The organism is Streptomyces sp. NPDC050546, assembly GCF_044457425.1.
Classification (GTDB): domain Bacteria; phylum Actinomycetota; class Actinomycetes; order Streptomycetales; family Streptomycetaceae; genus Streptomyces.
The window spans coordinates 118,235-175,905 of record NZ_JBITGX010000012.1 but is presented as its reverse complement, the minus strand read 5'-3'; the positions used below and the strand labels follow the sequence as shown (position 1 = coordinate 175,905).

Annotated in this window: 50 protein-coding genes (2 of these 50 running past the window's edge); 35 read left to right on the top strand and 15 right to left on the bottom strand. The window is 71.1% G+C overall.

Annotated elements, in window-relative coordinates; translation table 11 throughout:
• A protein-coding gene (gene holA, locus ACIBK5_RS28610) for a DNA polymerase III subunit delta (protein ID WP_399023845.1) crosses the window boundary here: on the top strand, positions 1-876 show its 3' portion. It extends 114 nt beyond the left edge of the window; the window shows 876 of its 990 coding nt (coding positions 115-990); the start codon falls outside the window, past its left edge; it ends in the stop codon at positions 874-876.
• Positions 877-969: 93 nt separating this feature from the next.
• Here the strand turns inward: holA and ACIBK5_RS28605 are convergent, their stop codons facing one another.
• Positions 970-1,395: a VOC family protein gene (locus ACIBK5_RS28605; protein ID WP_399023843.1), complete on the bottom strand. Its 426-nt coding sequence runs from the start codon at positions 1,393-1,395 to the stop codon at positions 970-972.
• An 87-nt stretch (positions 1,396-1,482) separates the two neighbouring features.
• On the opposite strand from ACIBK5_RS28605, the gene ACIBK5_RS28600 reads away from it, so the two are divergent.
• Positions 1,483-1,878, top strand: a complete 396-nt coding sequence (locus ACIBK5_RS28600; protein ID WP_399023841.1) for a nuclear transport factor 2 family protein — start codon at positions 1,483-1,485, stop codon at positions 1,876-1,878.
• Between the two features lie 174 nt (positions 1,879-2,052).
• Here the strand turns inward: ACIBK5_RS28600 and rpsT are convergent, their stop codons facing one another.
• Positions 2,053-2,319, bottom strand: coding sequence for a 30S ribosomal protein S20 (gene rpsT, locus ACIBK5_RS28595; protein ID WP_391097473.1), 267 nt, complete (start codon positions 2,317-2,319; stop codon positions 2,053-2,055).
• 230 nt (positions 2,320-2,549) lie between these two features.
• On the opposite strand from rpsT, the gene lepA reads away from it, so the two are divergent.
• Both lepA and ACIBK5_RS28585 read left to right on the top strand, forming a co-directional pair.
• A complete protein-coding gene (lepA, locus tag ACIBK5_RS28590; protein WP_399023839.1) occupies positions 2,550-4,418 on the top strand; it encodes a translation elongation factor 4 in 1,869 nt (622 codons plus the stop codon).
• 249 nt (positions 4,419-4,667) lie between these two features.
• The gene (locus ACIBK5_RS28585) at positions 4,668-6,551 is read left to right on the top strand and encodes an AMP-dependent synthetase/ligase (protein WP_399023836.1); all 1,884 of its coding nucleotides are present in this window, start codon (positions 4,668-4,670) and stop codon (positions 6,549-6,551) included.
• A 66-nt stretch (positions 6,552-6,617) separates the two neighbouring features.
• Here the strand turns inward: ACIBK5_RS28585 and ACIBK5_RS28580 are convergent, their stop codons facing one another.
• Positions 6,618-7,073, bottom strand: coding sequence for a two-component system response regulator (locus ACIBK5_RS28580; RefSeq protein WP_399023834.1), 456 nt, complete (start codon positions 7,071-7,073; stop codon positions 6,618-6,620).
• Positions 7,070-11,200 carry a HAMP domain-containing protein gene (locus ACIBK5_RS28575; protein ID WP_399023832.1) on the bottom strand — a complete coding sequence of 1,377 codons (4,131 nt, stop codon included), beginning with the start codon at positions 11,198-11,200 and terminating at the stop codon, positions 7,070-7,072. The genes ACIBK5_RS28580 and ACIBK5_RS28575 overlap by 4 nt, the downstream gene beginning before the upstream one ends.
• A gap of 102 nt (positions 11,201-11,302) precedes the next feature.
• On the opposite strand from ACIBK5_RS28575, the gene ACIBK5_RS28570 reads away from it, so the two are divergent.
• Positions 11,303-13,603, top strand: coding sequence for a SpoIIE family protein phosphatase (locus ACIBK5_RS28570; protein WP_399023830.1), 2,301 nt, complete (start codon positions 11,303-11,305; stop codon positions 13,601-13,603).
• 49 nt (positions 13,604-13,652) lie between these two features.
• The gene (gene hemW, locus ACIBK5_RS28565) at positions 13,653-14,885 is read left to right on the top strand and encodes a radical SAM family heme chaperone HemW (RefSeq protein ID WP_399023828.1); all 1,233 of its coding nucleotides are present in this window, start codon (positions 13,653-13,655) and stop codon (positions 14,883-14,885) included.
• A gap of 186 nt (positions 14,886-15,071) precedes the next feature.
• Here hemW and ACIBK5_RS28560 read toward each other — a convergent pair whose 3' ends face one another.
• Both ACIBK5_RS28560 and ACIBK5_RS28555 read right to left on the bottom strand, forming a co-directional pair.
• Positions 15,072-15,872, bottom strand: a complete 801-nt coding sequence (locus tag ACIBK5_RS28560; protein ID WP_399023826.1) for a DUF3097 domain-containing protein — start codon at positions 15,870-15,872, stop codon at positions 15,072-15,074.
• 31 nt (positions 15,873-15,903) lie between these two features.
• A complete protein-coding gene (locus ACIBK5_RS28555) occupies positions 15,904-16,635 on the bottom strand; it encodes an MBL fold metallo-hydrolase (protein ID WP_399023824.1) in 732 nt (243 codons plus the stop codon).
• Positions 16,636-16,807: 172 nt separating this feature from the next.
• On the opposite strand from ACIBK5_RS28555, the gene hrcA reads away from it, so the two are divergent.
• From hrcA to ACIBK5_RS28510, 9 genes are all read left to right on the top strand, one after another.
• Positions 16,808-17,824 carry a heat-inducible transcriptional repressor HrcA gene (hrcA, locus tag ACIBK5_RS28550; RefSeq protein WP_399023822.1) on the top strand — a complete coding sequence of 339 codons (1,017 nt, stop codon included), beginning with the start codon at positions 16,808-16,810 and terminating at the stop codon, positions 17,822-17,824.
• The gene (dnaJ, locus tag ACIBK5_RS28545; RefSeq protein WP_382493548.1) at positions 17,824-18,960 is read left to right on the top strand and encodes a molecular chaperone DnaJ; all 1,137 of its coding nucleotides are present in this window, start codon (positions 17,824-17,826) and stop codon (positions 18,958-18,960) included. The genes hrcA and dnaJ overlap by 1 nt, the downstream gene beginning before the upstream one ends.
• Before the next feature lie 430 nt (positions 18,961-19,390).
• Entirely contained in the window at positions 19,391-20,467 is a 1,077-nt protein-coding gene (locus ACIBK5_RS28540) for a nitronate monooxygenase (protein ID WP_399023820.1), read from the top strand.
• Positions 20,464-21,201, top strand: a complete 738-nt coding sequence (locus ACIBK5_RS28535; RefSeq protein WP_399023818.1) for a 16S rRNA (uracil(1498)-N(3))-methyltransferase — start codon at positions 20,464-20,466, stop codon at positions 21,199-21,201. Before ACIBK5_RS28540 ends, ACIBK5_RS28535 begins: the two co-directional genes overlap by 4 nt.
• A 393-nt stretch (positions 21,202-21,594) precedes the next feature.
• Positions 21,595-22,122: a hypothetical protein gene (locus ACIBK5_RS28530; RefSeq protein WP_399023816.1), complete on the top strand. Its 528-nt coding sequence runs from the start codon at positions 21,595-21,597 to the stop codon at positions 22,120-22,122.
• 45 nt (positions 22,123-22,167) lie between these two features.
• Positions 22,168-25,368, top strand: a complete 3,201-nt coding sequence (locus tag ACIBK5_RS28525) for a S41 family peptidase (RefSeq protein WP_399023814.1) — start codon at positions 22,168-22,170, stop codon at positions 25,366-25,368.
• A 97-nt stretch (positions 25,369-25,465) separates the two neighbouring features.
• The gene (locus tag ACIBK5_RS28520; protein WP_399023812.1) at positions 25,466-25,819 is read left to right on the top strand and encodes an HIT domain-containing protein; all 354 of its coding nucleotides are present in this window, start codon (positions 25,466-25,468) and stop codon (positions 25,817-25,819) included.
• 6 nt (positions 25,820-25,825) lie between these two features.
• Positions 25,826-26,767 carry a ribonuclease Z gene (locus ACIBK5_RS28515; RefSeq protein ID WP_399023810.1) on the top strand — a complete coding sequence of 314 codons (942 nt, stop codon included), beginning with the start codon at positions 25,826-25,828 and terminating at the stop codon, positions 26,765-26,767.
• Positions 26,768-26,787: 20 nt separating this feature from the next.
• A complete protein-coding gene (locus tag ACIBK5_RS28510) occupies positions 26,788-27,780 on the top strand; it encodes an adenosine deaminase (protein ID WP_376387956.1) in 993 nt (330 codons plus the stop codon).
• Between the two features lie 11 nt (positions 27,781-27,791).
• Here ACIBK5_RS28510 and ACIBK5_RS28505 read toward each other — a convergent pair whose 3' ends face one another.
• Positions 27,792-28,850 (bottom strand): hemin ABC transporter substrate-binding protein, encoded by a 1,059-nt coding sequence (locus tag ACIBK5_RS28505; RefSeq protein ID WP_399023808.1) that lies wholly within the window; start codon positions 28,848-28,850, stop codon positions 27,792-27,794.
• A 142-nt stretch (positions 28,851-28,992) separates the two neighbouring features.
• On the opposite strand from ACIBK5_RS28505, the gene ACIBK5_RS28500 reads away from it, so the two are divergent.
• The 4 genes from ACIBK5_RS28500 to ACIBK5_RS28485 all read left to right on the top strand — a co-directional run bounded on the left by ACIBK5_RS28500 (position 28,993) and on the right by ACIBK5_RS28485 (position 34,037).
• The gene (locus ACIBK5_RS28500) at positions 28,993-29,745 is read left to right on the top strand and encodes a hypothetical protein (RefSeq protein WP_399023806.1); all 753 of its coding nucleotides are present in this window, start codon (positions 28,993-28,995) and stop codon (positions 29,743-29,745) included.
• Between the two features lie 46 nt (positions 29,746-29,791).
• Positions 29,792-30,757 (top strand): hypothetical protein, encoded by a 966-nt coding sequence (locus tag ACIBK5_RS28495; RefSeq protein WP_399023804.1) that lies wholly within the window; start codon positions 29,792-29,794, stop codon positions 30,755-30,757.
• 84 nt (positions 30,758-30,841) lie between these two features.
• Complete coding sequence (locus ACIBK5_RS28490) at positions 30,842-31,381, top strand: hypothetical protein (protein WP_399023802.1); 540 nt, start codon at positions 30,842-30,844, stop codon at positions 31,379-31,381.
• A gap of 97 nt (positions 31,382-31,478) precedes the next feature.
• On the top strand, positions 31,479-34,037 hold the full coding sequence (locus ACIBK5_RS28485; protein ID WP_399023800.1) for an immunoglobulin I-set domain protein: 2,559 nt from the start codon (positions 31,479-31,481) through the stop codon (positions 34,035-34,037).
• A gap of 1 nt (position 34,038) precedes the next feature.
• Here the strand turns inward: ACIBK5_RS28485 and ACIBK5_RS28480 are convergent, their stop codons facing one another.
• Positions 34,039-35,382, bottom strand: coding sequence for an MFS transporter (locus ACIBK5_RS28480; protein WP_399023798.1), 1,344 nt, complete (start codon positions 35,380-35,382; stop codon positions 34,039-34,041).
• 202 nt (positions 35,383-35,584) lie between these two features.
• The gene (locus tag ACIBK5_RS28475; protein WP_399023797.1) at positions 35,585-36,367 is read right to left on the bottom strand and encodes an IclR family transcriptional regulator; all 783 of its coding nucleotides are present in this window, start codon (positions 36,365-36,367) and stop codon (positions 35,585-35,587) included.
• An 88-nt stretch (positions 36,368-36,455) separates the two neighbouring features.
• On the opposite strand from ACIBK5_RS28475, the gene ACIBK5_RS28470 reads away from it, so the two are divergent.
• The 9 genes from ACIBK5_RS28470 (at position 36,456) to ACIBK5_RS28430 (ending at position 44,485) form a co-directional block, all read left to right on the top strand.
• Positions 36,456-37,409 (top strand): 5-dehydro-4-deoxyglucarate dehydratase, encoded by a 954-nt coding sequence (locus ACIBK5_RS28470; protein WP_399023795.1) that lies wholly within the window; start codon positions 36,456-36,458, stop codon positions 37,407-37,409.
• Positions 37,406-38,695, top strand: a complete 1,290-nt coding sequence (locus ACIBK5_RS28465) for a glucarate dehydratase family protein (RefSeq protein WP_399023793.1) — start codon at positions 37,406-37,408, stop codon at positions 38,693-38,695. The genes ACIBK5_RS28470 and ACIBK5_RS28465 overlap by 4 nt, the downstream gene beginning before the upstream one ends.
• 139 nt (positions 38,696-38,834) lie before the next feature.
• Entirely contained in the window at positions 38,835-39,968 is a 1,134-nt protein-coding gene (locus tag ACIBK5_RS28460) for a carbohydrate kinase family protein (protein WP_399023791.1), read from the top strand.
• A 203-nt stretch (positions 39,969-40,171) separates the two neighbouring features.
• A complete protein-coding gene (locus ACIBK5_RS28455) occupies positions 40,172-41,239 on the top strand; it encodes a PhoH family protein (protein ID WP_399023789.1) in 1,068 nt (355 codons plus the stop codon).
• Between the two features lie 14 nt (positions 41,240-41,253).
• Positions 41,254-41,751, top strand: coding sequence for an rRNA maturation RNase YbeY (ybeY, locus tag ACIBK5_RS28450; protein ID WP_184592507.1), 498 nt, complete (start codon positions 41,254-41,256; stop codon positions 41,749-41,751).
• An 11-nt stretch (positions 41,752-41,762) separates the two neighbouring features.
• Positions 41,763-43,067, top strand: coding sequence for a hemolysin family protein (locus ACIBK5_RS28445; RefSeq protein ID WP_399023786.1), 1,305 nt, complete (start codon positions 41,763-41,765; stop codon positions 43,065-43,067).
• On the top strand, positions 43,064-43,423 hold the full coding sequence (locus ACIBK5_RS28440) for an MmcQ/YjbR family DNA-binding protein (protein ID WP_399023784.1): 360 nt from the start codon (positions 43,064-43,066) through the stop codon (positions 43,421-43,423). Before ACIBK5_RS28445 ends, ACIBK5_RS28440 begins: the two co-directional genes overlap by 4 nt.
• Positions 43,424-43,459: 36 nt before the next feature.
• Complete coding sequence (locus ACIBK5_RS28435; RefSeq protein WP_399023782.1) at positions 43,460-43,813, top strand: cytidine deaminase; 354 nt, start codon at positions 43,460-43,462, stop codon at positions 43,811-43,813.
• 195 nt (positions 43,814-44,008) lie between these two features.
• Complete coding sequence (locus ACIBK5_RS28430; protein ID WP_399023781.1) at positions 44,009-44,485, top strand: hypothetical protein; 477 nt, start codon at positions 44,009-44,011, stop codon at positions 44,483-44,485.
• A 33-nt stretch (positions 44,486-44,518) separates the two neighbouring features.
• Here ACIBK5_RS28430 and ACIBK5_RS28425 read toward each other — a convergent pair whose 3' ends face one another.
• Positions 44,519-44,857 (bottom strand): P-II family nitrogen regulator, encoded by a 339-nt coding sequence (locus tag ACIBK5_RS28425; protein WP_114252339.1) that lies wholly within the window; start codon positions 44,855-44,857, stop codon positions 44,519-44,521.
• Entirely contained in the window at positions 44,854-46,164 is a 1,311-nt protein-coding gene (locus ACIBK5_RS28420; RefSeq protein WP_399023778.1) for an ammonium transporter, read from the bottom strand. Before ACIBK5_RS28420 ends, ACIBK5_RS28425 begins: the two co-directional genes overlap by 4 nt.
• 153 nt (positions 46,165-46,317) lie before the next feature.
• Between ACIBK5_RS28420 and era the strand changes: the two genes are divergently transcribed.
• Positions 46,318-47,280 carry a GTPase Era gene (era, locus tag ACIBK5_RS28415; RefSeq protein WP_399023776.1) on the top strand — a complete coding sequence of 321 codons (963 nt, stop codon included), beginning with the start codon at positions 46,318-46,320 and terminating at the stop codon, positions 47,278-47,280.
• A gap of 62 nt (positions 47,281-47,342) precedes the next feature.
• Here era and ACIBK5_RS28410 read toward each other — a convergent pair whose 3' ends face one another.
• Complete coding sequence (locus tag ACIBK5_RS28410; protein ID WP_399023775.1) at positions 47,343-47,789, bottom strand: ATP-binding protein; 447 nt, start codon at positions 47,787-47,789, stop codon at positions 47,343-47,345.
• 238 nt (positions 47,790-48,027) lie between these two features.
• On the opposite strand from ACIBK5_RS28410, the gene ACIBK5_RS28405 reads away from it, so the two are divergent.
• The 3 genes from ACIBK5_RS28405 to ACIBK5_RS28395 are packed head-to-tail and all read left to right on the top strand — an operon-like array spanning position 48,028 to position 50,007.
• Entirely contained in the window at positions 48,028-48,900 is an 873-nt protein-coding gene (locus tag ACIBK5_RS28405; RefSeq protein ID WP_399023773.1) for a helix-turn-helix domain-containing protein, read from the top strand.
• Complete coding sequence (locus ACIBK5_RS28400) at positions 48,897-49,148, top strand: DUF397 domain-containing protein (protein ID WP_399023771.1); 252 nt, start codon at positions 48,897-48,899, stop codon at positions 49,146-49,148. Before ACIBK5_RS28405 ends, ACIBK5_RS28400 begins: the two co-directional genes overlap by 4 nt.
• Positions 49,149-49,194: 46 nt before the next feature.
• The gene (locus tag ACIBK5_RS28395) at positions 49,195-50,007 is read left to right on the top strand and encodes an SAM-dependent methyltransferase (protein ID WP_399023769.1); all 813 of its coding nucleotides are present in this window, start codon (positions 49,195-49,197) and stop codon (positions 50,005-50,007) included.
• Here ACIBK5_RS28395 and ACIBK5_RS28390 read toward each other — a convergent pair.
• From ACIBK5_RS28390 to ACIBK5_RS28380, 3 genes are read right to left on the bottom strand one after another with little or no spacing between them, the layout of a single operon-like run.
• Entirely contained in the window at positions 49,997-51,319 is a 1,323-nt protein-coding gene (locus ACIBK5_RS28390; protein WP_399023767.1) for a GH1 family beta-glucosidase, read from the bottom strand. The genes ACIBK5_RS28395 and ACIBK5_RS28390 overlap by 11 nt on opposite strands.
• A 58-nt stretch (positions 51,320-51,377) precedes the next feature.
• The gene (locus ACIBK5_RS28385; protein ID WP_399023765.1) at positions 51,378-51,644 is read right to left on the bottom strand and encodes a protealysin inhibitor emfourin; all 267 of its coding nucleotides are present in this window, start codon (positions 51,642-51,644) and stop codon (positions 51,378-51,380) included.
• A gap of 20 nt (positions 51,645-51,664) precedes the next feature.
• The gene (locus ACIBK5_RS28380) at positions 51,665-52,726 is read right to left on the bottom strand and encodes a M4 family metallopeptidase (RefSeq protein WP_328338492.1); all 1,062 of its coding nucleotides are present in this window, start codon (positions 52,724-52,726) and stop codon (positions 51,665-51,667) included.
• 380 nt (positions 52,727-53,106) lie between these two features.
• Between ACIBK5_RS28380 and leuA the strand changes: the two genes are divergently transcribed.
• The 3 genes from leuA to ACIBK5_RS28365 form a co-directional block, all read left to right on the top strand.
• Complete coding sequence (leuA, locus tag ACIBK5_RS28375) at positions 53,107-54,828, top strand: 2-isopropylmalate synthase (protein WP_399023763.1); 1,722 nt, start codon at positions 53,107-53,109, stop codon at positions 54,826-54,828.
• Between the two features lie 186 nt (positions 54,829-55,014).
• Positions 55,015-55,713 carry a TerB family tellurite resistance protein gene (locus ACIBK5_RS28370; protein WP_382493448.1) on the top strand — a complete coding sequence of 233 codons (699 nt, stop codon included), beginning with the start codon at positions 55,015-55,017 and terminating at the stop codon, positions 55,711-55,713.
• A 147-nt stretch (positions 55,714-55,860) separates the two neighbouring features.
• Positions 55,861-57,671, top strand: partial view of an MMPL family transporter gene (locus ACIBK5_RS28365; protein ID WP_399023760.1) — the 5' portion only. The gene runs 286 nt beyond the window's last position; only the first 1,811 of its 2,097 coding nucleotides appear in the window; the start codon lies at positions 55,861-55,863; its stop codon lies off the right edge, out of view.

Here is a 57,671-nt window from a genome sequence, read left to right as displayed (position 1 = left end):
GCCGACGCCGACACGGACGTGCGGGACCTGACTTCGGACCAGTTGCAGCCCGGCACCCTCGCCGAGCTGACGAGTCCGTCGCTCTTCGCGGAGCGCAAGGTCGTGGTCGTGCGCAACGCGCAGGACCTCTCGGCCGACACGATCAAAGACGTCAAGGGCTATCTCGGCGCGCCCGCCGAGGAGATCACCCTCGTGCTGCTGCACGCCGGAGGAGCCAAGGGCAAGGGGCTGCTCGACGCGGCGCGCAAGGCCGGGGCGCGCGAGGTGGCCTGCCCGAAGATGACGAAGCCGGCGGACCGGCTGGCGTTCGTACGGGGCGAGTTCCGGGGGACGGGGAGGTCCGCGACACCGGAGGCGTGCCAGGCGCTCGTCGACGCGATCGGGAGCGATCTGCGGGAGCTGGCGTCGGCCGTTTCGCAGCTGGTCGCGGATGTCGAGGGGACGATCGACGAGGCGGTCGTCGGGCGGTACTACACGGGCCGGGCCGAGGCGTCGAGCTTCACGGTCGCCGACCGTGCGGTCGAGGGGCGGGCGGCGGATGCGCTGGAGGCGCTGCGCTGGTCGCTGGCGACCGGGGTGGCGCCGGTGATGATCACCAGCGCGCTGGCGCAGGGCGTCCGGGCGATCGGGAAGCTGTCCTCGGCGCGCGGAGGCCGGCCGGCCGATCTCGCGCGCGAGCTGGGGATGCCGCCGTGGAAGATCGACCGGGTCAGGCAGCAGATGCGCGGGTGGACCCCGGACGGCGTGTCGGTGGCGCTGCGGGCGGTGGCCGAGGCGGACGCGGGGGTGAAGGGCGGCGGGGACGACCCGGCGTACGCGCTGGAGAAGGCGGTGGTTGCCATCGCCCGGGCCGCCCGGTCCAGGGGACGCGGGTAGGGCCTGTCGTCTGGACCAGGCCGCAGACGCGGCACCGGACAGCACCGTCGTTTCCCGCGACCTGATCCGAACGACGGGCCCCAGGTCCGCTCCTCAGCGGACGGGCTCGCCGATGCCCAGCATGTTCCCCTCGCTGTCGCGGAACCAGCCGCCGCGTTCACCCCGGGCGCCCTTGCTCGGGTAGTTCCCCTCGATCTCGGCGATCCCGTCCCGCGTGCGCAAGCTGGGCAGGTCGACCTCCTCGAACACCACACCGCGCCGCTTCAGCTCCGCCACGGCGGCGTCGATGTCGTCGACCTCCAACGCCATCTGGGTGAAGGTGCCGGGTGAGGCGCCCGTCGAGCGGAACAGCACGAACTCCCCGCCGCCGCACCGGTAGAGCAGCCCTCCGGGCCGTTCGTCGGCGGGCTCAAGGCCGAGCTTCTCGGCGTAGAAGCGCCGCGCCCGGTCCAGGTCCTGGGCGGGAAGCCTGGTCGCCACACGGGCCAGTGCCAGTACATCCCTTTTGTCACCGTTCATCTCTCCACTGTGCCGTGCGCGACGGCCGGAGGGAGAATCGGGAGTGTCAGCCGTACGTCGCCCAGTGACGGAGAGGTGGCGAGGGCCATGGCTGAACACCCGCACGCAGCGCTCGTCCGCAAGGGATTCGAAGCCTTCTCGCGCGGTGACATGGACGCCTTGCGCGGGATGATCGCGTCGGACGCCACACACCACGTACCGGGAGATCACCCGTTGTCGGGTGACTTCAAAGGGGTGGACGCGATCATCGAGATGTACGAGCGGCTCGGCATGGAGACCGACGGGACGATGGATTCCGAACTGATCGGTATCTGTGTCGACGGCCGTGGCCACGTGGTCGCGATGAACCGCTTCACCGCCGAGCGCAAGGGCAGGCGCCTCGACGACACCGGCTGCATCATCTTCCGGATCGTCGGCGACAAGGTCACCGACCTCGACGAATGCGTCGAGGACATCGACAAGAACAACGCGTTCTGGGCCTGAACAGGCCGAAGGCCGGATGCCCTCCCATGGGGAACAGGAGAGGCACCCGGCCTTCGATTCAAGCTGCTGGATCCGCGCCCGCGTGGCGAACGCAGGCCGCGCGCGGATCCGAGGGGTGCCGGAAGGGAGCGGATGAGAGGGCCCGCTCGATTCCCTCCGGCGTCACATCAGATGTCAGCCCTTGAGCGCGGCGACGCGCTGAGCCAGCGCCGACTTCTTGTTGGCAGCCTGGTTCTTGTGGATGACGCCCTTCGAGACGGCCTTGTCGAGCTGACGCGCGGCGACGCGCTGGTACTCGTTGGCCTTCTCGACGTCACCCGCGGCAGCAGCCTCACGGGCCTTGCGGATCGCGGTCTTGAGGGAGGACTTGACGGCCTTGTTGCGCAGCCGAGCCTTCTCGTTGGTCTTGATCCGCTTGATCTGGGACTTGATGTTCGCCACGAATGAGCCTTTTCAGGTTCTGGCACGGGGCCGCACGGGACCCGTACCGATGATTTCTTGAGGTAGCGCCTCCTGCTGAGAGGGCATGAGGCACAGCCCCCCACGGTATCAGCGCGGCCATCCACGGCCCAAACCCGTCCATGGTCCCCACCCGTGGGACCATGGAGGCTACGTATCGATCCGACCCGAGACCGCAGACACTGCGGACGCCTCAAGAATCAGGACCCTGCGTGCCCGCGATCCCTAGCCATGTGCCCGAACCGAGCCGTACCGACCCGGCTCTGATCCGCAACTTCTGCATCATCGCGCACATCGACCACGGCAAGTCCACGCTCGCCGACCGGATGCTCCAGCTGACCGGGGTGGTCGAACAGCGGCAGATGCGCGCTCAGTACCTCGACCGCATGGACATCGAGCGTGAGCGCGGCATCACGATCAAGTCCCAGGCGGTGCGTCTGCCCTGGGCTCCCACCGAGGAGCCAGGCAACACGCACATCCTCAACATGATCGACACCCCGGGGCACGTCGACTTCACCTACGAGGTCTCGCGGTCGCTCGCCGCCTGCGAGGGCACCATCCTCCTGGTCGACGCCGCCCAGGGCATCGAGGCCCAGACTCTCGCCAACCTCTACCTGGCGATGGAGAACGACCTCAAGATCATCCCTGTCCTCAACAAGATCGACTTGCCGGCGGCGCAGCCCGAGAAGTTCTCCGAGGAGCTGGCCAACCTCATCGGCTGCGACCCGGACGACGTGCTGAAGGTGTCCGCCAAGACGGGCATGGGCGTCGAGGCGCTGCTGGACCGGGTCGTCAGGGAGGTCCCGGCGCCGGTCGGGGTCAAGGACGCGCCCGCGCGCGCCATGATCTTCGACTCCGTCTACGACTCCTACCGCGGTGTCGTGACGTACGTCCGTGTCATCGACGGCCAGCTCAACAAGCGCGAGCGGATCCGGATGATGTCCACCGGCGCCACGCACGAGCTGCTGGAGATCGGCACGAACTCGCCGGAGATGAAGGCGGCCGACGGCATCGGTGTCGGCGAGGTGGGCTACCTGATCACCGGCGTGAAGGACGTCCGCCAGTCCAAGGTCGGTGACACCGTCACCAGCCAGCAGAAGGGGGCCGAGGAGCCGCTCGGCGGCTACAAGGACCCCAAGCCCATGGTCTTCTCCGGGCTGTATCCGCTCGACGGCTCGGACTACCCCGATCTGCGCGAGGCGCTCGACAAGCTCCAGCTCAACGACGCCGCGCTGGTCTACGAGCCGGAGACCTCCGCCGCTCTCGGCTTCGGATTCCGTGTCGGCTTCCTCGGCCTGCTGCACCTGGACGTCATCCGCGAGCGGCTGGAGCGTGAGTTCGGGCTCGACCTGATCGCCACGGCCCCGAACGTGGTCTACCGCGTCCTCATGGAGGACGGCACCGAGCACACGGTCACCAACCCGAGCGAGTTCCCCGAGGGCAAGATCTCGGAGGTCTACGAGCCGGTCGTGCGGGCCACCATCCTGGCGCCCAGCGAGTTCATCGGCTCGATCATGGAACTGTGCCAGACCCGGCGCGGCACGCTGCTCGGCATGGACTACCTCTCCGAGGACCGGGTGGAGATCCGCTACACCCTGCCGCTCGCCGAGATCGTCTTCGACTTCTTCGACCAGCTGAAGTCCAAGACCCGCGGGTACGCCTCGCTCGACTACGAGCCCACCGGCGAGCAGACCTCCAGCCTGGTCAAGGTCGACATCCTGCTGCACGGCGACAAGGTGGACGCCTTCTCGGCGATCACCCACAAGGACCAGGCGTACGCGTACGGCGTACGGCTCGTCGCCAAGCTGCGCGAGCTCATCCCGCGCCAGGCCTTCGAGGTGCCCGTTCAGGCCGCCATCGGCTCCCGGGTGATCGCCCGCGAGACCATCCGCGCCATCCGCAAGGACGTCCTCGCCAAGTGCTACGGCGGTGACATCTCCCGTAAGCGGAAGCTGCTGGAGAAGCAGAAGGAGGGCAAGAAGCGGATGAAGATGGTGGGTTCCGTGGAAGTTCCGCAGGAGGCCTTCATCGCGGTCCTGTCCAGCGATGACAGCGCGGGGTCGGGCAAGGGCAAGAAGTAGTCACGGATTACCGTGGGTTACACCCCAAACCGGGTAGAACAGGGGCCCGCCGCGTGAGAGCGCGGCGGGCCCCTGTGCGTACGTGGGGTAGCTGTCTGTACGAAGAGACAGGCCGCGGGCCCTTACGCGGGGACCGGTCGGCCTTTACTCTGATCCCTGCTCGATAGTTACTCGCGAGTTAAACAACGGCTCGCGAGTAAAACCAGCCGCACCTGAGCCAGCCGCCTGACGCGGGCCCCGGAGGATGTCGTGAGCGACACACAGACCCTGATCGAGAACCGTCCGCCGTCGGTGGCGGGCCTGTTCCTGGAGCGCGTGGCGGCCACGCCGGACGCAGAGGCATATCGGTATCCGGTCCCATCGTCCTCCGGTCAGGGACCGGACGAGTGGAAGTCGCTGAGCTGGGCGCAGGCCGCCGAACGGGTCTACGCCATCGCGGCGGGACTCATCGAGCTGGGCGTGCGGGCCGAGCAGCGCGTCGCGCTCGCCTCCAGCACCCGGATCGAGTGGATCCTCGCCGACCTCGGCATCATGTGCGCCGGCGCCGCGACCACCACGGTGTACCCGCAGACCAACGCCGAGGAGTCCGCCTACATCCTGTCGGACTCCGAGAGCCGGGTGCTCATCGCGGAGAACGTGGAGCAGCTGGCCAAGGCGAAGGAGAAGCGCGCCGAGCTGCCCGAGCTGACCCATGTCGTGGTCGTCGACCCGGCCGGTCTGGCGGCCGAGGAGAGCGCCGACTGGATCCTCACCCTCGACGAGCTGGAGAAGCGTGGCGCGGCCCGTCTGGAGAAGGACCCCGACCTGATCAAGGAGCGGGTCGGCGCGATCACCAAGGATCAGCTCGCCACCCTCATCTACACCTCCGGCACCACCGGCCGCCCCAAGGGCGTACGCCTCCCGCACGACAACTGGTCGTACATGGCGAAGGCGATCGCCGCGACCGGCCTGGTCAGCAGCGAGGACGTGCAGTACCTGTGGCTGCCCCTCGCGCATGTCTTCGGCAAGGTGCTCACCTCCGGCCAGATCGAGGTCGGGCACGTCACCGCCGTGGACGGCCGCGTCGACAAGATCATCGAGAATCTGCCCGTCGTGCAGCCGACGTACATGGCGGCCGTGCCGCGCATCTTCGAGAAGGTCTACAACGGCGTCGCCGCCAAGGCCCGCGCGGGCGGCGGGGCCAAGTACAAGATCTTCCAGTGGGCGGCCGAGGTCTCGCGCGAGTACGCCAAGGCCGCGCAGGACAACTTCCGGCGGACCGGAACCATGTCCGTGCCGTTCGGGCTGGGCGCGAAGCACAAGGTCGCCGACGCGCTGGTGTTCGCCAAGATCCGTGAGGCCTTCGGCGGCAACCTGCGCGCCTGTGTCTCCGGGTCGGCCGCCCTCGCGCCGGAGATCGGGTACTTCTTCTCCGGCGCCGGCATCCACATCCTCGAGGGCTACGGCCTGACCGAGTCCTCGGCGGCTTCGTTCGTGAACCCGGGCGAGGCCTACCGCACCGGTACGGTCGGCAAGCCGCTGCCCGGCACGGAGGTGCGGATCGCCGACGACGGGGAGATCCTGCTGCGCGGCCCCGGCATCATGGAGGGCTACCACGGGCTGCCCGAGAAGACCGCCGAGGTGCTGGAGTCGGACGGCTGGTTCCACACCGGGGACATCGGGGAGCTGTCGGCCGACGGGTACCTGCGGATCACCGACCGCAAGAAGGACCTCATCAAGACCTCGGGCGGCAAGTACATCGCGCCGGCGGAGGTCGAGGGGCAGTTCAAGGCGGTGTGCCCGTACGTGTCCAACATCCTGGTGCACGGGGCCGACCGGAACTTCTGCACGGCGCTCATCGCGCTCGACGAGCTGGCCATCGTGGAGTGGGCGAAGGAGAACGGGCTCGGGGGGAAGTCGTACGCCGAGATCGTGGCCGCGCCCGCGACGGTCGAGATGGTCGACGGGTATGTGAAGCAGCTCAACGAGGGGCTTCAGAAGTGGCAGACCATCAAGAAGTTCCGGCTGCTGCCGCGGGATCTCGATGTGGAGCACGGTGAGATCACGCCGAGTCTGAAGTTGAAGCGGCCGGTGGTGGAGCGGGAGTACAAGCATCTCATCGAGGAGATGTACGAGGGCTCTCGCGAGGCGTAGGGGGGGGGCAGGGGCTGCACGGCGGGTGCGGGTGCGTTGTGGCTTGTCGCGCAGTTCCCCGCGCCCCTAGGTGGCCGAATCCACTCGGCGTCTTAGGTCCTGGATCTCCTTTCGCAGGCGTTCCACCTCTCTGCCCTTGCGGTAGAGGTCCAGGAAGACGGTGACCTTCGCCCTGAGGACCCAGGGGTCGAAGGGCTTGGTCAGGTAGTCGGCGGCGCCGGTCGCGTAGCCGCGGAAGGCGTAGCCCGAGTCGTCGTCCGCGCCCGTCAGGAAGATGATCGGGACGTCGCGGGTCTGGTCGAGGCGTTTGATGTGGGCGGCCGTCTCGAAGCCGTCCATGCCGGGCATGCGGATGTCGAGCAGCACCAGGGCGATCGGCTGCCGCAGCAGGGCCTTCATCGCCTCCTCGCCCGAACGGGCCCGCACCAGCGGTTCGTTGAGGGAGGCGAGGACGGCCTCCAGGGCGGTCAGGTTGTCCTCCATGTCGTCGACCAGGAGGATTCCGGCGTGGTCGGTGCTCATGACGGTCGGGTCTCCTCCGCCGGGTCCTCAGCGTCCTCGGTGTCCTCCGGGTCCAGCAGTTCGCACACGACCGTCAGCAGCCGGTCGATGTCCACCGGCTTGGGCACGTAGTCGTTGGCGCCGCGGGCGATGGACTTCTCCCGGTCGCCCGGCATCGCCTTGGCGGTCAGCGCCACGATCGGCAGGCCCGTCCAGCGGGGTGCGCGGCGGATGGCGGAGATGGTCTCGTAGCCGTCCATCTCCGGCATCATGATGTCCATCAGGACCAGTTCGACGTCCGCGCTGCGCTCCAGGGTCTCGATGCCCTCCCGGCCGTTCTCCGCGTACAGCACGGTCATGCCGACCCGGCCCAGGACATGGGTCAGAGCGAACACGTTGCGGATGTCGTCGTCGACGATCAGCACCCGGCGCCCGGCCAGGATCCGGCCCGGCCTGCCGGACGTCCACGCCTCCAGCTTCGTCGGCGCCGGCCAGGCGTCGTCCGTTTCGTGCGCGGCCGGGTACGGTCCCGCCGCCGGCTGGAGGGACAGGGACAGAGGCAGGGCCGTGCGCTCCTCCGGGAGCGGAGTCGCAGCCGGCGCCGTGTGGCCGGGGCTGACGACCGGGACGTACAGGGTGAACCTGGAACCCTTGCCGGGCTCGCTCTCGGCGATGATCCGGCCGCCGAGCAGGCCCGCGATCTCCCGGCTGATCGACAGGCCGAGGCCGGTGCCGCCGTACTTGCGGTTGGTGGTGCCGTCGGCCTGCTGGAACGCCTCGAAGATCACCGGGAGTTTCTCCGGCGCTATGCCGATGCCCGTGTCGGACACGGTGAACGCGACGACGTCATCGGTGTCCCGGACCCAACGGTGCTCGGCGTCCTGCACCCGGTCGACCCGCAGCTCGACCTTGCCCGACGCGGTGAACTTGATCGCGTTGGACAGAAGATTGCGCAGGATCTGCTGGAGCCGCTGCTCGTCCGAGTACATCTCGCGCGGTACGTCCTCGCCGACCGCCACCTCGAAGGCGAGCCCCCGGTCGATGGTGAGGGGGCGGAACGTGGCGTGGACGTAGTCGAGCAGCTTGATGAGCGGGAGCCGCTTGGGGCGTACGTCCATCCGGCCGGCCTCGATCTTCGACAGGTCCAGGATGTCGTTGATCAGCTGGAGCAGGTCCGAGCCCGAGCGGTGGATCGTCGTCGCGAACTGCACCTCCTGGTCGGAGAGACGGCCGTCCGGGTTGTCGGAGAGCAGCCGGGCCAGGATCAGCAGGGAGTTCAGCGGCGTGCGCAGCTCGTGCGACATGTTCGCCAGGAACTCGGACTTGTACTGGGAGGACGTGGCCAGCAGGGCGGCCTTCTCCTCCAGTTCGGCGTTGGAGCGCTGCAGCTCGCCCTGCTGCTTCTGGAGTTCGTCCGAGCGCTCCTGGAGCTGCATGGCGAGGCGCTGGGACTCGCCGAGCAGGGACTCCGTGCGGGAGTTGGCGATGATCGTGTTGATGGCGACGCCGATGGTGTTCACGAACTGGTCGAAGAACGCCAGGTGCACATCGGAGAAGCGGGAGAAGGAGGCGAGCTCGATGACACCGAGGAGCTTGTCCTCGAAGAGGATCGGGATGATGACGATCGTGGTGGGGGCCGCCTCGCCGAGACCGCTGTTGATCTTGATGTAGTCCGGCGGGGCGCCCTCCACCAGGATCCGCTTCTTCTCCCGGGCCGCCTGCGCGACCAGGCCGTGCACGGGAAGGGCCCCGGTCTCGACGGTCGCGTCCTGGGCGGCGCCGTACCCGGCGATGAAGGCCAGGCCCTTCGTCGGCACGGCGGTGCGCAGGGCCGCGCCGTCCTCGTCCGGGTCGGCCAGGTAGAACGCGCCGTACTGCGCGTTCACCAGCGGGGTCAGCTCCCGGAGTATCAGGTCGGCGACCTCCATCAGGTCGCGGTGGCCCTGCATCAGGGCGGCCAGACGGGCCAGATTGGACTCCAGCCAGTCCTTCGCGCGGGTCGTCTCGCGGAGGTTGGCCACCATCAGGTTGATGTTGTCCTTCAGCTCGGCGACCTCGCCGCGCGTCTCGACCGTGATCGAGCGGGACATGTCGCCCTGGGCCACCGCGGAGGCGACCTCGGCGATGGCGCGGACCTGGGTGGTGAGGTTGAGCGCGAGCTCGTTGACGTTCGTCGTCAGGCGCTTCCAGGTGCCGTAGACGCCCTCGACCCGGGCCTGGCCGCCCAGTTGGCCCTCGCTGCCGACCTCGCGGGCCACACGGGTGACCTCGGAGGCGAAGGAGGACAGCGTGTCGACCATCGTGTTGATGGTGGTCTTCAGCTCCAGGATCTCGCCACGCGCGTCCACGTCGATCTTCCGGGAGAGGTCGCCCTGCGCCACGGCCGTCGCCACCTGGGCGATGTTGCGCACCTGGGAGGTGAGGTTGTCGGCCATGTAGTTGACGTTGTCCGTCAGGTCCCGCCAGACGCCGGAGACGCCCAGCACCTGGGCCCGGCCGCCGAGCCGGCCGTCGGTGCCGACCTCGCGGGCGACGCGGGTCACCTCGTCGGCGAAGGCGCGCAACTGCTCCACCATCGTGTTGACGGTGTCCTTCAGCTCCAGGATCTCGCCGCGGGCGTCGACCGTGATCTTCTTCGACAGGTCGCCGTTGGCGACGGCGGTGGTGACCTGGGCGATGTTGCGCACCTGGGAGGTCAGGTTCAGCGCCATGAAGTTGACGTTGTCGGTGAGGTCCTTCCAGACGCCGGAGACGCCCCGGACCTGGGCCTGGCCGCCGAGGTTGCCTTCCGTGCCGACCTCGCGGGCGACGCGGGTGACCTCGTCGGCGAAGGCGGAGAGCTGGTCGACCATCGTGTTGATCGTGGACTTGAGCTCCAGGATCTCGCCCTTGGCCTCCACCGTGATCTTCTTGCCGAGGTCGCCCTGGGCGACGGCGGTGGAGACGAGGGCGATGTTCCGCACCTGCGAGGTGAGGTTGTCCGCCATGAAGTTGACGTTGTCGGTGAGGTCCTTCCAGACGCCGGAGACGCCCCGGACCTGCGCCCGTCCGCCGAGGTTGCCCTCGGTGCCGACCTCGCGGGCGACCCTGGTCACCTCGTCGGCGAAGGCGGAGAGCTGGTCGACCATCGTGTTGATGGTCGACTTGAGCTCCAGGATCTCGCCCTGCGCGGCGACCGTGATCTTCTGGGACAGGTCGCCGTTGGCCACGGCCGTCGTCACCTGGGCGATGTTCCGCACCTGCGAGGTCAGGTTCGACGCCATGAAGTTGACGTTGTCGGTGAGGTCCTTCCAGACCCCCGACACGCCCCGCACCTGCGCCCGTCCGCCCAACTGACCCTCGGTGCCGACCTCGCGGGCGACCCTCGTCACCTCGTCGGCGAAGGCGGAGAGCTGGTCGACCATCGTGTTCACGGTCAGCTTCAGCTCCAGCAGCTCGCCGGTCGCCTCCACCGTGACCGTGCGGGTCAGGTCGCCGCGCGCCACCGCAGTCGTCACCGCCGCGATGTCCCGCACCTGGGCCGTCAGCCGGGACGCCATGGTGTTGACGGCCTCGGTCACGTCCCGCCAGCTGCCCGACAGGCCCCGCACATTGGCCCGGCCGCCGAGCCGGCCCTCGGTGCCGACCTCGCGCGCGACCCGCGTCACCTCGCCCGTGAACAGGGACAGCTGATCCACCATCGTGTTCACGGCCCGGCCGAGACGGCGCAGGTCGCCGCGTAACTGCCGGGTCCCGTCGTGCAGATCGACCCGCTGGGTCAGATCGCCGCCGGCCACCGCGTCCAGCACCCGCGTGGCGTTCGCCGCCGGGGCGACCAGGGCGTCGAGCAACTGGTTCACGTCGTTGACGCGGGAGGTCCACAGACCCTGGCCCGGACTCGCCGAAAGGCGCTCGTCGAGCCGGCCGTGCCGCACCAGTTCCCGCCTCACGCGCCGTGTCTCGGTGGTGAAGTGAATGCTGCGGTCCATGATCTGGTTGAAGACCGCGGTGAGTTCGGCCACCATCCCGTGGCCGGATTCCGGCACCTTGGCGAAGTCGCCGTCACGTGCGGCGGTCATCGCGGCGAGCAGTGGACGCAGATCGGATGTACGAATCTGACCTTCTTCGTACCCATCTTCGACCACAGGAGTAGCACTGTTCTCACTCATGGCGGCCCACTTCGGTAACTCGGCGCTTATGGGCGGGGTCAGTCTGTCACTCTGTCGGCATCGACTGTGGCGTATTCGTACGAACTGCCCGGGGAGCTGTCCATGGGGGCCATTCCGACGCAACGGGAGACCGCCTCCCGTGCCTCGCAGGCGCCTGCCCACGCTTCGGAGACGCCTGCGTCCGGTGAGGACGAGCCCGTTTCCGAGGAGCCCGCACCGACTGCCGAGACGCTCACGCCCGACGCGTGCGCGCCGGCCTGCCCGGCGCCCGCACCCATACCCGAGGCGCCCGCGCAGGAGCGCGCGCGGGCGCACGCGACCCTGTCCGGCAGCTCGCTCGCGCCGGGCACCGCACGCGCCCTCGTGCGCTCGGCGCTCGCCGAGTGGACCCGGCTCGGTCTGCCCGGCACCGAGCACCTCACCGACCGCCTCGCCGACGACGCCACGCTCGTGGTCAGCGAACTCGTCACCAACGCCGTCGTGCACGCCGGCACCGACGTCGAGCTGGAGTGCCGGCTGGAAAGCGGCGGCGACGGACACGGCGGCGACACCGACGACAAGGAGACGGCCGCGCTCGTGGTCGAGGTCTGCGACCACCACCCCTCACGCGCCCCGCGCGGCGGCGAGCCGGAGACACCGCACGACATGCCCGAGTACGGGCGCGGCCTGCGGCTCGTCGGCGCGCTCTCCGAGGCCTGGGGCATCACGTACCGCACGGGCCGCAAGACCGTGTGGGCGCGGCTGCCCGCCGGGGGGTGCACGGCGGGCGAGCAGATCGAGGCGTACGCCGAGGAGCAGGCGCTGGCGCGCGGGCTGCGGGTGGCGGAGATCCTGGCGCCCGAGCCGGAGCCGGGGGTTGTCCCCGCCGGCGGCGGCAAGGGAGAAGCGGGGGAGGCCGGGTGGCGCCGGCGTGACGGATGGGACAGGGAGCACCCGCGGGACTCCCGCGGTTTATGGGACCGGCAGGACTCCCGCGGGCCTCGCGACCGGCAGGACCCGCAGGACTCCCACGGTCTGCGGGACTGGCGTGACTGGAACGACGTACGGGACTGGCGGGACCGTCACGAGGGCGGCTGTGACGGACGCGACGGTGCCTGGCTGGGCCGCGGCGCCCTCTCCTTCCTGGCAGAGGCCTCCGACCTGCTCGCCGGACAGCTCGACGAGGACCTGGTCGCCGCCCTCGCCGGGCAGCTGATCGTGCCGCGGCTGGCCGACTGGTGCGCGGTGTGGCTGGAGGACGAGGCCACCGGCGGTGGCTGGAGCGGTGGTGCCGGAGCGGGCGGGGCACGCCTGGCCCGCGTCTGGCACGGCAGCGAGAACCGCATCGAGGAGCTGCGCCGGGCCCTGGAGAAGGACCCGCCGCACCCGTCCGATCCCCCCGGATCCGGGCCCGTCGACTACCCCTGGCCGGGCGAGGCGCTCGGTGAGGCGCCCGGCGAGCCGGGGTCGGCGCTCGCGTACCGGCTGGTCGCCGGTGGACGCCCGCTGGGCACCCTGGTCATCGGCCGGTCCGGGGCGGCCGGCTTCCCCGACGAGATCACCGGCCTCGTCGAGGACCTCAGCCGCCGCGTCGCCCTCGCCATCGGCGCCGCCCGCCAGTACGCCCGCCAGGCCACCATCAGCGCCGTACTCCAGCGCGGACTGCTCCCCGGCGCCGTCGCCGAGATCCCCGGAGTGCGCAGCGCGCTCGTCTACGAGCCGTACGACAAGGGCGGGCCCAGCGGCGACTTCTACGACCTGTTCCCTGCCGGTGACGGCCGCTGGTGCTTCGCCGTCGGCGACGTCCAGGGCAAGGGCCCCGAGGCGGCCGTCGTGATCGGGCTGGCCCGGCCCTGGCTGCGGCTGCTGGCCCGCGAGGGCTACCGGGTCGCCGACGTCCTCGACCGCCTCAACCAGCTGCTGCTCGACGACGCCACGGAGGCCGCGGACGCGGCGGCCCGGGCGCTGGTGGCCGCGGGCGCCCGGCCGACCCCGCCCGGCGACGGCCCCCAGACACGTTTCCTGTCCCTGCTCTACGGCGAACTGGTCCCCTTCGACGGCGGTGTCCGCTGCACCGTCGCCTCCGCCGGGCACCCGCTCCCCCTGCTGCTCGGAGCGGGCGGCGAGGTCCACGCGACAGCGCAGCCACAGACCCTCCTGGGGGTCGTCGAGGACGCCACGTACACCAGCGACACCTTCGAGCTGCGGTCCGGCGACACGCTGCTGTGCGTCACCGACGGCGTGACCGAGCGCCGCTCCGGCTCCCGTCAGTTCGACGACGAGGACGGGCTCGCGGCGGCGCTGGCCGGGTGCGCGGGGCTGGACGCCGAGCTGATAGCCGAGCGGATCAAGCGGCTGGTGCACGAGTTCGGGGCGCGGCCCCCGGCCGACGATCTCGCGCTGCTGGTGCTCCAGGCGGAGTGAGCGGAGTGAGGAGGCGGAGCGAGCGCGCGGGTGCTGGACAATGGAAGGCATGCCTTCCGCACTTCCCGACGGCGAGCCCGTCCCCGACGACGGCGCGCTGCCCGCCTCCGCGCTCGCCGGGGCCGCCGGCCGTCCGCTCGGGTTCTATCTGCACGTCCCGTACTGCGCGACCCGCTGCGGCTACTGCGATTTCAACACCTACACGGCGACCGAGCTGCGCGGCACGGGCGGTGTGCTGGCCTCCCGCGACAACTACGCCGAGACGCTGGTCGAGGAGGTCCGCCTGGCGCGCAAGGTGCTGGGCGATGATCCGCGGCCCGTTCGCACGGTGTTCGTGGGCGGGGGGACGCCCACGCTGCTGGCCGCCGGTGATCTCGTACGGATGCTGGGCGCGATCCGTGACGAGTTCGGGCTCGCGCCGGATGCCGAGATCACGACGGAGGCGAATCCGGAGTCGGTGGATCCGGCGTATCTGGCCGCGCTGCGCGAGTGCGGCTTCAACCGGATCTCGTTCGGCATGCAGAGCGCGCGGCAGCATGTGCTGAAGGTGCTGGACCGTACGCATACGCCCGGGCGGCCCGAGGCGTGTGTGGCGGAGGCGCGGGCGGCGGGGTTCGAGCATGTGAACCTGGACCTGATCTACGGCACGCCGGGGGAGAGCGACGACGACTGGCGGGCGTCGCTGGACGCGGTGCTGGGGGCCGGGCCGGATCACGTCAGTGCGTACGCGTTGATCGTGGAGGAGGGTACGCAGCTCGCGCGGCGTATTCGCCGGGGTGAGGTGCCGATGACCGACGATGACGTGCATGCCGACCGGTATCTGATCGCGGACGAGGTTCTCTCGGGCGCCGGCTTCGAGTGGTACGAGGTGTCCAACTGGGCGACCTCGGAGGCCGGGCGGTGTCTGCACAACGAGCTGTACTGGCGGGGGGCCGACTGGTGGGGGGCCGGGCCGGGGGCGCACAGCCATGTGGGGGGGGTTCGGTGGTGGAACGTCAAGCATCCGGGGGCCTACGCGGGGGCGCTGGCGGCGGGGCGGTCGCCGGGGGCCGGGCGTGAGGTGCTGTCGGAGGAGGACCGGCGGGTGGAGCGGATTCTGCTGGAGCTGCGGCTCAGGGAGGGCGTGCCGCTGTCCCTGCTCAGGACGGAGGGGATGGCCGCCTCGCGGGTGGCGCTGGCGGACGGGCTCCTGGAGAAGGGCCCGTACGACGAAGGGCGGGCCGTGCTCACGCTGCGGGGGCGGTTGCTGGCGGATGGGGTTGTACGGGATCTGGTGGACTGAGGTGCTCGGCGTGGGTGCTGGGGGCGGGGAGTTGCGCAGCCCGGCGTGGCGGGGTGCCGCCGCGCCCACCCGTGCCGCCCTTAGCGGCACGCATGCCCGCAGGTAGGGCGGCCAGTGCGCATGCGCGCAGCTAGGGCGGCCAGTACGCATGCCCGCAGCTAGGGCAGCCAGTGCGCATGCCCGCAGCTACGGAGCCGTGACGAAGTCGATCAGTTCTTCCACCCTGCCCAGGAGTTCCGGTTCCAGGTCCTTGTAGGAGCGGACACCCGAGAGGATTCGCTGCCAGGCCGCGCCTGTGTTGGGTGGCCAGCCCAGGGAGCGGCACACTCCCGTTTTCCAGTCCTGGCCGTGGGGGACGCGGGGCCAGGAGTCGATGCCCAGGGACGTCGGCTTCACCGCTTCCCAGATGTCGATGTACGGGTGGCCCACCACCAGGGCGTGCTCGCTCGTCACCGACTCGGCGATGCGCCACTCCTTGCTGCCCGGGACCAGGTGGTCCACCAGGACGCCGAGGCGGGCGTCCGGGCCGGGGGCGAAGTCGGAGACGATCGACGGCAGGTCGTCGACGCCCTCCAGGTACTCCACGACCACGCCCTCGATGCGCAGGTCGTCGCCCCACACCCTCTCGACCAGCTCGGCGTCGTGCCGGCCCTCGACGTAGATGCGGCCGGCGCGGGCCACACGCGCGCGTGCGCCGGGGACGGCCACCGAACCGGAGGCGGTGCGCGTGGGGCGGGCGGGGCCGGACGACGGGCGGACCAGCGTCACCACCCTGCCCTCCAGCAGGAAGCCGCGCGGCTCCATCGGGAACACGCGGTGCTTGCCGAAGCGGTCCTCCAGCGTCACCGTGCCCGCCTCGCAGCGGATCACCGCCCCGCAGAAGCCCGACCCGGGCTCCTCGACCACCAGGCCCGGATCCGCCGGAACCTCGGGCACCGGCTTCGGCTTCTTCCACGGCGGGGTCAGGTCGGCGGAGTACTGGCGCATTCGAATGACGATAGGAGAAGGCGCACGGCGATCACCGCGACACGCCGAAACGCGCCGCCAGCGCGTCCCGCTGAGCCCGGACGAACGCCGCGTCCACCACCGCTCCGTGACCGGGCACGTACAGCGCGTCCTCGCCGCCCAGATCCAGCAGCCGGTCCAGGGCGGCAGGCCAGTGCGACGGCACGGCGTCGGGGCCCGACTGGGGCTCGCCCGACTCCTCGACCAGGTCCCCGCAGAACACCACCTCCGGATCACCCGGCACCAGCACCGCCAGGTCGTGCGCGGTGTGCCCCGGGCCCACGTTCGCCAGCAGCACCTGGCGGCCGCCGCCCAGGTCGAGCGTCCACTCGCCGGAGACCAGATGGCGGGGCGGGACCAGCCGGTCCGCCGACTCCCGCGCGACAGGCTCCGCCAGGCCGTTGCGTACCGCGTCCGCGCACAGCTCCTCGCGGTCCCGCACCCGCGTGAGGACCGCGTCCACGCCCACCGCGCCGAACACCTCCGCCTCCGGGAACGCCGCCGCGCCGAAGACATGGTCGAAGTGGGGGTGGGTCAGCGCGAGATGCGTCACACGATGACCGGTGAGCGACTGCGCCTGCGTGCGCAACCGCGCGCCCTCGGCCATGCTCGACCCCGCGTCGATCATGAGGACCGCGCCCTCACCGGCGACCAGTCCCGCCGTGCAGTCCCACACCGGGAGCCGGCACCGCCCCACCCCGGCGGCCACCCGCTCCCACCCGAGCTCTTCCCAAGTCACCGTCATACGGCGACGCTAGCGGTGACACCCGTCGCGGGCACGACAGCGCACGACCAGCCTTGCCGGGGGTGCACCCCACCGCCGTACACTGGGCCGGGGAATGCTGGCACTCGCACGCGCAGAGTGCCAGGCCACGACAGGCAGGGCAGCGAGCGGATGACTTCTGGAGGTGTGCGCGATGCTCAGTGAACGCAGGCTTCAGGTGCTGCGCGCCATCGTCCAGGACTACGTCGGCACCGAGGAGCCCGTCGGCTCCAAGGCCCTCACCGAGCGGCACAGCCTCGGCGTCTCCCCGGCCACCGTCCGCAACGACATGGCGGCCCTCGAGGACGAGGGATACATCGCCCAGCCGCACACCAGTGCCGGGCGTATCCCCACCGACAAGGGCTACCGGCTGTTCGTGGACAAGCTGGCCGGCGTCAAGCCGATGACCGCGCCCGAGCGGCGCGCGATCCAGAACTTCCTCGAGGGTGCCGTCGACCTCGACGACGTCGTGGCGCGTACGGTGCGGCTGCTGGCGCAGCTCACGCGCCAGGTGGCCGTCGTGCAGTACCCGTCGCTGACCCGGTCGACCGTGCGGCATGTGGAGTTGCTCTCCCTCGCGCCCGCGCGTCTGATGCTGGTGCTGATCACGGACACCGGGCGGGTCGAGCAGCGTGTGGTCGACTGCGTGGCGCCCTTCGGCGAGGCCTCGCTCGCGGATCTGCGCGCACGGCTCAACAGCCGTGTGGCGAACCGCCGTTTCGCGGATGTGCCGAGTTTGGTGGAGGATCTGCCGGAGGCGTTCGAGCATGAGGACCGGGGTACGGTTTCCACGGTGCTCTCCACGCTTCTGGAGACGCTCGTCGAGGAGAACGAGGAGCGGCTGATGATCGGCGGCACCGCCAATCTCACCCGTTTCGGGCATGACTTTCCCCTGGTGATCCGGCCGGTGCTGGAGGCGCTGGAGGAGCAGGTCGTGCTCCTCAAGCTGCTCGGCGAGGCCAAGGATCCGGGCGTGACCGTACGTATCGGTCATGAGAACGCCCACGAAGGACTCAACTCCACGTCCGTCGTGTCGGTCGGCTACGGTTCGGGCGGCGAGGCAGTCGCCAAGCTCGGCGTGGTCGGACCGACCCGCATGGACTACCCGGGAACGATGGGAGCGGTACGCGCAGTGGCACGGTACGTCGGACAGATCCTGGCGGAGTCGTAGTGGCCACGGACTACTACGCCGTACTCGGCGTGCGCCGCGACGCGTCGCAGGAAGAGATCAAGAAGGCCTTCCGGCGGCTCGCACGCGAGCTGCACCCGGACGTCAACCCCGATCCGAAGACCCAGGAGCGGTTCAAGGAGATCAACGCCGCTTACGAGGTGTTGTCGGACCCGCAGAAGAAGCAGGTCTACGACCTCGGCGGCGACCCGCTCTCGCAGGCCGCCGGCGGCGGCGCGGGCGGCTTCGGAGCCGGTGGCTTCGGGAACTTCTCCGACATCATGGACGCGTTCTTCGGTACGGCGTCTCAGCGCGGTCCGCGCTCGCGCACCCGCCGCGGCCAGGACGCGATGATCCGTATCGAGGTCGAGCTCGACGAGGCCGCCTTCGGTACGACGAAGGACATCCAGGTCGACACGGCCGTCGTCTGCAACACCTGCAGTGGCGAGGGTGCCGCGCCGGGGACGAGTGCGCAGACGTGTGACATGTGCCGCGGCCGCGGTGAGGTGTCGCAGGTCACCCGGTCGTTCCTCGGCCAGGTCATGACGTCCCGGCCCTGCCCGCAGTGCCAGGGCTTCGGGACCGTGGTGCCGACGCCGTGCCCGGAGTGCGCCGGTGACGGCCGCGTCCGTTCCCGGCGGACCCTGACCGTGAAGATCCCCGCGGGTGTCGACAACGGCACGCGCATCCAGCTCGCCGGCGAGGGCGAGGTCGGGCCGGGTGGCGGTCCCGCCGGTGATCTCTACGTGGAGATCCACGAACTCCCGCACTCCACGTTCCAGCGGCGCGGTGACGACCTGCACTGCACGGTCACCATCCCGATGACCGCGGCGTGCCTCGGCACGAAGGTGCCGCTGGAGACGCTGGACGGCATGGAGGAGGTCGACATCCGCCCGGGCACCCAGTCCGGCCAGTCGATCCCGCTCCACGGCCGGGGCATCACGCACCTGCGGGGCGGCGGACGCGGCGACCTCATCGTCCACGTCGAGGTCCAGACCCCGACCAAGCTCGACCCCGAGCAGGAGCGACTGCTGCGCGAGCTGGCCAAGCTGCGGGGCGAGGAACGGCCCACGGGGCAGTTCCAGCCGGGGCAGCAGGGGTTGTTCTCACGGCTGAAGGACGCGTTCAACGGGCGCTGACTTTGGGCGGGCCGGCCGCTGCTGGGGGTCCGGGGGTCGCCCCCCGGGCAGGCACAGTCAGCCTGGGCAGCAGGGGTTGTTCTCGCGGTTGAAGGATGCGTTCAACGGGCGCTGAGCTGGGTGGTCCGGCTGCTGCTGGGGGTCCGGGGGTCGCCCCCCGGGCTGGCACAGTCAGCCGGGGCAGCAGGGGTTGTTCTCGCGGTTGAAGGATGCGTTCAACGGGCGCTGAGCTGGGTGGTCCGGCCGCTGCTGGGGGTCCGGGGGTCGCCCCCCGGGCTGGCGCAGTCAGCCTGGGCAGCAGGGGTTGTTCTCGCGGTTGAAGGACGCGTTCAACAGGCGCTGAGCGGCTTTCGGAGGGCCCTTTCCTCTGGTCTATGCCACACAGCGGGCCGGTTTCAGGGTTGTTCGGAGGACGTGACAACATGCGGTCATGTCCTCCGCGCTGACCGATCTCTTCCCGCACCCGATCGTGCAGGCCCCCATGGCGGGGGGCGTCTCCGTACCGCAGCTCGCCGCCGCCGTGTGCGAGGCGGGCGGGCTCGGATTCCTCGCCGCCGGGTACAAGACCGCCGACGGGGTGTACCAGGAGATCAAGCAGCTCCGGAGCCTCACCAGCAGGCCCTTCGGCGTGAACGTCTTCATGCCGCAGCCCGAGTACGCCGACCCCGCCGCCATCGACGTCTACGCCCACCAGCTCGCCGGCGAGGCCACCTGGTACGAGGCGGAGCTCGGCGATCCGGACAGCGGCCGTGACGACGGCTACGAGACCAAGCTCGCGGTACTGCGCGACAACCCCGTGCCGGTCGTGTCGTTCCACTTCGGCGTGCCGAGCCGGGAGGTCATCGACAGCCTGCACCGCGTCGGCACCTTCGTCCTCGCCGCCGCTACCACCCCCGACGAGGCCCGGGCCGTCGAGCGGGCGGGCGCGGACGGGGTCATCGCGCAGGGCGTCGAGGCCGGCGGCCACCAGGGCACGCACCGGGACATCCCGGAGCTGGACGGTTCCGGAATCGGGCTGCTGTCGCTGGTCGCGCAGATCCGGGAATCCGTGAGCATCCCGATCGTCGCCGCGGGCGGCATCATGCGCGGTGGCCAGATCGCCGGGGTCCTCGCGGCCGGTGCGAGCGCGGCCCAGCTCGGCACCGCGTTCCTCGCCACGCACGAGTCGGGCGCGAACGCCCTGCACAAGCAGGCGCTGACCAACCCCCTGTTCGTGCGCACGGAGTTGACCCGGGCCTTCTCCGGGCGGCCGGCGCGCGGCCTCGTCAACCGGTTCCTGCGCGAGCACGGCCCGTACGCGCCGCCCGCCTACCCCGAGGTCCACCACCTGACCTCGCCGCTGCGCAAGGCCGCCGCCAAGGCGGGGGACGCGCAGGGGATGGCCCTCTGGGCGGGGCAGGGCCACCGCATGGCGCGGGAGCTGCCCGCCGGGCAGCTGGTGGAGCTGCTGGCCGGTGAACTCGCCACGGCGCGCGCGGTGCTGTCGGGTGGGGGCGGCGTCCTGTGACCGCGCCGGTGTTCGTGGTCGAGCACCTCGACGCGGGCGGTGGTGGCCGGTACGTCCTCGACGGGCCGGAAGGGCGGCATGCCGTCTCCGTGAAGCGGCTGCGGGCCGGTGAGGATGTCGTCCTCACGGACGGGGCCGGGCGGTGGGCGGACTGCGTCGTGCTCGACACGGAGGGCAAGGACCGGCTGATCGTCCGGCTTGACTCGGTGACCGAGGAGCCGGTGGAGCAGCCCCGTGTCACGGTCGTCCAGGCGCTGCCCAAGGGCGACCGTGGGGAGCTGGCCGTCGAGACGATGACCGAGGTGGGTGTCGACGCGATCGTGCCGTGGGCGGCGGCGCGCTGCATCACCCAGTGGAAGGGCGAGCGTGGGCTGAAGGCGCTGGGCAAGTGGCGGGCGACGGCCCGGGAGGCCGGGAAGCAGTCACGCCGTGTGCGGTTTCCGGAGGTCGCGGAGGCGGCGACGACCAGGCAGGTCGCTTCGTTGCTGGCCGGGGCCGCGTTCGCCGGTGTGCTCCATGAGAGCGGGGACGAGCCGCTGGCGACCGTCGAACTGCCGTCGTCCGGTGAGATCGTGCTGGTCGTCGGGCCCGAAGGGGGCGTGGCGCCCGAGGAGTTGGCGCAGTTCGAGGAGGCGGGGGCGAAGGCGTACCGGCTCGGGCGCAGCGTGCTGCGTACCTCGACCGCCGGGACGGCGGCTGTTGCCGTGTTGTTGGCGCGCACCGGCCGGTGGTAGCGCCTGACGCCGGGTGGTGGGTCGGGGCCGCGCCGGGGGGTGTCCGTCCTCGGATTGGCGCGATGGGGTTGCGTACCGGCTCACTGTCCGTTGACGCGCCAACCGCTGCGGGCGGACACCCCCCGACACGTCCCCTTGCGTACGTCGGCGGGTGCGGGCACGTCGTGCCCCAGCTGCGGGCATCCGCGCCGCCCCCCACCCCCTAGCTGCGGGCATGCGTGCCGCTAGGGGCGGCACGGGTGGGCGGTGGGGGTCCCCCCGCTCGAGCGAAGCCGAGAGTGGGGGAGGCACCTCGTCGCGCCGAGTTGCGCACCCAACCCGCCCCCAGCCCCGACGCCCTGGTGGCCAGTTGCGCTCTACCGTCTCGCCCGCTTCGGTGGGAGGCTGCCTCTCATGGGGGCATTGAGGAGGATCGCGGTCGCGGCGGCGTTCGCGGTGGTCGGCGTGGGCGGTGCTGTCGCCTGTGAACCCGGTGGTGGGATCAGCTCGGCCGCTGTCGCGTACACCACCGACGAAACCGTCACCAGGGAGCTCAACCGGCAGAAGGCGGGCGTGCGTTGGCTGACCTGTACCGCGTCGTACGGGGACTCCGGCAAGGGTGGGAACGCGTCGCCCTCGGCGCGTGAGAAGACCGTGGCGACCGTCGACTGTGAGGGAGAGACCGAGGACGGGAAGGACATCACCGTCACCGGCAGGGTCACCCACGCCGTGGACGGCGAATGCGTGCGCGGGAAGATCACCGCCAAGGTCGACGGCAAGGTGTGGTTCGAGGTCGACGGGCTCGGCAACTGCGACGCCACTCCGTCACCTGTGGGCGGCGGGCCCACGAACGGGCAGCCCGGGCCCACCGTCACCGTGACCGTCACACAGACCATCTGGTGCGAGCGCTATCCGGACTGCCGTCCTGTCGAGGGCAAGTGATCCGAAGTCTGTCCGCGTGGCGCCGTCCCTGCATAGGGTGATCGGGTGACTCAGTCCGCATCGCCTGCTTACCTCCGGTTCCCCCACGTGCACGGTGACCTGGTCGCCTTCACCGCCGAGGACGACGTGTGGCTCGCGCCCCTCGACGGCGGCCGGGCCTGGCGGGTCAGCGCCGACAACGTGCCGGTGACCCAGCCCCGCATCTCGCCCGACGGCACCACCGTCGCGTGGACCTCCACCCGCGACGGCGCTCCCGAGGTGCACATCGCCCCGGCCGACGGCGGACCCGCCAAGCGGCTGACGTACTGGGGGAGTTCGAAGACCCAGGTGCGCGGGTGGACCCCCGACGGTGAGGTCCTGGCCATCAGCACCCAGGGGCAGGCGAGTCTGCGCCGCACCTGGGCGCGTGCCGTCCCGCTCGACGGCGGTCCGGCCACCACCCTGCCGTACGGGCCCGTCGGTGACATCGCCTACGGGCCGAGCGTGGTCCTGCTGTCCGCGCCGATGGGGCGCGAGGCCGCCTGGTGGAAGCGGTACCGGGGGGGTACAGCGGGCAAGTTGTGGATCGACCGGGAGGGGGACGGGGAGTTCGTACGGCTGCACGAGGAGGTCGACGGGAACGTCGAGTATCCGCTGTGGGTCGGTGAGCGCATCGCCTTTCTGTCCGATCACGAGGGCATCGGCGCGCTCTACTCCTCCCTCGCCGACGGGGCCGATCTGCGGCGGCACACGCCGATCGACGGCTTCTACGCCCGGCATGCGGCGACCGACGGCACCCGGATTGTGTACTCCAGCGCCGGTGAGCTGTGGGTTCTCGATGATCTGGACGGGGCCGAGCCGCGTCGGCTGGATGTGCGGCTGGGCGGGCAGCGCGTCGATCTTCAGCCGTTTCCGCTGCACGCCTCCCGGTCGTTCGGGTCGGCTTCCCCGGACCACACCGCGCGCGGCAGCGCCGTCTCCGTACGCGGCTCCGTCCACTGGGTCACCCACCGCGCCGGCCCCGCCCGCGCCCTCGCCGCGACGCCCGGCGTGCGGGCCCGGCAGCCGCGCGCCTTCCGCGCCGACGGCGAGGAGTGGGTGGTGTGGGTGACGGACGCCGAGGGCGACGACGCCCTGGAGTTCGCGCCCGCCACCGGGCTCGCCCCGGGGGCGACGCCGCGCCGGCTCGCCGCGGGGCAGCTCGGCCGGGTGCTGGACCTCGCCATGGCGCCCGACGGCAGCCGTGCGGCCGTCGCCTCGCACGACGGGCGGCTGCTGCTCGTCGAGCGGGAGACGGGTGAGGTGCGGGAGGTCGACCGGAGCGAGGACGGCGATGTGTCGGGGCTCGTCTTCTCGCCCGATTCGGGATGGCTGGCCTGGTCCCATCCCGGCCCGCGGCCCCTGAGCCAGCTGAAGCTCGCCAACACCACCGACCTGTCGGTCACCGAGGCCACCCCGCTGCGCTTCCAGGACTACTCGCCCGCGTTCACGGTGGACGGCAAGCACCTCGCGTTCCTGTCGACCCGCTCCTTCGACCCGGTCTACGACGAGCACGTCTTCGACCTGGCGTTCGTGGAGGGGGCGAGGCCGCACCTCATCACCCTCGCGGCCACCACGCCGTCCCCCTTCGGGCCGCAGCGGCACGGCCGGTCCTTCGAGACGCCCGACCGGGAGGAGACCCCCGACAGCGAGGGCACCCCCGCCACCCGCATCGACCTGGAGGGGCTGGCCGACCGTATCGTGCCGTTCCCGGTCGAGGCCGCCCGCTACTCCAACCTGCGGGCCGCGAAGGACGGCGTCCTGTGGCTGCGCCACCCGGTCTCCGGGGTGCTCGGCGCTTCCAGGGCCACCCCGGACGATCCCGAGCCCAAGTCCGAGCTGGAGCGCTACGACCTCGCCCAGCAGCGTGTCGAGCATCTCGCCGTCGACGCCGACCACTTCGAGGTCAGCGGCGACGGCAAGCGGGTGCTGCTGTGGACCGACGGGCGGCTGAAGGTCGTCCCCAGCGACCGGCGCGCCTCGAACGACGACGACAGCGACTCCAACATCACCGTCGACCTCGGCCGCGTACGCCAGTTCGTCGACCCGGCCGCGGAGTGGCGGCAGATGTTCGACGAGAACGGCCGCATCATGCGGGACCACTTCTGGCGGCCGGACATGAGCGGCGTCGACTGGTCCGGCGTCCTCGACCGCTACCGCCCGGTCGTCGAGCGCCTCGCCACCCACGACGACCTGGTCGACCTGCTGTGGGAGGTCCAGGGCGAACTCGGCACCTCGCACGCCTACGTCACCCCGCGCGGCGGCTACGGCCGCGGCGCCCGCCAGGGCCTGCTCGGCGCGGACATCTCCCGCTACGAGGACGGCAGTTGGCGCGTCGACCGCATCCTGCCCTCGGAGACCTCCGACCCGGACGCGCGCAGCCCGCTGGCCGCACCCGGTGTCGCCGTGCGGCCGGGGGATGCCATTCTCGCGATCGCCGGACAGCCGGTCGATCCCGTCGCCGGGCCCGGACCGCTGCTGATCGGCACCGCCGGCAAGCCGGTGGAGCTGACCATCTCCCCGTCCGGCGGCGGCGACCCCAGGCACGCCGTCGTCGTCCCCCTCGCGGACGAGGAGCCGCTGCGCTATCACGCCTGGGTCACCGACCGGCGTGCCTATGTCCATGAGAAGTCCGGCGGCCGCCTCGGCTACCTGCACGTCCCGGACATGCAGGCGCCCGGCTGGGCCCAGATCCACCGTGATCTGCGCGTCGAGGTCGCCCGTGAGGGCCTGGTCGTCGACGTCCGCGAGAACCGCGGCGGCCACACCTCCCAGCTGGTCATCGAGAAACTCGCCCGGCGCATCGTCGGCTGGGCCGTGCCCCGTGGCATGCGTCCCTACAGCTACCCCGAGGACGCCCCCCGCGGCCCCGTCGTGGCCGTGGCCAACGAGTTCTCCGGCTCCGACGGCGACATCGTCAACGCGGCCGTCAAGGCCTTGGGGCTCGGCCCCGTCGTCGGCACCCGCACCTGGGGCGGCGTCATCGGCATCGACAGCCGGTATCGGCTTGTGGACGGCACCCTCGTCACCCAGCCCAAGTACGCCTTCTGGCTGGAGGGCTATGAGTGGGGAGTGGAGAACCACGGTGTGGATCCGGACGTGGAGGTAGTGCAGCGCCCCCAGGATTACGTGGCGGGCAGGGACGCCCAACTGGATGAAGCCATCCGACTGGCACTGGAAGCGCTGGAGGCAGTACCGGCAAAAACGCCCCCAGGCTTGCCAACCTAAGGGGCGCGGGGAACTGCGCGACCAGCCACAACGCACCCGCACCCGACGACGATACGATGCCCAAGTCGGACCACACGGCCCAACCCTCGGAGGAGACATGGCAGGGGAGCCCCAGGAAGACTGCCTGTTCTGCAAGATCGTCGCCGGCACCATCCCGGCGACCATCGTCCGCCAGACAGACACCACCGTCGCGTTCCGCGACATCAACCCCCAGGCCCCCACCCACGTCCTGATCATCCCCAAGGCGCACTACGAGAACGCCGCCGCCCTCGCCGCCGCCGACCCCGCCCTCACCGCGGACGTGATCCGCGAGGCCCAGGCCGTCGCCGACGAGGAGAAGCTCGACAGCCACCGCCTCGTCTTCAACACCGGCAGCGGCGCCGGCCAGACCGTCTGGCACGTGCACGGCCACGTGCTCGGCGGCCGCGGCCTCGAATGGCCCCCGGGGTAGTCCGCCTTGTCCGTACGTGAACTCGTGGTCCTCGGCACCGCCAGCCAGGTGCCGACCCGGCACCGCAACCACAACGGCTACCTGCTGCGCTGGGACGGCGAGGGCCTCCTGTTCGACCCCGGCGAGGGCACGCAGCGGCAGATGCTGCGCGCCGGGGTCGCCGCGCACGACCTGAACCGGATCTGCGTCACGCACTTCCACGGCGACCACAGCCTCGGCCTCGCCGGCGTCATCCAGCGCATCAACCTCGACAAGGTGCCGCACGAGATCACCGCGCACTATCCGCGTTCCGGGCAGCGCTTCTTCGACCGTCTCCGGTACGCGACCGCCTACCGCGAGACCGTCGAGATCACCGAGGCACCCGTCTCCGGCGACGGGCCCCTCGCCCGTACAGGCGGCTACACGCTGGACGCCCGGAAGCTGTCGCACCCCGTGGAGTCGTACGGCTACCGGCTCGTCGAGCCCGACGGCCGCCGCATGCTGCCCGAGCGGCTCGCCGCGCACGGCATCAAGGGGCCGGACGTCGGCCGGATCCAGAGGGAGGGCTCGCTCGGCGGGGTCGCGCTCGACGACGTGAGCGAGACGCGGCGCGGGCAGCGGTTCGCGTTCGTCATGGACACCCGGCTGTGCGACGGGGTGTACGCGCTCGCCGAGGAGTGCGACATGCTCGTCATCGAGTCGACCTTCCTCGACGAGGACGAGCAACTCGCCGTGGAACACGGGCATCTGACGGCGGGGCAGGCCGCGCGGGTGGCCCGGGACGGTGGGGTGCGGCATCTGGTGTTGACCCACTTCAGTCAGCGATATTCCGACCGTGGGGGCACCTCCCGCTCGAGCGAAGCCGAGAGTGGGGGAGAGTTCGAGCGACAGGCGCGGGCCGCCGGGTACGAGGGTGAGCTGACCGTGGCGCACGATCTACTGAGAGTGCCGGTTCCGAAGCGTCGGTGAATCAGCCGTACGATGAATTGATGTCCCTCCCCAAAGCCGAACTGCACCTTCACATCGAAGGCACCCTGGAACCGGAACTCGCCTTCGAGCTCGCCGCGCGCAACGGCGTCACGCTGCCGTACGCCGACACGGACGAGCTGCGCGAGGCGTACCGGTTCGAGGATCTGCAGTCCTTCCTGAACCTGTACTACGAGCTCATGGCCGTCCTGCGCACCGAGCGTGACTTCGAGGACCTGGCCAACGCATACCTCGCCCGCGCCGCCGCCCAGGGTGTGCGGCACGCGGAGATCTTCTTCGACCCGCAGGCCCACACCAGCCGGGGTCTTGAGATCGGCACGGTCGTCGAAGGGCTGTGGCGGGCGCTGGGCAGCAGCGAGGCGAACCACGGTGTCTCGACCCGGCTGATCCTGTGCTTCCTGCGCGACGAGTCCGCCGAGTCGGCCCTGGCGACCCTGGACGCGGCGAAGCCGTACCTGGACCGGATCACCGGCGTCGGCCTCGACTCGGCCGAGGTCGGGCACCCGCCGGTGAAGTTCCGCGAGGTCTACGAGGCCGCCGCCGCGCTCGGGCTGCGCCGGGTCGCGCACGCCGGTGAGGAGGGGCCGCCGGAGTACATCACCGAGGCGCTGGACATCCTCGGCGTGGAGCGGGTCGACCACGGGCTGCGCTGTGTGGAGGACCCGGCGCTGGTGGAGCGGCTGGTGCGGGACCGGGTGCCGCTGACGCTGTGCCCGCTGTCGAACGTACGGCTGCGGACCGTCGACACCCTCGCCGACCACCCGCTGCCCGCCATGCTGGACGCCGGGCTCATGTGCACGGTGAACTCGGACGACCCGGCTTACTTCGGCGGGTACGCCGGGGAGAACTTCGACGCCGTGCGCGCCACCCTCGGCCTGAGCGAGGAGCGGCTGCGGGAGCTCGCCCGCAACTCCTTCCTCGCCTCCTTCCTGGAGGACGACGAGGAGCTGCGGGCCCGGTATCTCGCCGAGGTGGAGGCCTACACCTTCCCGTAGGCCCGCCCGTCTCACTTGGCGTGGATGCGGTCCACCAGGATGTCGATGACCAGCGGCGTGCGCGGGCCGTAGCCCAGCAGCACGCCGTCCTCCACGTCGACGACGCGGCGGTTCATGCCGGCGGGGGTCTGGGCGATGCCGGGGATCTTGACGAGTCCGTCGATGCCGCCGACGGACTCCAGGCCCTTCGACATCATCAGGATGACGTCCGGCTGGGCCTGGGCGAGGGCCTCGGTGGTGATCGGGGTGAACGGCTTGTCCAGGCCGGCTTCGGTGCCCGCGTCCACCGCGCCCGCCGCCTCGATGAGGGAGTCGGCGCCGGAGCCCTTGCCGCCGATCAGGTAGACGGCCGCGCTGCCGCGCAGGTAGAGGAACGCGACCTTCGGCCTGCTGCCGGCGGGCACGGCGTCCCGGGCGGCGGCGAGGTCGGCGCTCATCCGCCGGTTGAGCGCCTTGCCCGCGTCCGGGACGCCGAGGGCCTCGGCGATACGGGTCGTGCGCGTGGTCACGTCGGACAGCTTCGTCGCCGGGTCGAGGACGACGACCGGGATGCCGGCGTCCCGGATCTGGTCGAGCGCCTCGTCGGGGCCGGTGTCGGTGTCCGCGAGCACCACGGTCGGCCGCAGGGACAGCACGCTCTCGGCGCTCACGTCGTGCGCCTTGGTGACCTGGGGGAGTTTCCTCGCCGCCGCGAACGTCGCGGTGATGTCGCGGCCGACGACGCGGTCGCCCAGCCCCAGTGTGAACACGGTCTCCGCCACGCCGCCGTTGAGCGGCAGGATGCGGGAGGCGTCCTCGACGGTGACCTTCCGGCCGTCGGAGGAGCCGACGGTCACCGGCAGCTTCGGGGTGGGGGCCTTGCCCTTCAGGGGCACGATCGTGTTCTTCGCGAGCTGCTTCCGGGCCGCCGTGGCACGGGCGTTCGCGGATGCCGGTGCGGCTTCCGAGCCGCCGGAGGGCGATGAGCCGCCTCCCGGGCCGCAGGCGCCGGTCAGCAGTCCGAGGGTGAGCGCGAGTGCGGCGAGGGTGCGCCTGCGGGTGGGGGGACGGCATCTCGCTGAGTTGAGCATGGCTCCACTTTTCCTCTCTCGCGACGCACAATTGACGGTTAGTTTAGGTTAGGCTCACCTTAATAAACCTTGGTGGGGGTGTTTTATGCCATCGTCAACTGGCCTGCACCGTAAGGGAGTTGTCCGGAATCGGGGAGCTTGGGTGATCCTGGGGGCCGTCGCGGCCCTGATCGTCCCGGCCGCCGCTCCGGCCGTCGCCGCCGGTGGTTCGGCGACCGGTCCCGAGGGGCAGAAACTCACCGTCTCCAAGTCCTCCGGCCTGAAATCGGCAGGCGAGACGGTGACCGTCACCGGCTCCGGCTACAACACGGAGAAGGGCATCTACGTCGCCTTCTGTGTGGACAACGGCCCGGGCAAGACCCCCACTCCCTGCGTCGGCGGCGTCGACATGTCCGGCGAGTCCGGTGCCTCGGCCTGGATCTCCTCCGACCCGCCCTCGTACGGGGACGGGCTGGCGAAGCCGTACGGCGGGAGCGGGCACGACGGCACCTTCAGCGTGAAACTCAAGGTGCGCGCCAAGGACGCCAACACCGACTGCACGAAGACCGGCGTGACCTGCGCCGTCATCACGCGCAACGACCACACGCGCGGTGGCGACCAGAGTCAGACGGTCCGGGTGCCGGTGACCTTCGGCGGCGGTTCGTCCGGGGACGGCGGTGCGTCGGCCACGCCGAGCGCGACGGCCGGGGCGAGCACGACCGGCGGGGGCGGCACGGGCGGTTCCGACGGCGGTGGCGGTGGCGGGAGCGGCGACAAGGACTCCGGCGGCCCGCTGGCCAGTACCGGGTCCGCCGCGCTGCCGCTCGGACTCACCGCCGCCGGGCTGGTCGCCGCCGGCGCCGGTACCTGGTTCTGGGCGCGCAGGCGCCGGGCCGGGCGCGCGGACGCGAGCTGACCACGACCTCGGCTGACCACAACCTCATAGGGAGAGGGACACGAAGATGGCGAAAAGACCCGGTGCCGTCGCCCTGGCCGTCGGCGCTGCCCTGTGCGCGGTGCTGTCGCCGGGCGCGGCGGCCGCGCAGGAGGGGGAGGCCCTTCCGCGCGAGGTGTCCGGAGGGTACGCGAGCTGGCACACGGCCGCGCCCGGCCTCACCGGCAGAGGCATCGCGCTGACCACGGACCGACCGGCCGTACAGGGGGCGGCCGATCGGTCCTGGTTCCCGGCGACGGGAGGCGGCGCGGATCCCGGAACCGGTGCGGCGGAGGTCGAGTTGGGCGGCACCGCCCGTCTCGAACGGTCCACCGGGCCGGGCGAGCCACTCGTCCTGGGCGGCCTGCGGCTGGAGCTGGCGGGCGACGGGGGCGGCGGTGCGCTGCATGCCCGGGCCGTACGCGACGGCCGCGCCCAGGAGGTGACGCTGGCCGAGTTCGCGGCGGGCGGCGCCGAACCCGCCGTACGTGCGGGCGGGATGACCTGGACCGGGCTGCGGGCGTCCCTCACGGACGAGGGGGCGGGGTTGCTGTCCGAGTGGAGCGGGGAGCGGTTCGCGTCGGGGGACGCGCTGGGGGTGCTGGACGTGACGGCCGGTACCGGTGCCGGGGGCGGTGCTCCCGGTGACGTACCGCCGTCGCCGTCGCCGACCTCTCCTGTCTCGGGTGCGCCCGCGCCGGAACCTCAACGGGAGCCCCTGAGTGCTCCCGTGGCCTCCGTCGCGCACTCATCCCTCACTCCCGGCGAGGAGCAACGGGTCACCGGCGAGGGCTTCGCGCCCGGCGCGGTCGTGCTCGTCGCGATCGACGGAGACACCCGGTACCAGGCGGCGGCCGACAAGGAGGGCCGGGTCGCCCGGGCCTTCCCGGTGTACGCCACGGCCGCCGAGGGCGAGCACACGGTCGAGTTGTCCGCCGTGACCGGGCAACAGGGCGCCGCTGTAGCGCAGTTCACGGTGCGTATCGCGAACTGACCCTTGCTTAGTTAGGTAAGGCTTACCTAATCTTTGCTCGCTGTCGACCAGCGAGGTCGACCGACGAGAAAGGGCTCGTACCCCATGAGATCCGCCTTCTCCGCCCGTACCGCCGCCCGTGCCGGCGTGGCCGTCGCCGCGTCCGCCGCCCTCACCCTGGGCCTGGCCGGCTCGGCCTCCGCCGCCACCGCGACCCGCACGATCACCGACGGCGGCACCACGTACAACCTGTCGGTGACCGCCCCGAACACGGCCTCGGCGGCCGGCCAGGTCATCAACGTCACCGGCTCCGGCTTCAACCCGGGCCAGGGCATCTACGTAGGCCTGTGCGTGGTCTCGGGCGCCCAGGGGGCCGCCAAGCCGACCCCCTGCCTGGGCGGCCAGGACGAGAGCGGCTCCACCGGTGCCTCGCACTGGGTGAACAACACCTTCGGCGGCATGTTCGCCAACAGCTCCAAGTTCGGCACCGGCGGCACGTTCAACGTGAACATCTTCGTCAAGGCCACCCTCGACAACGGCCAGGTCTGCGGCGACGACGTCACCTGCGCGATCGTCACCCGCGCCGACCACTTCGACAGCAACGACCGCAAGTACGACGTCCACGTCCCGGTCACCTTCCAGTGACGGCCGGCTGACGCACCGCCAGGCCGGGCTCCGGGGCACTCCGGGGCCCGGCCCTCGGCGTCCGTACGGGCCCACCCGACCATGTGAGGAACCGCTCATGCATCACAGACGCCCGGCGGCGCTGCTCGGCGCCGCCGCCCTGGTGGCCGCCTCGGTCGCCGTGGGCGCCGGCACCGCCGCGCAGGCCGCCGACACCCCGAGGACGGGCCTCGGCAAGAACGGCCAGAAGCTCACCGTCTCCGCCTCCGCGAACCTCGACCCGGACGGGGAGACCCTGCGTGTCACCGGATCCGGCTACGACACCGCCAAGGGCATCTACGTCGCCGTCTGTAAGGACAACGGCGACAACCGCATCCCCACCCCCTGCCTGGGCGGCGCCGACCAGACCGGCGGCAGCGGGGCCTCGAAGTGGATCGTCCCCCAGGGCGATGCCAACGAGGGCCCGCTCACCGAGACCTTCGGTGACGGCGGCACCTTCGACGTCGAGATCGAGGCCGAGGCGAAGGACGGCGGCCTCGACTGCACCCAGGTCGCCTGCTCGGTCGTCACGCGCGTCGATCACCGGGCCGCCGGCGACCGCTCCCAGGACGTCCGGATTCCGATCACCTTCGAGGGTCAGGAGCCCGGTGGCGGCGACGGCGACGGCGTGGACGTCCCGGCCGGAACCGTCAGTTACGCGCGCTCCGCCGAGATCACCACCGTCGGCCGGCCCAACGCCCTGCTGCTGCACCCCGAATCCAAGAAGCTGTACGTCGGCTCCGACAACATCCCCGATACCGCCGACGTCAACGAGGCGGGCCTCTACGTCCTGAACCCCGAGGACGGCAAGCTGCTCAGCCATGTCGCCCAGGCCCCCGGCTCCACCGGCACGATGCAGCCCCGCGCGGTGCAGCGGATCATCGCCCCGCTCGCCGGTGACGGGGTCGTCTTCCAGTACCCGGTGCGCGGCATCGGCACCGCCAAGGACGGCGACACGGCGGCGAAGGGCGTCTGGCCGCCCGGCGGCGCGGTCACCGGGGCGGCTCCGGGCAGCGGCACGGACACCGTCCTGATCTCCCAGGGCGCCGTCCTGTCCGAGGTGGAGACCGCCACCGGGGCCGTCCGGCGGACCGTCACCCTCGACGGCGGCGGCGACCTCGCGGCCGACACCGCCCGCAAGACCCTCTGGTCCGCCGAGGCCACCGGCGGCAAGCTCCGCCGTGTCGATGCCGGTTCCTTGACGGTGACCGCCGAGGCCGCCCTGCCCGGGGAGATCCTCGCCTTCGTAGAGGTGGACCCCGAGACCGGCAACGTGTGGGTGGGGACGGGCTCTTCGGTGCTCGTGTACGACAAGGACGCGAAGCTTCTGACGACCCTCAAGGGCAAGGACCGGCCCACCGCGGTCGCCTTCGACAAGACCACGGGTGAGGCCTTCGTCCTCCGTGAGGACTACGGCAGCGCGGAGGACGGCGCGGACAACAACGGTGTCCTGGAGGTGTACGACAGTGCCACCTTCCAGCAGGCGGCCGTGCCCGTAGCCCTGCCCGGCAGCCGGGCGGGCGGCTTCGGCGGTGTGGCCGTCACCCCGGGTGCCGCCTCCGTCTATCTCACCCACCAGGCGGAGAGTTCGGTCCTCCGGTTCGACCGGCGTGTCTCGCCCAAGGTCACCCAGTCTCCGACCGACCAGACCGTGGCCCCGGCCGACAAGGTCACCTTCGTGGCGGCGGCCGAGGGCACCCCGGAACCGTCCGTGCGCTGGCAGGTCAGCACCGACGGCGGCCAGACCTGGTCCGCGATCGAGGGCGCGACGCGCACCTCCTACTCCTTCACGGCGCAGGCGGGGCAGAACGGCTACCGGTACCGCGCCGAGTTCAAGAACACGGCCGGTACCACCCGTACCTCCCCGATCACTCTGACCGTCAAGGAGGCCGGGGGTGGTGGCCCCGGAGGCGGCGACGGCGGCGAGGACACCGAGCCGTCCGGCACGAAGACGGTGACCGGTCCGAACGGGCAGAAGCTCACCGTCACCCCGGTCAACCACCTCTCCACCGAGGACCAGACCCTCAAGATCACCGGCTCCGGCTACGACATGAAGAAGGGCGTCTATGTCGCCCTGTGCGTCGACAACGGCGCGGGCGAACTGCCCACCCCGTGCATCGGCGGCGTCGACATGTCCGGCACCTCGCACTCCTCGGCGTGGATCTCCTCCAACCCGCCGGACTACGGCCAGGAGCTGGCGATCCCGTACGGCAAGGGCGGCACCTTCGAGGTCGAGCTGACGGTGGACGCCAAGGACGAGTACACCGACTGCTTCAAGGCGACCTGCGTCCTGGCCACCCGCGCCGACCACACCCTCTCCGGCGACCGCTCCCAGGACGTCAAGGTCCCGGTGGCCTTCGTCGGCCAGGACCCGGTGGACACCGACGGCGGGAACAGCGGTGGCAGTACCGGGGGCGGCACCGGTGGCGGCGGCGCGGACGGCGGTACCGGTACGACGGGCGGCACCGGTGGCGGCAGTGGTGCCGGTGGCGGCACCGGGACGTCGGCCGCCGGTTCCTCCGGCAGCCTCGCCTCCACCGGCGTGACCGTCCTGACGGTGGCCGCGCTGGCGGCGGCCCTCACGGCGACGGGCTGGTTCGTGCACCGCCGAGCCCGCACGGGCGGCACCGCCCTCTGACCTACCGGGCTCCGGACCCCGGTGAGGCACCCGCCTGCCGGGGTCCTGCCTGGTCGTAGGCCCGCTGGGCCGGAACGGCCGCGGCCTCCACGGTGATCTCCACGACCGGCTGTTCCGGGGCGCCGATCTCGGGGATCGCGCCGGAGGGAGTGCCGGTGGCGGCGGCGACCAGGGCGGCCGGGTGGCCGCCGCGGCGGCGGATCGCGCCGGGCAGCAGCGCGCGCCCGCCGGTGTGCAGGGCCACGGCCGTCATCGGCAGGGCGATCACCAGCAGTCCGGCGCCGAGGACCGCGCCCATGGCCGGGAACCCGGCCTGCGCCGACAGCACACTGCCGGTGAGCGGTCCGGCGGCCGTACCCAGCGAGGACGCCGAGCCGACCAGCACCGCCCAGCGGCCGCGCGGGTCGAGCGAGGCGGCGAGCCCGATCAGATACGACAGCACCACCGGGTACAGGGTGTTCCAGGCGATCTCGCCGGTCGCGAAGGTCGCCAGGTCGGTCGAGGAGGCGCTGAGCGCGATACAGCCGGCGATGAGCACCGTGCCCGCCCCGATGGGGACGGCACGTCCCAGCCGTGCGCCGAGCGCGCCCGCCGCCAGAACCCCGGTCAGTCCGGCGCCCAGTCCCAGGGCGAACACGGCCCCGACGGTGGCCTCGCTGAGATGGGCCTGGTCGAGACCGATCCGTCCGCTCACGCCCCACAGGGAGTTCTGGGCGAGCGACCAGCACAGCATCGCGGCGGCCAGCACCAGTCCCGAACGGGCGTGCGGCAACCGGGCCTTGGCGCGCCGGGTGGTGGGTGGGGTGGGCGTACCGGCCGGGAGGCGGCCGGTCAACGGCCATACGACCAGGGCCGTCAGGGCGATCGCGGCCAGCGGCAGGCCGTGCCCCGGGCCGAGGTGCGGGACCGTCAGATACACGGCACCCGCGAGGGCGGAGACGGTGAGCAGCCCGGCGGTGGAGGCCCGGTGCGGATCCCGCTGTCCGGCGATGAGGGTCGCGGCGACGGTGGTGGCCGTGCCGGAGCCGAAGCCGCCGAGGACGGCCCCGGCGACGACGGCCGGGACAGCGGTGGTGAGGGCGGCGCCGCCGTAGCCGAAGAAGGCCAGGGCGAGGCCGATGCGGGCGAGGGTGCGGGCGCCGATCCGTTCGACCCGTGAGGCCAGGGCGAATCCGGCGGCGGCCGAACTCAGCAGCAGGGCGCTGCCGACGGCGCCGGCCTGTGTGGCGGAGAGCGGAAGGCCCGAATCGAGCCTGCCGACGGTGGTCGGCAGCAGATACGGAGCGAGGTACCCGGCCGTGAAAAGGGCAACGAGGGACCAGGGAGTGGTGCGGGGGGCGAACACGGGCGTTCCCAGGGCATGCGAAAGGAGCGGGAAGAGGGGGGGAGGGGCGACGACCGTCGACGGACAGGAACGCGCGGGCAATTTGTATCAAGCAAGTAGTCGAACGCGTGAACCGAGAAGGTGTGATCTGGAGCACGTTGCGTTTGGTGCGGTGAAGCCCGGGTAAACGAGTGCCTTTCGCGAGGTGGCGCGGGCGTTTTCGCTAACGCCAGTGCACCGCTCCGGCCCTCGCCGGAACCGTCGTCTCGGCCTTCGCCCGGATCTCCCGCATCACGGCGACGATCCGCTCCTCGTGCTCCGGAGTGAGCCGGGCGACCGGCACCGAGCAGCTGATCGCGTCCAGTGCGGGGGAGTCGTAGCGCAGCGCGAATCCAAAGCCGACGATCCCGCTCACTCCCTCCTCCCGGTCCACGGAGTGGCCGCGGGTCCGGACCCGTGCGAGGTCGGCCGCCAGGGACTCCCGGCTCGTGTGCGAGTTCGGGGTCAGTGCCTCGTACGGCCCCTCGGGCAGCTCCTCGTCCGGGCGTTCCGCCAGCAGGGCCTTGCCCAGCGCTCCGGCGTGGGCGGGCAGCCGGCGCCCCACCCGGCTGATCGTGCGCAGGTACTCGTGCGACTCCCGCGTCGCCAGGTAGGTCACGTCCCGGCCGTCCAGGCGCCCCATGTGGATGGTCTCGCCGAGCGCCTCGGACGCCTCGTCGAGATAAGGCCGTACGGCCCGGACCCGGGGGTCGGTGTCGAGGTAGCTCGTGCCGGTGAGCAGGGCGTGGATGCCGATGCCGTACAGGGAGCCGGTGACGTCGGTGCGGACCCAGCCGCGCGAGATCAGGGTCTGGAGCAGTGCGTACATCGAGCTGCGCGGCACGCCGAGTTCGTCGGCCAGCTCCTGCAGCCGGGCCGGGCGGTCGCCGCGTGCCGCGAGGAGTTCCAGCAGCTCGACCGTGCGCGCCGCGGACTTCACTTCGCGGACGCCCCCTGTGTCTGACATGAGCCGATGGTAAGCGGGTGGCCCCGGGCGGTTGACGTTCGCGTATCCAACCGCCATTCTCATATATAAATGATGTCTACATAAGGAGATGGCCGTGAGTGCTGGCGCTGGACCGGAAGCGGTCGCGCGGCGGCTGCGGGACGGCATGGCCGGTGGCGTGCTGTCGTTCCCGCTGACCAGCTTCCGCGACGACGGCACCCTCGACCCGGACGGCTTCCGCGCCTACGTCGCGGAGCGGCTCGCCGCCTCGCCCGGCGCCGTCTTCCCCGCCTGCGGCACCGGCGAGTTCTTCTCGCTGGACGAGGACGAGTACCGCCAGGTCGTCACCCTCACCGTCGAGGAGGCGGCGGGCCGCGTCCCCGTCGTGGCCGGCATCGGATACGGCTGGGCGCAGGCCGTGCGGTTCGCGCGCATCGCCGAGGAGGCGGGCGCCGACGCCCTTCTCGTGCTGCCGCACTACCTCGTCGCCGCCCCGCAGGACGGACTGGTCGCCCAGCTCGAACAGATCGCCGCCCGCACCCGGCTGCCGCTGATCGCCTACCAGCGCGGCCAGGTCGCCTTCACCGCCCAGTCGCTCCAGCGCATCGCCGCCCTGCCGAACGTCATCGGCCTCAAGGACGGCCACAGCGACCTCGACCGGCTGCAGCGCCTCACACTCGCCGCCCCCGAGGACTTCCTGTTCTTCAACGGCGCCGCCACCGCCGAGATCCAGGCCCGCGCCTACGCCACCGTCGGCGTCCCCGCCTACTCCTCCGCCGTGCACGCCTTCGCCCCCGAGATCGCCGACGCCTTCTTCGCCGCCCTGCGCGACGGCGACCACGGCACGGTCGACAAACTGCTGCGCGACTTCTACGTCCCGCTCGTCGAACTGCGCGACCGCGTCCCCGGGTACGCCGTGTCGCTGGTGAAGGCCGCGGCCCGGCTGCGCGGCCACCGGGTCGGGCCGGTACGCGCCCCGCTCACCGACCCCTCGCCCGCCGACCTGGCCGCCCTCACCACCGTCCTCACCGCCGGACTCGACCTCGTAGGAGCCGCCCTGTGAACCTCGCCATCACGGACGTACGGCTGACGCCGATCCTGGTCGCGGACCCGCCGCTGCTGAACACGCAGGGCGTGCACCAGCCGTACACGCCCCGGCTGATCGTCGAGGTCGTCACGGCCGACGGGATCACGGGCGTCGGGGAGACCTACGGTGACGCCAAGTACCTGGAGCTGGCCCGGCCCTTCGCCGAGCGGCTGAAGGGGCACCGGGTCAGTGATCTGAACGGCCTGTTCACGCTCGCGGACCAGGTAGCCGTGGACCGCTCCCGGGTCGAGAACGCCGTCGACGTCGGCGGGCTGCGCGGCGTCCAGACCGCCGACAAGCTGCGGCTGTCCGTCGTCTCCGGCTTCGAGGTCGCCTGCCTCGACGCCCTCGGCAAGGCGCTCGGACTGCCCGTGCACGCGCTGCTCGGCGGCAAGGTGCGCGACGCCGTCGAGTACAGCGCCTACCTGTTCTACAAGTGGGCCGGCCACCCGGAGGGCATCCCGGCAGAGAAGGACGACTGGGGCGCCGCCGTCGACCCCGCAGGGGTGGTGGAACAGGCCCGGCGCTTCAAGGAGCGCTACGGCTTCACCTCCTTCAAGCTCAAGGGCGGTGTCTTCCCGCCGGACGAGGAGATCGCGGCCGTCCGGGCGCTCGCCGAGGCCTTCCCCGGGCATCCGCTGCGGCTGGACCCCAACGGCGCCTGGTCGGTGGAGACGTCCGTCAAGGTCGCCCAGGAGCTCGGGGAGGTCCTGGAGTACCTGGAGGACCCCGCGCTCGGCACGCCCGCCATGGCCGAGGTCGCCGAGCGGGCCGGGGTGCCGCTCGCCACCAACATGTGTGTGACGACGTTCGCCGAGATCAAGGAGGCGTTCACCAAGGGCGCCGTGCAGGTGGTCCTCTCCGACCACCATTACTGGGGCGGACTGCGCAACACCCAGCAGCTCGCCGCCGTCTGCCGCACCTTCGGCGTCGGCGTCTCGATGCACTCCAACACCCACCTGGGCATCTCGCTCGCCGCGATGACCCACGTGGCGGCCACCGTCCCGGACCTCCACCACGCCTGCGACTCCCACTACCCCTGGCAGTCGGAGGACGTCCTCACCGAGCGGCTGACCTTCGAGGGCGGCAAGGTCGCGGTGTCGGACGCGCCCGGCCTCGGCGTGGAGCTGGACCGCGAGCGCCTCGCCGTACTGCACCGGCGGTGGCTGGACGACGACGGTGCGCTGCGGGACCGTGACGACGCGGCGGCCATGCGGATCGCCGACGCCGGGTGGGTGACGCCCTCGATGCCCCGCTGGTGACCCCGGCTCCCCGGCCGCGGCGGGGGCGCGCGGCGGCCCGAGCGAGCTGACGGAACGGGTGGGTCCGGCGTGATCGGCGTCACGTTGTCGGTGGTGTGGTGCAGACTGGCCTGATCCGCACCACGTCAGGGAGCGCACCGTGACCGCGTCCACCGCCCCGGCCGGAAAGGGCCCGAGAAAGGGATCGCACCGCCAGACCCAGGTCGATCCCCTCGCCCCGCTGCGCGCACCGGACGACCCGCCCTGGGACGTCTATCTCACCGGCACCGTCTTCCTCGACATCATCTTCACCGGGCTCGACTCAGCGCCCGTGCGCGGGACCGAGTCCTGGGCGCGCGGGATGGGGTCGAGCCCCGGCGGGGTCGCCAACATGGCGACCGCGCTGGCCCGCCTCGGCCTCAGGACGTCCCTCGCGGCGACCTTCGGCGACGACCACTACGGCGACTACTGCTGGGACGCCCTGGAGCACGGCGAGGGCATCGACCTCTCCCCGTCGCGCACGGTCCCCGGCTGGCACTCCCCGGTGACCGTCTCCATGGCGTACGAGGGGGAGCGCACGATGGTCTCGCATGGCCACGAGCCGCCCCCGGAGGAACCGGCCCCCGAGTGCCCGCCCCGCGCCCGTGCCGCCGTCGCCTCCCTCGCGCCGGGCGTGAGCGCGCCCTGGATCGCCCAGGCCGCGAGCAAGGGCACCCGGGTCTTCGGCGACGTCGGCTGGGACGACACCGGCGCGTGGGACCTGGCGGCACTGCCCGATCTGCGGCACTGCGAGGCGTTCCTGCCGAACGCGCAGGAGGCCATGCGCTACACGGGCGCCGACTGCCCGCGAGCCGCGGCGCACGCCCTGACCGAGTACGTGCCGCTCGCGGTGGTCACGCTCGGGGCGGACGGGGCGTACGCGGTGGACCGGCGTACGGGGGAGACGGCGGAGGTACCGGCCATCGAGGTCGAAGCCCTCGACCCGACGGGGGCCGGTGATGTGTTCGTCGCCGGGTTCGTGACCGGCACGCTCGCGGACTGGCCGCTCGCGGACCGGCTGGCCTTCGCCGGGCTGACCGCGGCACTGTCGGTGCAGGAGTTCGGCGGGTCGCTTTCGGCGCCGGGCTGGTCGGAGATCGCGGCGTGGTGGCGGAAGGTGCAGTCGGTCCAGGGGCAGTCGCCGACGGCGTTGCGGCGGTACGGGTTCCTGGCGGGGCTGGTGCCGGAGAAGCTGGTCAGACCCTGGCCGTTGCGGAGGGCTGTTCCCACGATCGGGTTCCGGCGCTCGGCGTGATCCAGCGAAGCGGTCGGGTGACGCGGTCGGGTGATGCGGTCGGGTGCAGCGGTCGGTTAAGGGGAACTGTCGACCTCGTTTCCAACCCCACCCCTAAAAGCCCTACGGCGTTGTCAGTGCTCCGTCGTACCCTTGGAATCGCGAGGCCGCCCTCAGCTACGCGGCCGTGACGAGGAGGAACCGCAGGCCTTAAGCGCCGGCCCATGACTCAGACACCCACAGCTCACACCCCCGCGCAGGAGCAGGCGAGAGCGCAGTTCACCGTCCCCGCCCAGCACCCCATGGTGACCGTGCTGGGGTCCGGCGACAGCCTCCTGCGCGTGATCGAGAAGGCCTTCCCGGCGGCCGACATCCACGTCCGGGGCAACGAGATCAGCGCGGTCGGCGACCCAGCGGACGTCGCCCTCATTTCGCGCGTTTTCGACGAGATGATGCTCGTGCTCCGCACCGGGCAGCCGATGACGGAGGACGCAGTGGAACGCTCGATCGCCATGCTCAAGGCGAGCGAGAACGGGGAGAGCGACGGCCAGGAGACCCCGGCCGAGGTGCTCACGCAGAACATCCTGTCCTCGCGGGGCCGCACGATCCGCCCCAAGACGCTCAACCAGAAGCGCTACGTGGACGCGATCGACAAGCACACCATCGTCTTCGGCATCGGCCCCGCCGGCACCGGCAAGACGTACCTGGCGATGGCCAAGGCGGTGCAGGCCCTGCAGTCCAAGCAGGTCAACCGCATCATCCTGACCCGCCCGGCGGTCGAGGCCGGAGAGCGCCTCGGCTTCCTCCCGGGCACGCTCTACGAGAAGATCGACCCGTATCTGCGCCCGCTCTACGACGCGCTGCACGACATGCTCGACCCGGACTCGATCCCGCGGCTGATGGCCGCCGGGACCATCGAGGTCGCGCCGCTGGCGTACATGCGTGGCCGGACGCTCAATGACGCCTTCATCATCCTCGACGAGGCCCAGAACACCTCCCCCGAGCAGATGAAGATGTTCCTCACCCGCCTCGGCTTCGAGTCGAAGATCGTGATCACGGGTGATGTGACGCAGGTCGACCTCCCGGACGGCACCAAGAGCGGTCTGCGGCAGGTGCAGGACATCCTGGAAGGCCTGGACGACGTCCACTTCTCCCGGCTGTCGTCGCAGGACGTGGTCCGGCACAAGCTGGTGGGCCGTATCGTCGACGCGTACGAGCAGTACGACACCAAGCACGGCACGCAGAACGGCGGGCACAAGAGCCGCGGCAAGTCCGTGCACAAGGGGAAGTAGACAAGCACAACACCATGTCGATCGACGTCAACAACGAGTCCGGCACCGAGGTCGACGAGCAGGCGATCCTCGACATCGCCCGCTACGCGCTCGCTCGGATGCGCATCCACCCGCTCTCCGAGCTCTCGGTGATCGTCGTGGACGCCGACGCCATGGAGCAGCTCCACATCCAGTGGATGGACCTCCCCGGCCCGACGGATGTCATGTCCTTCCCGATGGACGAGCTGCGCCCGCCGTCCAAGGACGAGGACGAGCCGCCGCAGGGGCTGCTCGGCGACATCGTGCTCTGCCCCGAGGTCGCCACCAAGCAGGGCGCCGAGGCCGACACGCAGCACTCCATGGACGAGGAGCTCCAGTTGCTCACCGTCCACGGAGTGCTGCACCTGCTGGGCTACGACCACGAGGAGCCGGACGAGAAGGCCGAGATGTTCGGCCTCCAGGCGGCCATCGTGGACGGCTGGCGCTCGGAGCGGGGCCTGACCGGCCCGTCCCCCGCGCCGACGGTCTCGTAGAGCCGCCGCCGATGAATCCGCAACTCGCCCTGGGCGCGGTCGCCCTGGTCGTCGTGGCCTGGCTCGCCGCCTGTGCGGAGGCGGGCCTCGCGCGGGTCTCCAGCTTCCGCGCCGAGGAGGCCGTGCGTTCCGGGCGCCGCGGCAGCGCCAAGCTCTCCCAGGTCGCCGCCGACCCGACCCGCTATCTGAACGTGGCGCTGCTGGTGCGCGTCGCCTGCGAGATGGCCGCCGCCGCGCTGATCACCTACGGCTGCCTGATGGAGTTCGACAACACCACCGAGGCCCTCCTGGTCGCCATCGCGGTCATGGTCCTCGTGTCGTACGTCGCCGTCGGGGTGTCCCCGCGCACCATCGGCCGCCAGCACCCGCTGAACACGGCGACGCTCTCGGCGTACGTCCTGGTGCCGCTGGCCAGGATCATGGGCCCGATCCCCTCGCTGCTCATCCTCATCGGCAACGCGCTCACCCCCGGCAAGGGCTTCCGCCGGGGTCCCTTCGCCTCCGAGGCGGAGCTGCGCGCGCTGGTGGACCTCGCCGAGAAGGAGTCCCTCATCGAGGACGAGGAGCGCCGCATGGTGCACTCGGTCTTCGAACTGGGCGACACCCTCGTCCGCGAGGTCATGGTCCCGCGCACGGACCTGGTGGTCATCGAGCGTTTCAAGACCATTCGCCAGGCCCTCACCCTCGCCCTGCGCTCCGGCTTCTCCCGTATCCCGGTGACCGGCGAGAGCGAGGACGACATCGTCGGGATCGTGTATCTGAAGGACCTGGTCCGCAAGACGCACATCAGCCGCGAGGCCGAGTCCGAGCAGGTGTCCACGGCGATGCGCCCGGCGTTCTTCGTGCCCGACACCAAGAACGCGGGCGACCTGCTGCGCGAGATGCAGAAGGAACGCAACCACGTCGCTGTCGCCGTCGACGAGTACGGCGGCACGGCCGGCATCGTCACCATCGAGGACATCCTCGAGGAGATCGTCGGCGAGATCACCGACGAGTACGACCGCGAGCTGCCGCCGGTGGAGGACCTCGGCAAGGACCGCTTCCGGGTCACCGCCCGGCTCGACATCGGCGATCTGGGCGACCTGTACGGCCTGGAGGAGTTCGACGACGAGGACGTCGAGACGGTCGGCGGCCTGCTGGCGAAGGCGCTGGGCCGGGTCCCCATCGCGGGCGCGTCGTCCGTGGTCGCCCTGCCCGACGGCCGGGAGCTGCGGCTGACGGCGGAGGCCGCGGCCGGCCGCCGCAACAAGATCGTGACGGTGCTCGTGGAGCCGGTGGAGCCGGCGGACGCCCCTCAGGAGGAGACGCCCGAATGACCCCGCAGGAGCTGCGCGCGTTCTGCCTGTCCTTCAACGCGGCGGTGGAGGACTTCCCCTTCAGCCCGGAGATCTCGGTCTTCAAGGTCCAGGGCAAGTTGTTCGCCCTGTCGCATCTCGACGAGCGGCCCTTGAAGGTCAACCTCAAGTGCGACCCGGACGACGCGATCCGGCTGCGCGGCGAGCACGAGGGCCTCGTCGTCCCCGGCTGGCACATGAACAAGCGGCACTGGAACACGGTCACGGCCGACGGAGACCTCCCGGACCAGCTGGTCCGGGAGCTCGTCGAGGACTCGTACGACCTGGTGGTCGCGGGCCTGCCGCGGGCGGACCGCCTCCGCCTCGACCGTCCCTGAGAACTGGCCGGGACGGTCGCTACGTATGCTCGGATCATGACCGACAGCAGCGCGCTCGACCCCGAGGACCGCAAGATCGTCACCCTGGCCCGTTCCGCGCGGGCCCGCAACGGCGTGCCCGAGGGGGCGGCCGTACGGGACGAGACCGGACGTACGTATGTCGCGGGGACCGTGGCCCTCGACTCCCTGAAGCTCAGTGCCCTGCGGACGGCGGTGGCGATGGCGGTGGCCTCGGGGGCGACGTCCCTGGAGGCGGCGGCGGTCGTGACCGAGGCGGACACCGCGTCCGCCGAGGACCGGGCGGCGGTACGGGATCTCGGCGGCGCGGAGACGCCGGTGTTGGTGGCCGGGCCCGACGGGACGGTCAGGACCACCGTGACCGCTGGTTGACGTGTGGTTGAGGTGTTGGCCGAACTTCGCTGTAACCGGCGGTAATTAGGCCAGTTTTCAACCTTGCCGCCGCCTGCCCCACACGCATCAATGGAATCGTCAGTTCCGACGGACCGTCAGGTTCGACTCTCGGCAGTGTGTCCGCATCCATGTGCCGAGCGGTCCACCCCCCCACGGAAACGGAGCCGGAATCCCATGAGATGCAAGCGAATCGGAGCAGGTGCGGCGCTGGCTGCCGGGGCCCTCGCGGTCAGCGGGCTCGCCTTCGCCCCCGCTGCCCTCGCCGTCACCCCCCAGACCGCGACGATCAGCGCTGACTGCGGCACCTTCGGCAGTGGCGAGGCCACGCTCACGGCCACGCAGAACGGCACCGCCGCCACCGTCACCGTCAAGTCCTCGGCGATCACCGCGCCGATCGCCCTGGGCGCGGACTCGATCGCGTCCTCGCTCACCCTGGTGAAGTCCGGCGGCGGCACCGTCGCCTTCACCGGCACGAAGAACCCGGCGATGGCCGCCGGTGCCCCCGTCGAGGTCGGACCACTCAGCGGCACCGTGGCCTCCGGCGACAGCCTGGAGGCCTTCGGAGGCTCGCTGAAGATGACCGTCTTCGGCATCACCATCACCTGCACGGCGACCGGGCCGCAGTCGCCGGGCCCGTTCGTGTTCGACTGAGGGGCCTGAGACCGAAGCGGCGCGGCCCCGGCGTCAGAGCGCGTCGGGGCCGCGCTCGCCCGTCCGCACCCGTACGACGGTGTCGACGGGCAGCGCCCACACCTTCCCGTCGCCGATCTTGCCGGTGTGCGCGGCCCTCACGACCGCGTCGATGACGGCCTCGGCGTCCGCGTCCTCGACGACGACCTCGATACGGACCTTCGGCACCAGGTCGACCTGGTACTCGGCACCCCGGTACACCTCGGTGTGGCCGCGCTGCCGGCCGTAGCCGCTGGCCTCGCTCACGGTCAGGCCGTGCACGCCGAGTTCCTGAAGGGCGTTCTTGACCTCGTCGAGGCGGTACGGCTTGACGATCGCGGTGATGAGCTTCATGCCTGGGGGGTGACCTTCTGGGCGTGGGGGACGACGGAGGAGGAGACCGGGGCGCCGTGGCCCAGGACCCCGTGATCGTAGGCCGTCTCGGCGTGCACCGTAAGGTCCAGGCCGGTCCGCTCCTGCTCCTCGCTCGCGCGGAAGCCCATCGTGACGTCGATCAGCTTGCCGATGCCGTACGTGACGGCGAACGCGTACACCGCCACCACGACCACGGCCACCACCTGCTTGCCGAGCTGGGCGAGGCCGCCGCCGTAGAGGAGGCCCTCGGCGCCGCCGGTCATCGAGTCGACGGCGAAGACGCCGATGAGGAGCGTGCCGATCACACCGCCGACCAGGTGGACGCCGACGACGTCGAGGGAGTCGTCGTAGTTCAGCTTGAACTTCCAGCCGACGGCGTACGAGCAGACGGCGCCGGCGGTGAGGCCGACGACCAGGGCGCCGAGCAGGGAGACCGAGCCGCAGGACGGGGTGATGGCGACCAGGCCGGCGACCGCGCCGGACGCGGCGCCCAGGGTCGTGGGGTGGCCGTCGCGCTTCTGCTCGACGAAGAGCCAGCCGAGCAGGCCGGTGCAGCCCGCGGCGAGGGTGTTGAGGAAGGCCGCGGCGGCCAGTCCGTTGGCACCCAGGGCGGACCCGGCGTTGAAGCCGAACCAGCCGAACCAGAGCAGACCGGCGCCCAGCATCACCATGGGCAGGTTGTGCGGGCGCATGGAGTCCTTCCTGAAGCCCAGCCGCGGGCCCAGGACCAGGCACAACGCGAGCCCCGAGGCGCCGGAGACGATCTCGACGGGCAGTCCGCCGGCGAAGTCGAGGGCGCCGAGCCTCTCCAGGATCCAGCCACCGGGGCCCCACACCCAGTGCGCGACCGGAACGTATACGAGCAGCGCCCACACCGGTACGAAGACCAGCCAGGCCCCGAACTTCGCCCGATCGGCGACCGCGCCGCTGACCAGGGCGGCCGTGATGATCGCGAAGGTGAGCTGGAAGGTGGCGAAGAGAAGGGTGGGGACGGTCCCCTGGACGCTGTCCGGGCCGAGGCCGCTCATCCCGATGTGCTCCAGCCCGCCGATGAGGCCGCCCGCGGCGTCCTCGCCGAAGGTGAGGGAGAATCCGGCCGCCAGCCACACCACCGTCACCAGGGCGATCGACACGAAGCTCATCATCAGCATGTTGAGCACGCTCTTCGTGCGGACCATGCCGCCGTAGAAGAGGGCCAGGCCGGGAGTCATCAGCAGGACGAGGGCGGTGGCGGCGAGCAGCCAGGCGGTGTCGCCGGTGTCGGCGCTTGCGGCGGCGAGGGTCACGGTTGTCTCCAACGGTGCGGGGGCTCGTCAGAGGTTCACCGGACCGCGTTTCCGGTTGCGTACGGGTATGTTTCCGTGACGTTTCGTTGCGTGAGGGTTTCGGGAGGCTCACTACGCACGTCCGGTACAGGGCGGCTCCGGGGATCAGGGAGAATGGGCGCCATGAGCGTTCGTACCCAGTCATCCGAAGAGTCGGCCGAAGCAGTCCACAGGGCTGGCTTCGCCTGCTTCGTGGGCCGCCCCAACGCGGGCAAGTCCACCCTCACGAATGCTCTGGTCGGCCAGAAGGTGGCGATCACGGCGAATCAGCCGCAGACGACGCGGCACACTGTGCGGGGCATCGTGCACCGCCCGGACGCGCAGTTGATCCTGGTCGACACCCCGGGGCTGCACAAGCCGCGCACACTGCTGGGCGAGCGGCTGAACGACGTCGTGCGCACGACGTGGGCCGAGGTCGACGTGATCGGCTTCTGTCTGCCGGCGAACGAGAAGCTCGGCCCGGGTGACCGCTTCATCGCGAAGGAACTGGCGTCCATCAAGAAGACGCCGAAGATCGCGATCGTCACGAAGACCGACCTGGTGGACGGCAAGGCGCTCGCCGAGCAGCTCATCGCGATCGACCAGCTCGGCAAGGAGCTCGGCTTCGAGTGGGCGGAGATCGTGCCGGTGTCGGCGGTCGGCGACAAGCAGGTGAGCCTGCTGGCCGACCTGATCGTCCCCCTCCTGCCGGAGGGCCCGGCGCTCTATCCCGAGGGCGACCTGACCGACGAGCCCGAGCAGGTCATGATCGCGGAGCTGATCCGGGAGGCCGCGCTGGAGGGCGTCCGCGACGAGCTGCCGCACTCCATCGCCGTGGTCGTCGAGGAGATGCTGCCCCGCGAGGACCGGCCCGCCGACAAGCCCCTGCTCGACATCCACGCCTTCGTCTACATCGAGCGCCCCAGCCAGAAGGGCATCATCATCGGCCCCAAGGGCAAGCGCCTGAAGGAGGTCGGCATCAAGTCCCGCAAGCAGATCGAGGCGCTGCTCGGCACACCCGTGTTCCTGGACCTCCATGTGAAGGTCGCGAAGGACTGGCAGCGGGATCCCAGGCAGCTGCGCAAGCTGGGCTTCTGAGGGGCCTCACCGCGTCCTGTCCGAGGGGCTTCATCGCGTCCTGTCTGAGGGGCCTCACCGCGTCATAACGCCGTCGGCAGGCTCGCCCACACCGCGTTGCCGCCCGTGAGGGTCGAGCGGGTGATGCCCCAGCTCTCCGCTATCTCCCGGACGAGCAGCAGGCCGCGGCCGTTCTCGTCGTCGAGGCCGGGGCGGCGGTCGGGGATGCCGTGGCCCGTGTGGTCGCCGTCATGCACCTCGAGGCGGAAGCGCGCGTGCGGCATCAGCCCGACGCCGCACAGGATCCGCTCGCTGAGTGTGTGCAGCACGGCGTTGGTCACCAGCTCGGAGACGAGCAGGACGGCGTTCGCGCACACCTCGTCGGGCACCTGCCACGAGTCCAGCCGGGCACGCGTGGCATGACGGGCGCTTCTCACGCTGGTCCGGTGGGGCGGCAGTTCAAGCCAGTGGGTGCGGCCCGGGCGCACCGCGTCCGGGAACCGGGGGATGGAAGTCGTGTGGGGGGACACGGCGGTCGCCTTCCGTGGGGGGTGGGAAGGGGCGAGGCGGACAACGGACCGGCCGGAAAAGGGGAGTGGGGGGTTCCGGCGCCCTGGTCACACAAGTAACTATGCTCGCAGAGCAGTTCACGCTGCAACCATCTCCCTGATAATTTCAAACGGAACGCATCGCCCCGCTCAGTGGTCCGGCAGCACGATCAAGTCCCTGCCGACCTTGCGCCGATGACGACCCCTCAGGAGGTACGGCGTGAACGACGCGCGATCAGGCACCGGCGCCGGCGCACCCACCGTTCTCCGCATGATTCTCGGCCGTCGGCTCCAGGAAGCCCGGCAGAGCGCGGGCCTCTCGCTCGACGACGCGGCCAGGACCCTGCGCGTGACACCGCTGACCATCCGCCGCCTGGAGAAGGCCGAGGTCGGCCTGAAGATCCTCTACGTCGAGAAACTGCTGGAGACCTACGGCGCCGCCCGCCAGGAGATCGACGAGTTCGTCACCCTGGCGGAGCGGGCCAACGAGCCCGGCTGGTGGCACCCGTACCGCGATGTGATGCCGTCCTGGTTCACCGCCTACGTGAGCCTGGAGACCGGCGCGAGAACGCTGCGCACCTATGAGCCGCAGTACGTCACCGGACTGCTCCAGACGCCCGGGTACGCCCGTGCCGTGCTGGGCGGGGGCTTCCCGAACGACAACGACGAGGATCTCGACCGGCGCGTGGAGCTGCGGCTGCGCCGCCAGAGACTGCTCACCAGACAGGACGCGCCCACGCTCTGGGTGGTGCTGGAGGAGGCCGTACTGCACCGCGTGGTGGGCGGCCCCGAGGTGATGCGGGAGCAGATCGACCGGCTTCTGGAGGCCTCCGAGCTGGAGCACGTCAGCGTCGACATCGTCCCGTTCGCCGCGGGCGCCCACGTCGGGGCGTGTGCGCCGTTCACCTACTTCCGGTTCGAGGAGCGTGAGCTGCCGGACATCGTCTACAGCGAGATCCTCTCCGCCTCCGTCTACCTCGACCAGCGTGCCGACGTCGTGGCCCATCTGGAGGCGCACAACCGGCTTTCTCTGAAGACCTCGTCCGCGGACAGCAAGGCGCTGTTGAACCGCATGCGGAAGGAGTACTCATGACCATCGCCGAGGGCACCGTCTACAACGGGATGCCCGCGACGGACCTGGGGGAGCAGGGCTGGGAACGGCCCTGGAGCGGTCCGAACGGGGGGCAGTGCGTGGAGGCCAAGCAACTCGCTGACGGCCGTGTGGCGGTCCGGCAGTCCACGGATCCGGCCGGTCCCGCGCTGATCTACACGCCCGAGGAGATCACCGCGTTCGTCGCGGGGGTCAAACAGGGCCTCGCCGACCATCTGACGGCCCACTGACACCCGGTCGCATCTCGCACCACCACCCCCCACCGAGAGGCACAGCATGACCCACTCGCAGGCCGCGCGGGACATAGACACCAGCAGGCCCCACTCCGCCCGCATGTACGACTACTACCTCGGCGGCAAGGACCACTTCGAGGTCGACAAGCAGGCCGCCGAGCGGGTCGCCGAGGCCTATCCCGCCATCTTCGTGTGCGCCCGCGAGAACCGGGCCTTCATGCACCGGGCCACCCGGGTCCTCGCCCGCGAGCACGGCATCCGCCAGTGGCTGGACATAGGCACCGGCATCCCCACCGAGCCCAACCTGCACCAGGTCGCCCAGTCCGTGGTCCCCGACGCCCGGGTGGTCTACGCCGACAACGACCCCCTGGTCCTCAAGTACGCCGAGCGCCTGATGCGCAGCTCCGCCGAGGGCCGTACGACGTACATCGAGGCGGACGTCAACGACCCCCAGACGCTGCTGAACGCGCCCGCGCTGGCCGAGATCCTGGACCTGGACCGCCCGGTCGCGCTGTCCCTCAACGCCCTGATGCACTTCGTCACCGACGCCCAGGACCCCTACGGCATCGTGCGCCGCCTGCTGGACGTCCTGCCCTCGGGCAGCGCCCTGGCGCTGAGCCACTGCACGCCCGACTTCGACCCCGCCACCTGGCAGAAGGTCACCGACATCTACACCTCGGCCGGGACTCCGGTGCGGTTCCGCTCCCGGGAGGACGTGGCTCGCTTCTTCGACGGCCTGGACCTGCTGGAGCCGGGCGTCACCGTGGGCCACCGCTGGCGCCCGGACCCCTCCGACGGCGACACCCCGACGGATGCCGAGGTCAGCCTGTGGACCGGCGTGGGCATCAAGCCGTAGCGCCCTGGGACTTCAGCAGCTCCCGGTACCAGCGGTACGACGACTTCGGGGTCCGCTCCTGGGTCCCGAAGTCGACATGGACCAGGCCGAAGCGACGTGCGTAGCCCTCCGCCCACTCGAAGTTGTCGAGCAGGGACCAGACGAAGTAGCCGCGCACGTCGACGCCCGCCTCCAGCGCCCGGTGCAGGGCCCGGACATGGCCGTCCAGGTAGGCGATGCGGTCCTGGTCGTCGACGCCCGGGTACGAGCAGCCGTTCTCGGTGATGACGACGGGCGGGAGCCGGTCGCCGTAGCGCTCGCGGAACGTCGTGAGGAGTTCGGTGAGGCCCTCGGGTACGACCGGCCAGCCGAAGTCCGTGACCGGGTGGCCCGCGATCTCCCGCACGGAGAAGGGCAGTTCGGCGGGCATGGAGACGCCGCCGAACTCGATCTCCGTGCCCTGCGGGGCGCCCACCCGGGTCGGCGCGTAGTAGTTGACGCCGTACCAGTCGAGCGGCTCGGCGATCACCTTCAGGTCGGCCTCGACGTCCCCGGGCATCAGCTCGCCGATGCCGTCCGGGTACCGTCCCAGCAGCAGCGGGTCCGCGAAGAGGCGGTTCAGCAGCAGGTCGTAGAAGTCGGCCGCCTCCACGTCCGCCGCCTCGGTCGAGGCCGCCCAGGTCGGTCCGTGGGAGTTGGCGACGCCGATGTCCGTGGCACCCGAGGCGCGCAGGGCCCGGACGGCCAGACCGTGGGCCAGCAGCTGGTGGTGCGCGACCGGCAGCGCGTCGAACAGCAGCTTCCGGCCCGGCGCGTGCACGCCCAGGGCGTGGCCCAGCAGGGTGTGCTCGGCGGGCTCGTTCAGGGTGATCCACTTCGTCACCCGGTCACCGACGCGCTCGGCCACCAGCGACACGTACTCGGCGAAGCGAGCGGCCGTGTCCCGCTCCAGCCAGTCCAGGTCCGTCGGCAGGTCCCAGTGGAACAGGGTCGGCACCGGGCGGATCCCCGCCGCGCACAGGTCGTCCACCAGCCGGTCGTAGAAGTCCAGGCCCTTCTCGGAGCGCACCCGCGGCCAGGAGACCGAGAAGCGGTACGCGTTCACGCCCAGCTCCGCCAGCAGTGCCACGTCCTCGCGGTGGCGGTGGAAGTGGTCGCAGGCCACCGCCGCCGTCGAGCCGTCCTTGATCCGTCCCGGCTCGGCGGTGAAGGCGTCCCACACGGACGGCTCGCGGGCGTCCGCCGCGCCCTCGATCTGGTGCGCCGAGGTCGACACGCCCCAGAGGAAACCGGCCGGGAAACGGGGAATCGGGTTGCCTGCGTCAGTCACCATGCGCTGGATCATCCGTACCGGCGGTAACGGAAGTCAACAGGCCGCCGCCCAGGACCTGTTACGCCCCTTCTTTCAGCACTCTCGAGATCAGCTTGCGCTGCTCGTCCGTCAGCCGGGGATCCGAGCAGTAGACCGTCTTGCCGTCCACGGTGATCTGGTAGCTGAAACCGTCCGGCACCCCGATCGGCGGAGTGCCCCGGCCGGCGGCCACCGCCTGCTCGGCCAGGGCCTGCCACTCGGCGGCATCGGGGCGACCCGAGGTGTCCACCTCGGCATGCCGCTCGATGCCCGCGAACCCGCCTGTGCGCCTCACCTGAATCCGCATGGCACCTGTCTAGTACGGAACTACAGGGTCCGCACCCCGACCTGCTCCCAGGCCTTCGACACGGCGTCCAGCTCCTCCCCGTCGCCGAAGCGCTCCCGCGCGGCCTTGACGGTGAGCGTGGCGAAGTCGGTGAACATCGCCTTCTCCTTCAGCTCGCCGCCGGTCAGCACGTCGTACCAGACCTGTCCCGCGCGCTCCCAGGCGTGACCGCCGAGGGCCGTGGCCGCGAGGTAGAAGGCGTGGTTGGGGATGCCCGAGTTGATGTGGACACCGCCGTTGTCGCGGCCGGTGCGGACGAAGTCGTCCATGGTCGCGGGCTGCGGGTCCTTGCCGAGGACATCGTCGTCGTACGCCGTGCCCGGCTCCTTCATGGAGCGCAGCGCCACGCCCGTCACGCGCGGGGCGAGCAGGCCCGCGCCGATCAACCAGTCGGCCTCGGCGGCGGTCTGGCCGAGCGTGTACTGCTTGATCAGCGCTCCGAAGACGTCCGACACGGACTCGTTCAGCGCGCCGGGCTGGCCGAAGTAGGTGAGGTTCGCGGTGTACTGCGTGACGCCGTGGACGAGTTCGTGGCCGATGACGTCGATCGGGATGGTGAAGTCGAGGAAGATCTCCCCGTCGCCGTCCCCGAAGACCATCTGCTCGCCGTTCCAGAAGGCGTTGTTGTAGTCGCGGTCGTAGTGCACGGTCGCGTCCAGCGGCAGGCCGTTCCCGTCGATCGAGTCGCGCTGATACGCCGTGAGGAGCAGCTCGAAGGTGGCGCCGAGGCCGGCGTAGGCGCGGTTGACCGTGGCGTCCTTGCCGGGCTTGTCGCCCTCGCCGCGGACCTTGTGTCCGGGCAGGTCGGTGCCGTGCCGGGCGTCGTGGATCGTGCGCTGCGGCTTGCCGTCGGCGACCGAGGCGACGGCACTCGCGCCGAGGACCGTGGTGAGGCGGCGCTGGGTGCGCTCGAAGGCGTCGCGCTGGAGGGTGCGGCGGGCGGGTCCGGCCAGCGCGGGGTCCTCGGCCTGGGAGAGCTTGTCGAGGACATGGGGCGGAACGATGGTGCAGAAGACGGGCTCGAAGCCCCCGTGAGTCGTCATGACCGGCACCCTTGCACTGCGTGACGATGCTGTCACTAGTCGCCACCATGATTGGTGAAATACGCGGACAAGCGACTTCACGCTCCGTGGCGAGGTGGTATGGCGAGGTAGGGCGAGAGGCGTGGCGAGCCGGCCCGGCGAAGTGGCCCGGCGAAGTGGCGTGGCGCACTTTTTGTCCCGTATGTGCGCCCGGTCCCGCATACTGATACGGATCCGCACGCCAGGAGGGCCTCGGCTAGCATGCTGCGCATCATGCGTTTCGGGCTGCTTCTCCTTAGCTGCCGCGGCGAGGGCCTGTAGTCGAGGCCGACTCCCTCCCCGCGGAGCTTGGTGCTGCGTCGTCGGCCGTCCTTCCGGACATCCTGAGGAGCCCCCGCATCATGGCGAACCGCCAGCAGCCCAGCACCATGCCGATCCACAAGTACGGCCGCTACGAGCAGGTCGACATCCCGGACCGCACCTGGCCGGCCAACCGGATCACCACCGCCCCCCGCTGGCTCTCCACCGACCTGCGCGACGGCAACCAGGCCCTGATCGACCCCATGTCGCCGGCCCGCAAGCGCGCCATGTTCGACCTGCTGGTCAAGATGGGCTACAAGGAGATCGAGGTCGGCTTCCCGGCCTCCGGCCAGACCGACTTCGACTTCGTGCGCTCCATCATCGAGGAGCCGGGCGCGATCCCCGACGACGTCACCATCTCCGTACTGACCCAGGCCCGTGAGGACCTGATCGAGCGGACCGTGGAGTCCCTGAAGGGCGCCAGGCGCGCGACGGTGCACCTGTACAACGCCACGGCCCCCGTCTTCCGCCGGGTCGTCTTCCGCGGCTCCAAGGACGACATCAAGCAGATCGCGATCGACGGCACGCGGCTGGTCATGGAGTACGCGGAGAAGCTGCTGGGCCCGGAGACGGAGTTCGGCTACCAGTACTCGCCGGAGATCTTCACGGACACCGAGCTGGACTTCGCGCTGGAGGTCTGCGAGGCGGTCATGGACGTCTGGCAGCCCGGCCCGGGCCGCGAGATCATCCTCAACCTGCCGGCGACCGTCGAGCGCTCCACGCCCTCCACGCACGCCGACCGCTTCGAGTGGATGGGTCGCAACCTCACCCGCCGCGAGCACGTCGTGCTGTCCATCCACCCGCACAACGACCGCGGCACCGCCGTCGCCGCCGCCGAGCTGGCCCTGATGGCCGGCGCCGACCGCGTCGAGGGCTGCCTGTTCGGGCAGGGCGAGCGCACCGGCAACGTCGACCTGGTCACCCTGGGCATGAACCTCTTCTCCCAGGGCGTCGACCCGCAGATCGACTTCTCCGACATCGACGAGATCCGTCGTACGTGGGAGTACTGCAACCAGATGGAGGTCCACCCGCGCCACCCGTACGTGGGCGACCTGGTCTACACGTCCTTCTCCGGCTCCCACCAGGACGCCATCAAGAAGGGCTTCGACGCCATGGAGGCCGACGCGGCGGCTCGTGGGGTCACGGTCGACGACATCGAGTGGGCGGTGCCCTACCTGCCGATCGACCCGAAGGACGTCGGCCGCTCCTACGAGGCGGTCATCCGGGTCAACTCGCAGTCCGGCAAGGGCGGTATCGCGTACGTCCTGAAGAACGACCACAGCCTGGACCTGCCGCGCCGTATGCAGGTCGAGTTCTCCAAGGTCATCCAGGCCAAGACGGACGCCGAGGGCGGCGAGGTCACGCCGAAGGACATCTGGGCGGCCTTCCAGGACGAGTACCTGCCCAACCCCGAGAACCCGTGGGGCCGGATCCAGGTCAAGAACAACCAGTCGACCACCGACACCGACGGCGTGGACACGCTGAAGGTGGAGGCCACGGTCGACGGCCAGGACACCGTCCTGACCGGCTCCGGCAACGGACCGATCTCGGCCTTCTTCGACGCGCTGCAGTCCGTCGGCATCGACGTACGGCTGCTGGACTACCAGGAGCACACGATGAGCGAGGGCGCCTCCGCGCAGGCCGCCTCCTACATCGAATGCGCGATCGACGACAAGGTTCTGTGGGGGATCGGAATCGACGCGAACACCACGCGCGCCTCCCTGAAGGCGGTCGTCTCGGCCGTCAACCGCGCGACTCGCTGACCAGTCGTAACGGGGATTGTGGGGCTCTGCCCGCCGTTGTCCGGCGGGTGGAGCCCCGTCACATACCGGCCAATCCCTGTGAGGGTCACGGAAAGGTCTCCTCCGGGGTGCTGACTCCTCCTCATGGATGTGGCTAACATCACGCAAGCGCGGCGACGCTGCCGTGCGGCGTGACGGAGGTGCGACGTGCTGCCAGGACGGGGACGAAACGGCCATGCCGCCAGGTTTTCCAGCATCCTGGGCACCCGTATCGCATGGACCGCCGCCGGTGACGGGGAGTTCTTCTGCCCCGGCTGCGGCGGCGACCGCAACTACCAGCGGCTGACCGGACAGCGCCGCTTCACCCTGCTCGGCCTGCCCGTGCTCCCGCGCGGCGAGACCGGCCCGGTCGTGGAGTGCGCCGCCTGCCGCCGCCACTTCGGCACGGACGTCCTCGACCATCCGACGACCATCCGCTTCTCCGCGATGCTCCGCGACGCCGTGCACACCGTCGCCCTCGCGGTACTGGCAGCGGGCGGCGCCGGTTCCCGTACGGCACTGGAGGCCGCCGTGCTGGCCGTGCGCGCGGCCGGCTTCGACGACTGCACCGAGGAGCAGCTGGCCGCCCTCGTCGAGGCGCTGGAGGCGGACACCGGCCGGATCTCCGGCGAGCCCTGCGGTGCCGGGCTCGCCATAGAGCTCCACGAGGCACTGGACCCGCTCGCCCCGCACCTCGCCACCGTCGGCCGTGAGTCGATCCTGCTCCAGGGCGCCCGCATCGCCCTGGCGGACGGGCCGTACACCCCGGCCGAGCGGGACGTCCTCGCGACGGTGGGGGCGGCGCTGACCATCTGCTCGGACGACGTGACCCGGCTGCTGGCGGCGGCCGCGCGTACGCCCTCGTGAAGCGTCCGTTACTCCCCGGGGAGTAGTCCGCCGCCCGTACCACCCCTCGCAGTAACCCCCGACTCGACCTCACGCCTGACGAATCGGCCCCCGTGCGCCGGGAGTCTGGAGAGCGTTCCAGACACCCGACCGGAGGGAGCCGGACAGATGGGGGCTGTGAGGACACGTACGGGGCGGCGGCGGGCCGTGCCCTGGGTGGTGGTCGGGCTGTGGCTGGCCGCGCTCGTACTGCTCGGGCCGCTCGCCGGGAAGTTCGCCGGCATCCAGCAGAACCGCGCCGTCGACTATCTGCCCGACAGCGCCGACTCCACCCAGGTGGCCCGGATCCAGGACCGGCTGCCCGGCGGGGAGTCGACCGACCTGGTGCTCGTCTACCACCGGGACGGCGGCCTGACCGACGCCGACCGGCGCACCGCCGCCGAGCAGGTCTCCGAGGTGAGCGGCGCCTACGACCTGACGGGCGGCGAGGTGCGGGGCGTTCCGTCCAAGGACGGCTCCACCCTGATGTACCCGGTCTCCAGCACCCAGCCCGGGCAGGACGAGGAGGCCCGGGACGCCTTCGTCGACGGGGTGCGCGACATCGCCGAGGGCGGCGGCGGGCTGAGCGTCGAGGTCGGCGGTCCCGGAGCGCTGAACACCGACATGAACAAGGTGTTCGGGACGCTCGACGCCACGCTGCTGCTCGCCACGCTCGGTGTCGTCACCGTGCTGCTCATCCTCATTTACCGCAGCCCCTTCCTGTGGCTGGTCCCGCTCGCCGTCGCCGGCGTCGGCGCCGCCACGGCGATGGCCGCCGGATACGGGCTGCACGAGCTGTTCGACGTCACCGTCACCGGCCAGAGCGGCGGTGTGATGACCGTGCTGGTCCTCGGCGCCGGCACCGACTACGCGCTGCTGATCGTCTCCCGCTACCGCGAGGAACTGCGGCGCCACGAGCGGCCGTACGACGCCATGCGCGTCGCTCTGCGCGGCTGCGGTCCGGCCGTCCTCGCCTCCTCGGGGACCGTCGCGGCCGGGCTGCTGTGCCTGCTCGCCGCCGACCTCAACAGCAGCAGCGGCATGGGGCCGGTCGGCATGGTCGGGGTGCTCGCGGCGCTGGTCGCCATGACGACCCTGCTGCCCGCGGTGCTGGTCCTGCTCGGGCGGCGCGTCTTCTGGCCGCTGATCCCCGCGTTCGGGAGTGAGCCGAAGGCCCGGCGGTCGCTGTTCGCCGCGATGGGCACCTCGGCGACGCGGCGGCCCGCCCTGGTGCTGGTCGGCGGGGGCGTGCTGCTCGGTGCCCTCGCGCTCGGCACGCTCAATCTGTCCGGCAGCATCAAGCAGGAGGACTCGTTCACCGAGCGGCCCGAGTCGATCACCGCGATGCGGACGCTGGCCGCGGAGTACCCCGAGCGGAGCAGCCGTCCCGTGACCGTCATCGCGCCCGCCGGCCGTGCTCAGGCGGTGCTGGACCGGGCCCGTGCTACCGACGGTGTCGCCGAGGCGGCCCCGGGGCGCAGCGGGTCGGGCTGGACCGAGATCGCCGTCTTCACCACCGCCGCGCCGGAGACCGCGGGAGAGACCCGGACCATCGAGGCGCTGCGTGCCGGGCTCGATGGCGCGGGTGCTTATGTCGGCGGGCCCAGCGCCCAGCAGATCGACCTGGCCGACAGTGAGTCCAGGGACCGCAAGGTGGTCGTGCCGTTGGTGCTCGTCGCCGTGTTCGTCATCCTGGTCGGCCTGTTGCGCAGCCTCGTCGCGCCGTTGTTGCTGCTGGCGGCGGTGGTCGCGGTGTGGGGTGCGGCGCTGGGTATCGGCGGGCTGGTGTTCGAGCCGGTGTTCGGGTTCGGTGGTACGGATCCGGGGCTCGGGTTGCTGTCCTTCGTGTTCCTGGTCGCGCTCGGGGTGGACTACGGCATCTTCCTGATGCATCGGATGCGGGAGGAGTCCGTGCGGGGGGCCGAGCCGGAGGTGGCCGC

Coding starts and splice junctions, on each gene's coding strand:
- ACIBK5_RS28605 (WP_399023843.1), bottom strand. CDS start 1,395: ATGAACGGTGACAAAAGGGATGTACTGGCACTGGCCCGTGTGGCGACC.
- ACIBK5_RS28600 (WP_399023841.1), top strand. CDS start 1,483: ATGGCTGAACACCCGCACGCAGCGCTCGTCCGCAAGGGATTCGAAGCC.
- ACIBK5_RS28580 (WP_399023834.1), bottom strand. CDS start 7,073: ATGAGCACCGACCACGCCGGAATCCTCCTGGTCGACGACATGGAGGAC.
- ACIBK5_RS28575 (WP_399023832.1), bottom strand. CDS start 11,200: ATGAGTGAGAACAGTGCTACTCCTGTGGTCGAAGATGGGTACGAAGAA.
- ACIBK5_RS28570 (WP_399023830.1), top strand. CDS start 11,303: ATGGGGGCCATTCCGACGCAACGGGAGACCGCCTCCCGTGCCTCGCAG.
- hemW (WP_399023828.1), top strand. CDS start 13,653: ATGCCTTCCGCACTTCCCGACGGCGAGCCCGTCCCCGACGACGGCGCG.
- ACIBK5_RS28560 (WP_399023826.1), bottom strand. CDS start 15,872: ATGCGCCAGTACTCCGCCGACCTGACCCCGCCGTGGAAGAAGCCGAAG.
- ACIBK5_RS28555 (WP_399023824.1), bottom strand. CDS start 16,635: ATGACGGTGACTTGGGAAGAGCTCGGGTGGGAGCGGGTGGCCGCCGGG.
- hrcA (WP_399023822.1), top strand. CDS start 16,808: ATGCTCAGTGAACGCAGGCTTCAGGTGCTGCGCGCCATCGTCCAGGAC.
- ACIBK5_RS28540 (WP_399023820.1), top strand. CDS start 19,391: ATGTCCTCCGCGCTGACCGATCTCTTCCCGCACCCGATCGTGCAGGCC.
- ACIBK5_RS28530 (WP_399023816.1), top strand. CDS start 21,595: ATGGGGGCATTGAGGAGGATCGCGGTCGCGGCGGCGTTCGCGGTGGTC.
- ACIBK5_RS28520 (WP_399023812.1), top strand. CDS start 25,466: ATGGCAGGGGAGCCCCAGGAAGACTGCCTGTTCTGCAAGATCGTCGCC.
- ACIBK5_RS28510 (WP_376387956.1), top strand. CDS start 26,788: ATGTCCCTCCCCAAAGCCGAACTGCACCTTCACATCGAAGGCACCCTG.
- ACIBK5_RS28505 (WP_399023808.1), bottom strand. CDS start 28,850: ATGCTCAACTCAGCGAGATGCCGTCCCCCCACCCGCAGGCGCACCCTC.
- ACIBK5_RS28495 (WP_399023804.1), top strand. CDS start 29,792: ATGGCGAAAAGACCCGGTGCCGTCGCCCTGGCCGTCGGCGCTGCCCTG.
- ACIBK5_RS28490 (WP_399023802.1), top strand. CDS start 30,842: ATGAGATCCGCCTTCTCCGCCCGTACCGCCGCCCGTGCCGGCGTGGCC.
- ACIBK5_RS28485 (WP_399023800.1), top strand. CDS start 31,479: ATGCATCACAGACGCCCGGCGGCGCTGCTCGGCGCCGCCGCCCTGGTG.
- ACIBK5_RS28475 (WP_399023797.1), bottom strand. CDS start 36,367: ATGTCAGACACAGGGGGCGTCCGCGAAGTGAAGTCCGCGGCGCGCACG.
- ACIBK5_RS28470 (WP_399023795.1), top strand. CDS start 36,456: ATGGCCGTGAGTGCTGGCGCTGGACCGGAAGCGGTCGCGCGGCGGCTG.
- ACIBK5_RS28455 (WP_399023789.1), top strand. CDS start 40,172: ATGACTCAGACACCCACAGCTCACACCCCCGCGCAGGAGCAGGCGAGA.
- ybeY (WP_184592507.1), top strand. CDS start 41,254: ATGTCGATCGACGTCAACAACGAGTCCGGCACCGAGGTCGACGAGCAG.
- ACIBK5_RS28445 (WP_399023786.1), top strand. CDS start 41,763: ATGAATCCGCAACTCGCCCTGGGCGCGGTCGCCCTGGTCGTCGTGGCC.
- ACIBK5_RS28440 (WP_399023784.1), top strand. CDS start 43,064: ATGACCCCGCAGGAGCTGCGCGCGTTCTGCCTGTCCTTCAACGCGGCG.
- ACIBK5_RS28435 (WP_399023782.1), top strand. CDS start 43,460: ATGACCGACAGCAGCGCGCTCGACCCCGAGGACCGCAAGATCGTCACC.
- ACIBK5_RS28430 (WP_399023781.1), top strand. CDS start 44,009: ATGAGATGCAAGCGAATCGGAGCAGGTGCGGCGCTGGCTGCCGGGGCC.
- ACIBK5_RS28425 (WP_114252339.1), bottom strand. CDS start 44,857: ATGAAGCTCATCACCGCGATCGTCAAGCCGTACCGCCTCGACGAGGTC.
- era (WP_399023776.1), top strand. CDS start 46,318: ATGGGCGCCATGAGCGTTCGTACCCAGTCATCCGAAGAGTCGGCCGAA.
- ACIBK5_RS28400 (WP_399023771.1), top strand. CDS start 48,897: ATGACCATCGCCGAGGGCACCGTCTACAACGGGATGCCCGCGACGGAC.
- ACIBK5_RS28395 (WP_399023769.1), top strand. CDS start 49,195: ATGACCCACTCGCAGGCCGCGCGGGACATAGACACCAGCAGGCCCCAC.
- ACIBK5_RS28390 (WP_399023767.1), bottom strand. CDS start 51,319: ATGGTGACTGACGCAGGCAACCCGATTCCCCGTTTCCCGGCCGGTTTC.
- ACIBK5_RS28385 (WP_399023765.1), bottom strand. CDS start 51,644: ATGCGGATTCAGGTGAGGCGCACAGGCGGGTTCGCGGGCATCGAGCGG.
- ACIBK5_RS28380 (WP_328338492.1), bottom strand. CDS start 52,726: ATGACGACTCACGGGGGCTTCGAGCCCGTCTTCTGCACCATCGTTCCG.
- leuA (WP_399023763.1), top strand. CDS start 53,107: ATGGCGAACCGCCAGCAGCCCAGCACCATGCCGATCCACAAGTACGGC.